Source organism: Streptomyces sp. NPDC050658 (genome assembly GCF_044457025.1).
GTDB lineage: Bacteria > Actinomycetota > Actinomycetes > Streptomycetales > Streptomycetaceae > Streptomyces.
On sequence record NZ_JBITGM010000011.1, the window covers coordinates 1 to 57,158 of the forward strand.

Below are 57,158 nucleotides of genomic sequence, written 5' to 3' on the forward strand. Positions count from 1 at the left end.
CTGCTCGAGCGCAGCCGAGAGCTTGGGGAAGCCGGCAACCGGCGACAACGCCGCAGATCGGCGTGCCAGACCCCGCGGCCCGCGGCATGATCCGCGGGACAGGCCCTAGGCCCTAACGCCCGCTCTCCGCCAGCTCCTCCGGGCAGGCCGTGCCGCGCGGGAGCTGGTAGGGGGCGCCGAGGCGGTAGGTGCCGGGGCCGGGGGCCAGGAGTTCGGTCCACTTGTCGCCGTCGGCGTTCTCCTCCGCCTCGATGAGGCAGCCGTTGCGGTTCTCGAACTCCTTGGGCAGGTCGTCGTCGGACTCGCGCCGCTGCTTGGACTCCTCGGTCTCCTCCGGCCGCTCCACGCCCTTGCCCTCGGCGTCGACGATGCTCAGCCACGGCGAGTACGGGACACGGATCAGGACCCGGCCCGGCTCCTTCACGTCGATCGTCCACTCGCCCTGTTCGGCGCGCTTGACCACGGCGGGCGGATCGGCCAGCGGGGTCGGGTCCTTGACCTCGTACAGCTGCCAGTTGGAGTCCACCCACACCTGCTCGAGATAGGGCAGGCCCTTCTCCACGAGCGCGGCCTCCCGCTTGCCGCCGTCGCCGTCGGGCTCGCCCTTGGGCACCACCACGTAATGCACGGACCAGCGCTGCAGCCACTCGTGGTAGTTGGCCGAGTTGAGGGTGTCGTCGTAGAAGAGCGGGTTGCGCTCCATGTCCGCCTGCCGGTTCCAGCCGCGGGCGAGGTTCACGTACGGGGCGAGGGCGGACGCCTCGCGGTGGCTGCGCGCGGGCACCACCTCGACGCGGCCCTTCTCCGCGCCTACCTCCTGCAACTCGTTGACCAGCGGCGCCAGCTCACGCGTCCAGGACGCGACCGGCCTGGCGTGCACGACGTCGTCCCCGGCCTTGAAGCCGATCCAGCCGACGAACCCGACGATGCCCACCATGATCAGGTACCACTGGCGGGACTTGGGCACGACGTACGGCAGTGCGGCGAGCAGCGCGACGCCCGCGAAGGACATCGCGAGGCGGGTGATGTTCGAGCCGATCTGCGAGTTGATGAGCCAGACGCCGAGCACGAACGCCGCGTAGACCGCCGTCGTGATCCGGACCGTCTTCCACTGCTTCGGTACGAGGAAGAAGACGAACCCGGAGTAGAGCAGCGGCAGAGACGCCGACCCGAACGACATCGGCTGCGTGCCGGAGAACGGGAAGAGCCAGGCGGAGATGCCGACGACGACGGCCGGCGCGAGGCCGAGCGCGTACGCGCCGGGGTAGCGCTTACTGAGGAACAGCGCGACGGCGACCAGGCCCACGAAGAGCCCGGCGACCGGGCTGCCCATCGTGGCGAGCGCCGCGAACGGCGCGGCGACCAGGGCCTTCGCCCACCGCTTGTACCGCCAGCGGTAGGGCCAGCAGAAGACGGCGGCGACCGCCATCAGGGCGAACATCTGGCCGAGTCCGTAGGTCACGCGGCCCGAGATCGCGTTGCAGAGCAGCGCGAAGACGCCCATCAGCGCGGGCCACAGCGGCTGCTTCACCGCGCGGCTGCGGATCAGGATCATCGTGAGGAGCGCCGCCGAGAGCGTCCCGGCGACCATCATCGTCGTCCGCACGCCGAGCACCGACATCAGATACGGCGACACGACGCTGTACGACACCGGGTGCATCCCGCCGTACCAGGCGAGGTTGTACGCGGAGTCCGGGTGCCGTCCGACGAACTCCGCCCAGGCGTCCTGGGCGGCGAGGTCGCCGCCGCCGCTGGCGAAGGCGAAGAACCAGACGAGGTGCAGCACGGCCGCGGAGAGGGTCGCGATGGTCACCGGGTGACGCAGGATCCGCTTGGCCCGAGGGGTCGGCTCGGGGGCTGCGGGCTCGGGGCGGCGCTGCGCGGGCAGCCTTATTCGGGCGCCGGTGCGGGTGCTGCCGCCACCGGTGCCGTCAGGATCGGCGTCGTCGGCTCGCGTCGGCTCCGCTGTGGCCACTGAAGGCTCTCCCCGTGTTGTCCGTGTCTCCGGAGTACCCGGGTCCGAGTCAGTGAGGCGTTCGTCCCGGAACCCCTGTCCTTCACCCCGGCGTACTGCCCCCCGAGCTTGTGACGCTAGCACGCAGGCGTGGAGGGGCGCCCGGAGCAGCCGCCTCCCACGACGCTCGAAGCAGTTGCAGGGTTGCCCACGATTTTCATACCTGATTGATCACGAGTGCACACCAAACATCTCTTTACATTCGGCAAATCAGGATACTTCATCCCATTTCGACCTTGACTGGATATGGCTCGAATTCGGAAAATGATGATCATTATCCGGATCACGTCATCGCTTCGACCGGCGGCAGTCAAAGGGGGCTCTTCAACTACCGCGGATGGTCCACCGATTGGCGGACCGTGGTCCGCTGCATCGCGCGACACCTGCCTCATCAACAGCAAGTGCAGCCCAAGCTGCCCCAGCGCCACCAGGCGCACCTTTGGCGTGCCCGCCCCGAGCTCTGCCGGGCCGGCACGCCACCACACAACGCCTCCACGGGACGACTCGGCGGCATGAGACCGCCTGCCACGACCCGGGCGGCAGGAGGAGACCCATGGCCGACGAGATGGTGAAGCGTGCCCAGAGGTTCGTGAACACGACCTACAACAACGGTGCCACACTCGGCTTATCCAAACTGGCGGAGGACGGGAAAACCGGCTGGCCCACGATGTACGCCCTGACCCGGGCGCTCCAGTACGAGATGGGCATCAAGGCCCTGTCGAACGCCTTCGGGCCGACCACCCTGGCCACGATCGCCGAAAAGTACGGCAAGCTCGACGAGAAGACCATCCCGTCCGCCAATTTCTGCCGCATCATCCAGGCGGCCCTGTACTGCAAGGGCTACGACGGCGGCGACATCGACGGCAAGTACAACGACCGGGTCAAGGCATCCATAGCCAGGCTGCACAAGAACATGGGGGTGGACGGCACCTACCCGGACAGCTCCCTGTGGCCGAAGGTGGTCAAGGGTCTGTTCAACATGGACGCCTACGTCACCATCAGCGGCGGCTCGGACACCATCCGGTCCATTCAGCAGTGGCTGAACGGCAAGTACATCCTGCGCAAGGACTACTACGCCATACCCTGCGACGGTCACCACTCCCGGGACGTCGCCAAGTCGATGCTGCTCGCGATCCAGTACGAGCTGGGCATGGCCGACGGCGTCGCCAACGGCGCCTTCGGCCCTGGCACCCGGTCCGGCCTGAAGTCCCACACGGTCTCGGTCGGCACCACCGGTGTCTGGGCGATGCTGTTCACCGGGGCAATGATCCTCAACAAGCGCAAAGTCCCCTTCGGGAACTTCACCGCCGAGGTGAAGGCCGGCGTGGAGAGCTTCCAGTCCTTCAGCAAGCTCAAGGTCACCGGCCTCGGCGACTTCGAGACCTGGGCCTCGCTGCTCGTCTCATACGGCGATCAGTCCCGCAAGGGAACGGCCTGCGACGGCGTCACCATGATCACTCCGGCCCGCGCGGCGGCGCTGAAGAGCGCCGGGTACAAGTACGTCGGCCGGTACCTGTACAACCCGGACCCCAATCCGAGCGGAGACCTGAAGGAGAAGCAGATCCAGCCCGGCGAGCTGGCCACCATCAAGAAGGCCGGTCTGCGCTGCTTCCCAATCTTCCAGACGTGGAGCCGGTCGGCGGACTACTTCAGCTACAACCAGGGCGCCGGCGACGCGTTCCGCGCGATCGAATGGGCCCGGGTCCACGGGTTCAAGCCGGGCACGATCATCTACTTCGCGGTCGACTACGACGCCATGGACGGCGAGGTCACCGAGTACGTGATTCCGCACTTCCGCGGAGTGATGCGGACGATCGGTGAGAACTCCGGGTACGGCGTGGGCGTCTACGGTCCGCGCAACGTATGCCAACGCGTCGCGGACGCCGGGTACTCCGCGACGAGTTTCGTCTCCGACATGTCCAGCGGTTTCTCCGGCAACCTCGGCTACCCGCTGCCCACCAACTGGGCCTTCGACCAGATCGCCACCATCAGCGTCGGCTCGGGCGACGGCAAGATCGAGATCGACAACAACATCGCGTCCGGCCGCGACGCAGGCCAGGGCGACTTCGACGCCGGGTCCTCGCTCAGCGGCGCGGACAGGGACCTGGACAAGAAGGCCTACCGGGACGCGATGCTGAAGGACGTCCAGAACTACCTGACGTCGATCGGTGTCCCCGAGACCGGCGGAGACGAGTGGAACGACAAGGACTGGGCCACCCTGGGCGGCGTCCCCACCACCAAGGCATTCGACATGGTGCTCAGCGCGGACTGGCTGTTCACCTCGATGGCGCGACAGCTCAAGCTCCGCAAGGCCCTCATCCAGGCGCCGGTGCTGTGGGAGCTGCGGAAGCTGAACCCGGGGGACGCCGCCGCCGACGAACTGGTCAAGAAGGGCGTGAAGGACGACAGCAGCACCGGCTGGGGGCAGATCTTCGCCTGGGTGACGATCGCGGCCCGCAACTACTGCATGCAGCAGAAGATCATCAACGGCACGCCGCTCACCAGTGCCGACACCCGGGCAGTGTGGAAGAAGCTCAACGAGGACGAGACGTACAACATCCGCTCGGTCGCGTACCTGACGATCTACAACGCCCACCAGCTCGGCATCGCCCGGCCGAGCCTGACCACCAGCCTGGCCGACACTCAGGCCCTGCTGGCCCGTTACAACGGGACCGGTGCCGACGCGAAGCAGTACGGCCGTGAACTGGTCGGCCTGTACAAGGTGTTGGAGAACTACAACGCCCTGTCGCGCGGCAAGTGACGACCGTCACGAACGGAGGGTGAGAACGGATGACAAGGCACTGGTCGGCGCCGCTCCTGGTGAACGTGCTGCTCGGCATACCGGCAGTGATACCGATCTGGCTGCTGTGGTACCTCGCGGCGAACTGGCCGCTCGCCGAACTCGGCCTGACCACAAGGGAACCGACGGAGAACGACGGCATGCTGGTCTGGCTGCCGATCGTCGTCCCCGTCGTCGGCCTCTACAGCCTGCTCTGGTGGCTGGCCAACCGGCCCCTCCGGCGCAGGACCACTCTCACCCCGCGCGTGTACTGGTCGCTCAGTGTCCTGGCCACGCTCCTGCCGACGATCGTCCTCATCACCCTCTGAGAAAGGCACAGAAAACATGCAGCACGACATGCGGGACGGCTTATCACGACGGAACGTGATGAAACATGCCGGCGTCATCACGGCCACCGTCGCGGTGGGTTCTCTCGCAACGGGCACGGCCATGGCGTCGCCCGCGCAGAACCGGAAGGCAGCGCCTTCCGAGGCGCCCACGTCCGCGAACGGCTGGCCCTTGGAGAAGGAGGCGAACCACATCTCCACGGTGTGGACCCGCCCCGTCCCCGGTACCGGCCTCGAGGTCGACGTCCGGATCGGCGACGCGGAGATGATCCTGCTCCACGTCATCCGGCGCTTCCACTACGAGGTCGAGCAGCTCCCCCGGATCGACCTGGCCGGCTGGCGCCCGATCGACGGCCTGCACAAGGACCTGCCCGAGTCGAATCTCGCCTCCGGCACCGCGGTGCGCATCCGCCCGGGCGCCGCCGCGAAGGGCGGGCTCTTCCCGCTCCAGGAACTGGTGGTGCGCGACATCCTCGCCGACTGCCAAGGCGTGATCCGCTGGGGCGGCGACAACAATCCGGTCGACGAGTCGCTCTTCTACCTCGACCGCGGCCCGAACGACGAACGGGTGCGCCAGGTCGCCGACAAGCTGCGCACAGGAGAAGCGACCCCGGGCGAGGGGGCCGGCGCGGAGGTGGACGTGGTGGCCGCCTCGCGACGCGAGCAGGCGAACCGGCTGGCCCAACGGCAACGCAAGCGCTGAACCCCACGCCCAGAGGCCACGGCCACCACGACCACGAACAGGACGTGGTGGCCGTGCGGGCCACGACAGCCGGAATGACATCACCGCAGAGGCGACCACATGACCCGACCCGAGATATCACGGCCTGCAGGTGCTGCGCCGGAGGGCTGCAACGGACAGGAGCTGCTGATCGTGCAACTGCTCTACAGCGGCCTCGACGACGCGGCCATTGGCCGGCGGCTGGGGATGAGCCAGCGCACGGTGCAGCGACGCGTCCACACCCTGATGCTCCGTCTGGAAGCGCCCGGGAGAGTTGCGCTGGGCGCCAAGGCCCAACAGCTCGGCTGGCTGGAGCCGCCTCGGGCCCGGCCGCGCCCTAGCGGGACCCTTCGAGTACCTGCTGCGCCTTGCGCACCACGTCAGCAGTCTGCCTCCGCACCGCGTGCAGCGGGACTGACTTCTCCTCGATAAGCCGCTTCTGCCAACGCGTCTCCTGCTCGTACCAGGTCTGATTGACCCGGTGCTTCTCGCGGCAGTCGAGGTCTGTGAGGGCTACCGCGAGCTCCGCATCGCTGATTTCCTGCTCGGCGAAAGCCGCGTCGTCATTGGCATCCATCGGGGTTTGGTAGTCATAGCCCTGCTTCTTCATACAGGCCGACCAGGATTCGAATGCCTTTCGCACGACGGGCTCCCGCTGAGCTCTGCTGTGCGCATCGTTGGCCATCGCCTCGGCCAGCTCCGTGAAGCTCTCGCCGGTGGTGCCCTCGCCCAGCTTCACCGATACTTCCCGCGCGCAGCCGCCGATCCCATGCCCTTCGGCCGGCCCTTCGCTTTTTCCATACAGGGCCGTGCGCTCGGCCTGCGAGAGTTCCTGCGTGAGATCTGTGACCTGTGCCGTGGCTTCCTCATGCGCCTTGAGCCGTTCCGGGTCAGGGTGATATCCCCATCGCTCGACATCGTCACGTTCCCAGATCCCATAGCGCCCGTCAGTCAACGATTGACCGCCGATCTCGGGAAGTTCGGGGGGCTGGTTGTACGAAAACCCCTGCGCTTCCATACAGTCCTTCACCAGCGCAGCACGCGCCTGCGTGATCGCCTGCTCCTCCTTTCTCGTCGGCAGATATGCCTCCACGGGGAGTGCCCACGCACCGTCGGCGGCCCCATCGCCCGCCGGTTTGTCTGATTCGCCGCCGCTCGCACAGCCGGACACCACGGCCACCGTCAGCGCACAGGCCGCCCACCGCACCACAAGGCCACGCGACCTGCCGCTCTTGCCGCCAGTCATGTCCTCAAACCTCCGCTTCCCTGGCCGGGTCAGCTGTGCCACTTGAAGGAAGCGTTCTGGTTGTAGGTGTTGTTCAGATTCCTGGACGTGTTCGGACGGAGAGTGTCGGAAGCACCCTTCCACCAACTGTTGAAATAGACCGTGGCCTTGTAGGTGCCGCTCTTGTTCCGGGCAGAGGCCGCATTGTTCTTGACCGGCTTCCCCGACCCACTCTTGTATGGAGCACGCGTGTCATCGCAATAGCGGAAGGGGCCGAGGTAGCTGGCACCTCGGTCGAAATTCCCCTCGGAGTAACCGAAATACCGGTAAGCACCTTGCTGATTCGATTTGTAGCGCAGGGCGAAATCCCACCCGGCGTCGCATGCCTTCGTGCCTACATTCTTGTCCGTCGCCGATGCCGATGCGCCGACGCCTATCACGAGGCAGGCACCGGAGAGCACCACCGCGACTCTGCGCAGCTTCTTGTTCATCTTCTTCTCCCTCAATTACGAAACAGTCAATTCGTGACCAAACTGATCTACCGGTTTCCAGTTGAACTTTGCAAACCAAACCTGCACTCATGGCGCATTTACGACAACACTCACCAAGCTTTATGCCATATGTCCAAAATATTCACTTCCGAGACGGGTGATTCCGGATAGCTTGAGCCGGAATTGACCCTGTGCCGCACGGCAAGCCGGAGGGAAAGAACCATGACGACCGAGCAAGCGACGACACTGGGCAGGCGGCGCCGTACGGTGGTGATCCTGGTCGCCGGAGCGGTCCTCCTGACCGGCACAGGAGCGGCAGCGGGCCAGCTGATCAAGTCGCCGCAGCAAGCCGCAGCCGAGGCCGGTCCCCCCGAACCGGATGTGCTGACCGCACCGGTGGAACGACGCGTCCTCAAGGACACTGTGGTGACCCGTGGTCTCGTCCGGGCCTCGCACACCCTGGACATCAGCACGGCCGGTCCAGGCGGAAGCGATTCCTCCCGATCCATCGTCACCCGTGTGAAGGTCAAGCCAGACGACAAAGTGTCGCCGGGCCAAGTCCTCGTCGAAGTCTCCGGGCGCCCCGTCTTCGTGCTCCGCGGCAGCCTCCCCGCCTATCGTGACCTGCGGCCCGGTCTGCATGGCGACGATGTTGCCCAGCTGCAAAAGGCCCTGGCCGAAACGGGTTTCGGCACCGAGGGCGATGCCCCGGGACGGTTCGGCACCGGCACCGCGCAAGCCGTCAAACGTCTCTATGAGTCTCTCGGCTATGACCCGTCACGAGGCGGAGAGAAGGCCGAAGGCGCCACCGGCGGATCGTCCATGGTCCCGGTCGTCCCGGTCTCCGAGCTGGTCTACGTACCAACCTTCCCGGCGCGCGTGGAGACCGTGCCCGCACGGGCCGGGCGTGAACCGGGAGAAAAGCTGGTGACACTCAGCACTGGTGACCTGACGGTACGCGGCGTCCTCAGGCCCGACGAGAAGAACCTGGTGCGCACGGGCCAGCAGGTCGAGATCTCTTCCGAGATCACAGGTACGACCGCGAGCGGCACGGTCAGGTCGGTTGCCCGCGAACTGTCCGACGGCAAGCAGGACGGCGCACCCGACTCCCGCGCCGGGTACGCGTTCATCGTCGCCCCCGACAAACCGCTCCACCCCAAGCTGTCCGGCCAGGACGTGCGCCTCACCGTGGAAGCGGCGACATCAGACGGAAAGGTGCTGGTGGTACCCCTCTCGGCGGTCACCTCCGGCGCCGACGACAAGTCGGCTGTCACGGTGTGCACTTCGGACGGTGAGCAGCGACGGGTACCGGTACGCACCGGCATATCCGGTGACGGCTATATCGAAGTCACTCCGACCGGGGGCGGGAAGCTGCGGCAAGGCAACGCCGTCTCCGTCGGTGTCGAGTCCACCGCCCGCAGCAGGCGTGTCCAGTGACCCCACGCATGCCGACCCCTGAGGCCACTACCCCCGTATTGGAAATGCGCGGGGCCGCTCTCACCTACGCCGGCCCGCCCCCCGTGGAGGCGCTGAAGCCCTGCCACATCCGCATCCACCCCGGCGAGTACGTCACCATCACGGGCCCCTCCGGGTCCGGCAAGTCCACGTTCCTCAATATCGCCGGGCTTCTTGATGCGCCGACCCAGGGCACCTGCCTCCTCAACGGCACCGACACCACGACCCTTTCCGAACGAGACCGCACTGCTCTCCGCGGCGGCCGTATCGGCTTCGTCTTCCAGTCCTTCCATCTCGTCCCGCACCGCAGCGCTGTGGAAAACGTCATGCTGGGAATGCTCTACAACCCGGCTGTGGCCCGGCACGAACGCACCGCACTGGCCCGCGACGCCCTGGTGCGGGTAGGCCTCGGCCACCGCCTCAACGCGGTACCCACGCGGCTCTCTGGCGGTGAGTGCCAGCGTGTGGCCATCGCCCGAGCACTGGCAACCGCTCCCTCGCTCCTGCTGTGCGACGAGCCCACTGGAAACCTCGACACAGCGACCGCGGCCGCTGTTCTCGACCTCCTCGACGCCCTGCACCAGGACGGCATGACACTAGTCGTCATCACCCACGCCCCGGAGGTCGCCGACCGCGGCGACCGCAGACTGCACATCCGGGACGGCGAAGTCAGCGACATACGGCGTGGTGGCCCGGACTCCACCCGGGCGACCCATACGGCAGCAGAACCGAACGGAGCGGCACCGTGCGCCTGATCCGCCGGGCGCGGGCCGACCGCACCCGCTCCCACCTCGGCCTTCGGGATCTGCTGAGCGAAGCGCTGGCTGGCGTGTTGCAGCGACCGGGACGGTCCACACTCACCTCACTGGGCACCGTGCTCGGCGTGGGCACTCTGGTCACCGTGCTGGGGCTGACGGCCACAGCCTCGTCGCAGATCGACGCCCGCTTCAACCAGCTCACCGCGACCGAAGTGACGGTCAAGGACACCGGCGGCACGGACTCCGACACCGTCGCCAACTCCTTTCCCGCTGACTCTGACTCCCGGATCGAACAGCTCAACGGCAGTCTCCACGCGGGCGTCTACTGGACCGTGGGACTCGGTCGGAACAATCTGATCGGTGCATCCTCAGCGCCCGGCGCCGAACGGGAGCGCGCTACGACCGTGGCCGCCTCTCCCGGTGTCCTGCGGGCTGCCGGGGCACAGCTGCGCCACGGGCGCGTCTTCGACCGTTTCCACGAGCAGCGCCACGAGCGAGTCGCCGTCATCGGCAGCGCCCTCGCCTCACGCCTCGGCATCACGAGCCTGCGCGGCAACCCGGCGATCTTCATCGACGATGCACCGTTCACCGTCATAGGCATCATCGAGGATGTGGAACGCAAGCCCGACCTGCTGCTGTCCGTCGTGGTACCCCGGAGCACAGCAGAGGTGCTCTGGGGCGGACCCGAACCGGGCGAACGCGCCCGGATGCTCGTCTCCACCCGGCTCGGCGCGGCACAGCAACTGGCCGGAGAGACCGCGATGGCGCTCGACCCCGCTCATCCCGAGCGATTCGCGGCCGTGCCCCCGTCCGACCCACGAACGCTGCGCACCACGGTGACCGGCGACCTGGAGCAGCTCTTTCTGTTGCTGGCTGGGGTGTGCCTGGTTATCGGAGCGGTCGGTATCGCCAACACCACGCTCGTCGCCGTACTGGAAAGGACCGGTGAGATCGGGCTCCGCCGCGCGCTGGGCGCCCGGCGCCGCCACGTCACCCTCCAGTTCCTCACAGAATCCGGCGTCCTGGGCACTCTCGGCGGCCTCGTCGGAGCCGCTGCGGGCACCGTCGCGGTCGTCACCGTCGCCTACCTCCGCGAGTGGACCCCTGTCACTCACCCCGCGGTGCTGGTCGCGGCTCCTGTGACCGGCCTGGTAACCGGGCTGCTCGCCGGCCTCTATCCGGCGTGGCGCGCCAGCCGCGTGCCGCCTGCGGAGGCACTACGCCGGTGAAAGCCTGTGTCCCCTTCCCTCCCGGGAAGGGGACACAAACCCCCGGACCGGGGCGGATGGCCCACCACGGCAGTCCACAGGCATCAAGCCCTTGAGCGTCAGCCCACACGCGTCAGCTTGTCGCCGAAGCCCGGTTCGACGAGGTCGCTCTGCAGGGCCACCGGCACCTCGACCGCGCCGCCCTTGCCGTCGCCGACGCTCAGCACGCCGACCTCGGTTCCCGCCTTCGCCGAGTGCGGGATGGTCTTGCCCTTCCGGTCGTTCAGCTCCAGCTTGACCGTCAGGCCCGACCAGCCGACCGCCGAGACGTCCTTGGTGGCGACGACGGGCGTGGACCCGCCGAGCCCGTCCTCGACCTCTCCCACCACATCGCCCTTCTTCACGATGGTCTTCGCGGTGAGCGCCTCCTGGCCGGCCTCGATGAGCTTGCGGGTGACGGCGGTGACCTCGTCGATGTTGGCCACGCCGTTGTCGCCGTACTGGCCGAGAGCGGCGCCGATGATCGTCTGCTCCTCGCCGTCGATCACCTTCTTCGCGGCGAAGAGGATGTTGCCGCCGGCCGCGGTGGTGGTGCCGGTCTTGATGCCGATCGCGACGGTCGGGACGAGGCCGAAGAAGTTCTTCTGCTTGTCGCCGTTGAGGTCGATGTAGTTGGGCTGCCGGGAGATCTCGTTGAAGACGGGGTTCTTCATCGCGGCCCGGCCGAGCTTCACGAGGTCCTCGGCGGTGGAGACGGTCGTCTTGTCCAGGCCGCTGGGGTCCGTGTAGTGGGTGTTCTTCATGCCCAGCTCCTTGGCCGTCTTGTTCATCTTCGCGACGAACTCGTCCTCGGAGGTGCTCTTGGTGTCCCAGCGGGCCAGGAGCTTGGCGACGTTGTTGGCGGACGGGAGCATGACCGCCTGGAGGGCCTCGTACTCGGTGATCTTCTGGCCCTCGGTGACCTTGACGACCGACTCGTTGGCCGGCTTGCCCGTCTCGTAGTGCTTCTGGGCGGCGGCGTCGACGGGGATCTTCGGACCCTTGTCGCCCTTCTCCAGCGGGTGGTCGCGGAGGATCAGATAGACCGTCATGACCTTCGCGATGCTCGCGATCGGTACGGGCTTCTGGTCGCCGGAGGTGCCGAACGTGCCGATGCCGTTCACGTCCATCGCGGCCTGGCCCTCCCCCGGCCACGGCATGGTCGGCTTACCGCCCTCGAAGCTGACGGAGTCCTGCGCGGTGAGCTTCAGGGTGGGCGTCGGGAGAGGCCGTACTGCCTGTACGACCGCAAAGACGATCACCAGGAGCAGGACCAGCGGCGTCCAGATCTTCACCCGGCGCACGGCGGTGCGGACCGGGGTCTCCGGCGGCGGCGGGGTGTTGGTCAGCTCGGCGAGCAGGTCGAGCGGGGGCTTGGGCGGCAGCGGCTGCTGGGTGGTGCGCTCGGGGCCGACGTTGCCGGGCGCGGGCGGCTGCGCCGGGGCTTCGGCCGTGGCCTTGGCGCCACCCGCGCCGGCCGCCTCGTCGAGCGGCTTGAGCGCGACGAACTTGCTGGTGCGCTCGGCATCACTCTCGGACCTGGGAGCGGCTACATCCTTTGCTCCCGCCTTTGCATCCGCGCCCTTCCCCTTGCCGCCGGGCTTGTGGTCGCCCAACTTGAGCATGGTGGTCGGCTGATCGACAGCCTTGGGCGGCAGCGCACGAAAGACGGCGGTGGCTTGGTCTACCGGGGGCTTGGTGTCGTCGTCAGGATCAGCGTCCGGCTTGGCGCCCGCCGAGGGCTTGGCATCCGCCGAGGGCTTCGCGTCCGCCGAGGGCTTCGCGTCGCTGTCCGACTTCGCGGGCACACCGGCTCCGGGCTTGGAGTCGCTGCCGGGCTTGCTGGACTTGGCGTCGGCGGGAGCGTCGCTCTTGGCCGGGGCGGGAGTGGCGGAGGCGTCCTTGGCGGAGGCGTCCTTGGCGGAGGCGTCGTCCGAGGCCGGAGCGTCGCCGCTCTCGGAGGCGGCACTCGCGGTCGGCGTACCGGCCTTCGCAGCGGCTTCGTCCCCGGCGGGAGCGTCGCCCTTGGCGGAGGCGTCGTCCGTAGCCGGAGACTCGCCACCGCTGGAGACGTCGCTCGCAGCCTGCGCACCGGCCTTCCCAGCGGCCTCAGCCCCGACGGGGGCACCGCTCTTAGCCTTGGCTTCGCCCTTGGCGGGAGCGTCAGCGTCGGCGGAGGCATCGTCCGGGGCCAGGCCTTCATCGCTCCCGGAGACGGCGCTCACGGCCGGGGTACCGCTCTTGGCCGTGGCGGGAGCCCCGTCCTTGGCGGAGGCGTCGTCCGCAGCCGGAGACCCGCCACCGCCGGAGACCTCGCTCGCAGCCTGCGTACCGGCCTTCCCAGCGGCTTCGCCCCCAGCGGGAGCGTCGCTCTTCGCCGGGGCGGGAGCCCCGGCCTTGGCGGAGACGTCGCCCTTGGCCTTGGCCGCTCCCTCGGCGGAATCCGTCGGAGCCTCGCCGCTCGCAGAGGCGGAGCCCACAGCCTGCGTACCGCCCTTCGCGGCGGCTTCGCCCCCAGCGGGAGCGTCGCTCTTCGCCGGGGCGGGAGCCCCGGCCTTGGCAGAGGCGTCGCCCTTGGCCTTGGCCGCTCCCTCGGTCGGGGCAGCGCCCGCCGCAGGGGTCTCGCTCTTGGCCGGGGCAGGAGCCTCGGCGTCCGCGGAGGCGTCGTCCGGGGCCGGGGCTTCGTCGCTCTCGGAGGCGGGGCTCACAGCCGGGGTACCGGCCTTCGCTGAGGCAGCGGCATCAGCCGAGGCGCCACCCTTGGCGGCCACGTCGGCATCGGCAGCCTCGTCCTGGGCAGCCCCCTCGGCCGCGCCCTCGTCCTGGGCATCGCCCCCGGCAGACGCGTCACCCGAAGCCGTGGCACCGTCCTCCGCAGGCTCACCGCCCTCCGAAGCGGCACGGGCAACGGCACCGGCGCCGTCAGCATCCGAAGCCTCAGTCTCGCCCTCCGCGGGCCCGTCCCCCGCGACCCACGCCGCCACCGCGGCCCGCAGCCGCGCGTCGCCGTTCGCCTCGCCGCCGGACGCGGCGGAAGCGCCGGACGCGCCGGGCTGCTCCGGATCCGGTGATCCGGCGGAGCCACCCTCTGTCACCGCCTTCGTCGAGAAGACAGCCGTCGCCTGGTCCTCCCGCACCGCGTCGGTGGACCGCGCCGCCGGCACCTCGCGGGCCACCGCGAGGCGCGGGTCGGTGGTCGGCTCAGCGGTCGGGTTCCCCGACGACTTGCCCGACGACTTCCGCTGCTTCGACCTGTCGGGGGTCTCGCCCGCCACCGATGCCTCCTCGTACGCCATGCCGTTTGCGTTGCCACGCGTTGCCGTTGCGCCAGAACCGGCCGGACCCGTTGTCCGAACCATGTCCCAGTGTCCTGTGTGAGGGCTTAACCCCCGTGGTAGACGAGAACGACATACCTACTGGTTCCCGTACTTACCGGTCACGCACTCTCGACAGACCAATGTGAGAGGGGTCACCCTGTCATTCATCCACGCGGGGAGGCATGGATGGGCAGGAGCCGCAGAACAATTCCGGAGGAGCTTCTGCTGCTCGCTTTGGACCCGGCCACGGGTACCACAGCGCAGCCGCAGTCGCTCGACCTCGGTCTGGCCGGAGCACAGCTAGTGGAGCTGGCGCTGGCCGGACGGATAGCCCCAGACGGGGATCGTATCGCCGTGGTGATGCCACGGCCGACCGGAGATCCGACTCTGGACTCCGCACTGGAACTGCTGCGCAGGCGCGGCAGCCCGGTTCGGGCGGTCCACTGGATTGGCGGGCCCCGACTGGGGCTGCGCCAGATCTACCTCGCGCACCTGGAGCGGTGCGGCATGGTGCATGCCGTATCGGGCCAGATGTGCGGAGTACTGCCGACGACTCGCTACCAGGCGACGGACACGGCGATCAGCCGGGACATCAGGGCCCGGCTGGACAGCGCGATCCGCACCGGCGTACCGCCGGACCCACGGACCGCGGCGCTCGCCGCACTGGCCCACGCGGTCGGTCTCGGCAAGCACCTGTATCCCGGGAACGAGGGGCGTTCATCCCGCTCCAGGCTCCGGGATCTGATCAGGCACGACCCCATGGGCGGCCTCGTGGCACACGCCGTGATGGACGTCCAGAACGGCGTGGCCGCTCAGCCGCGCCGCAGTCCGGCCCCAGCGGGACCGGGCGGGCAGGGCGGTGGCCGGCAGGCGGCCAGGACCGCTCCGGAACCAGGCGTGGTCCCGATGCAGCCGCGCCGCGGATCCATGGCACGCGCCGTGGCCCACTGAGCCCGGCCGGGCGGCAGTCCCGGCCGAGCAGCCAGCAGTGACGTCACGGCACCAAGGGCAACAAGGGCAACAGGCACGACAAGGGCATCAGTCGCACCGCCCAGCAACACCAGCACCGCAACAGCCACGCCGCACCGCAGTCCCCCAGACCCGGTTCGGGAGCCGCTGGGCCGCGCGGGGCACCGGCACCGGGCCGTCCGGACGACGACACCGGTACCACCGCCCCGCGCGGCCGCACACCACGGGCGCCGAGCGATCGGACCGCACCCCTCACACCAGTCCTCGTCACCGTCCGCACACCCGTCTTCACATCGGCTGTTTCCCAGCGGTGCGCGGCGCGTTGGTGGCACTCTGCTGAACAGCAGACACGCAAAGTAGAGGCTTGTTGTAGTCGGAGGTGCACGTCCGTGGCGTCCAATGTCAATCCCACCGTCAGGCGACGCCGGTTGGGCCAGGAGCTGCGTCGGCTCCGTGAGCTCAAGGGCATGACGGCCGAGGAGGTCGCCGAGCGCCTGCTCGTCTCGCAGTCGAAGATCAGCCGTCTCGAGAACGGCCGCAGGTCCATCAGCCAGCGCGACGTACGCGATCTGTGCGGCGTGTACGAGGTCGAGGACCACCGCATCGTCGACTCCCTCATGCAAATGGCCAAGGACTCCCGCCAGCAGGGCTGGTGGCACTCCTTCGGCGACATCCCGTACAGCGTCTACATCGGCCTGGAGACCGATGCCGCGTCCCTGCGCGTCTACGATCCGCAGGTCGTCCCGGGTCTGCTGCAGACGCGGGCGTACGCCGAGGCGCTCATCACCGGCGCGCTGCCGGAGACCACGCCGACGGACATCGAGAAGCGCGTCCAGGTCCGCGTGCGCCGCCAGGAGCGCATCTCGGCCCCGGAGAATCCTTTGCGCTTGTGGACCGTCCTCGACGAGTCCGCGCTGCGCCGCGTCGTCGGCTCCAAGCATCTGATGCGCGATCAGCTGGAGCATCTCGTCGAGCAGTCCCAACTGCCGCACGTGACCGTCCAGGTCATTCCCTTCGAGATGGGCGCACACCCCGGCCTCAATGGCCAGTACGCGATTCTCGAGTTCCCGGACGCGGCGGACTCCAGCGTCGTCTACATCGAAGGCGTCACGAGCGATCTCTATCTGGAGAAGGCCAACGACGTGCAGCAGTACAGCGTCATGTACGAGCATCTGCGTGCCCAGGCGCTGAATGTTGATCAATCGCGCCAACTCATCGCGGACATCGCGAAAGAGTACGCGCGCTGAAGTGATCTGTGAGTTCTGACGGATACGTCGGATATGTGATGCCCCTACGCGGGGAAGGCGCCGCACGGTACACCTTTCCCGCGTCGGGGCGGAAGACCCCGCTGGAATATGCCATCCGGTTGAGTGAACGGTCCCTTCACGTATCGATGTTGGCGAGTAGCGTCATTCACGCCATCAAGCAACAACTGTTGGCGAAGCCGCGCACAGCGGTGACCGCAACTCGACAACTGGGCGAACCGGAGTAACCATGGCAATTCACCAAGGCGCTACGCACACCTGGGTCAAGTCCTCGTATTCCACGGGAAATGGCGCGTGTGTGGAGGTCAAGTCCCCGATTTCCGAGGCGATTTCCGTGCGGGACTCGAAGGTCACCGAGGGCCCTGTCCTCGCCTTCCCCGCCGCCTCTTGGCGCGCGTTCGTCACCGAGGTGGGCCGGGAGACCTCACTCCTCGGCTGATTCGCACCACAGCGCACAAACGCACCTGGGGAACAGTGCGAGATCAACAACCAAATACGCACCACCGATTGAGCCCTCTCGACTGGCCCGCCGTCCCGGCCGAGGGGGCTCGGCTTCTTTACTGGCGCAGCTGATCGACGTACATATCCGTGCCCGGCACCGTGGGGATAAACGGAGCCACCAATTCCACTTGCCCGAGGCCCGATTCCGCCACCGCTTCCGCCCGCCCGGCGAAGTGCTCCTGCCAGCACTCCCGCGGATCGGTCTGCAGGAACCAGAGCAGGGTCAGGCGCGTGTCGACCCCCTCGACCTGCTTCACGTACGTCATCCGGTCGCCCGGCAGCGGAGTCGGCCGGAAGATCGTGACCATCGCGGCGGGTGAGCCGGCCAGGGCGCGCGGCAGGTGCTTGGCCCGCAGCCACTCCAGCAACTCGGCCCGCCGCCCGGCGCCTTCGGCGTCGACGACCTCGACGACCAGGCCCTGGTAGGGATGGTCGAGCGCGTGGAAGTCGCGCGGGCCCGCCGCCCCGTCCCGGTAGACCGTCGCCTCGTGGTCCTGGAAGGCCGTGAAGACGTGGGTACGGTCCTGATAGACGCGGGCGTCCCGGTTGAGCCGCTTGTTGATGCCGACGGTCCACTTCATGTGGTCGCCGTAGCGGCCCTCGGTGACCCAGTACGTGGAGATGTAGCAGCCCGCGGTGACCGGCTGGGCGACCGCCGACTTCTCCGGGTAGCGCAGGAGTTGCAGCTCGCGGGGCGCGACCCAGCGGCGGCCCGCGTACATCCAGGGCATCGCCATCGCGCCGGCGTAGTAGTGGTCGTCCTCGTACCAGCGGTTGTACGCGTACTCATGGCCCGGATGCGGCTCGACCATGGTGATCAGGGCGTGCCCGGGATGCACGCCGTAGGGTCCGACGGCGGCCAGTTCGGCGTACGTGTCGCTGCGGGTGTCCTCGTCGCTGCGGGTGTCGTCCTCGCCCATGCCTCTCCCCTGCCTTCCTCTTCCTTCCTCCGGTGGACGCCCATACTCTGACGCCCCGTCAGCAAAACTGCCATAGCCGGGAGGCGCCCCATGCCGTCGTCGCTCCTCGAAGGAAAGACCGTCGTCGTCTCGGGAGTCGGCGCCGGGCTCGGCCATCAGGTGGCGGCCGCCGTGGTGCGCGACGGCGGCCGTGCCGTCCTCGGGGCGCGCACGGAGGCGAACCTCGCCAAGTCGGCCGCGGAGATCGACCCGGACGGCACGCACACCGCGTACCGCCCGACGGACATCACCGACGAGGCGCAGTGCGAGGCCCTGGCCGCACTCGCCCGTGAGCGGTTCGGCGGGATCGACTCGGTGGTCCATGTGGCCGCCTGGGACAGCTACTTCGGGGGCGTCCAGGACGCGGACTTCGCGACGTGGCAGCAGGTCATCGACGTCAATCTGCTCGGTACGCTGCGGATGACGCGGGCCTGCCTGCCGGCGCTCAAGGAGCGGGGCGGTTCGGTCGTCTTCATCGGTACGCAGTCGGCCGTCGCCGCACCCTCGCAGGTCCGCCAGGCGGCGTACGCGGCGTCGAAGGGGGCACTGACGTCGGCGATGTACTCGCTGGCGCACGAGGTCGGACCCGATCGCATCCGGGTCAACACGGTGCTGCCCGGCTGGATGTGGGGCCCGCCGGTCGAGGCGTACGTCCAGTTCACCGCGCACACCGAGGGCGTACCGGAGGAAGAGGTCCGGGAACGGCTCGCGGCGCGGATGGCGCTGCCGGAGCTGGCCACGGACGGGGACGTCGCGGACGCGGCGGTGTTCCTGGCGTCGGACCGGGCCCGGTCGATCACGGGGCAGTCGCTGCTGGTGAACGCGGGGGAGCTGATGCGCTAGCGGCGGCGCCGCGGAACTCTCCACAGCCGTACGGGACTTGCCTCCCGTACGGCTTTCTCATGCCCCAAGACGCGGAGGCGATGACCGCCGATCGGGTCAAATATGTGAACGGAGGTCAGCAAACAGAACGATTTTACTTGCTCTTGACCTCACGGGCGGTTGTCCGCGGCGCGCGGCCGAACCCACCATGAGCGGGCACTTCCAGGCCAACCACGTCCTGTATGTCACGAAACTGGCGAAGTGCACGGCATGTCAGCGCAGTTCAGCGCAGTTCACAAGGCGGACCCCTGGAGGGGGCACATGAACAGTCTCGACTGGGCCGTGCTCATCGGCTACTTCGGCGTCATGGTCGCGATCGGCATCTGGTCCCACAAGCGCGTGGACAACGTCAGCGACTTCTTCACCGCGGGCGGCAAGATGCCCTGGTGGCTCTCGGGCATCTCGCACCACATGTCCGGGTACAGCGCGGTGATGTTCACCGGGTACGCCGGCATCGCGTACACCTACGGCGTGACGTCCTTCGTCACCTGGTCCTTCCCGATCGCGCTCGGCATCGCGATCGGCGCGCGGCTGTTCGCGCCGCGCATCAACCGGCTGCGGTCACGGCTGCATGTGGCGTCGCCGCTCGAATACCTGAAGAACCGCTACAACCTCCCCACCCAGCAGGCGCTCGCCTGGTCCGGGATGCTCCTGAAGATCGTGGACGTGGGCGCGAAGTGGGCGGCGATCGCGACGCTGCTGTCGGTCTTCACCGGCGTCTCGCTCAACCAGGGCATCCTGATCACCGGCGCGATCACCGCGGTGTACTGCACGATCGGCGGTCTGTGGGCGGACGCGCTCACGGAGTTGGGCCAGTTCATCATCCAACTCTTCGCGGGCATCGCGATGTTCGTGGCCGTCGTCCTCAAACTCGACGAGCACGGGGGCTTCTTCGGCGCCTGGGACCAGCCGGAGCTGGCGGGACACGGAAAGCCGCTGGTCGGCCCGTACGGGACGGTCTTCCTGCTCGCGTTCCTGTTCATCAAGCTCTTCGAGTACAACGGCGGCATGCTGAACCAGGCGCAGCGGTACATGGCGACCGCGAGCCCGAAGGAGGCGGCGCGCTCGGCCCGGCTCTCGGCTGCCCTGTGGCTGGTGTGGCCGGTGGTCCTGTTCTTCCCGATGTGGATGTCGCCGCTGCTGGTCGACGCGAAGAATCCGGACGGGTCCGACGCGTACGGCCTGATGACCGAACAGCTGCTCCCGCACGGCCTGTTGGGCCTGGTCATCGTCGGTTTCTTCTCGCACACGATGGCCATGTGCTCGTCGGACGCGAACGCCATCGCGGCGGTGTTCACGCGGGACGTGGCGCCGGTCCTGAGCAAGAAGGCCCGGCAGTGGAACGAGCGCTCGGGGCTGATCGCGGCGCGGCTGACGACGGTGATCTTCCTGGGCCTGTCCATGGCGGTGGCGACGCAGGTCAACTCCCCCACCTTCAAGGACATCATCACCGTCGTCATCAAGTGGGTGGCGGGCCTGATGGGTCCGATCGCGATCCCGATGATGCTGGGCCTGCTGCGGCCGTTCCGCAGGTCGGGCCCGACGGCGGCGCTGACGAGCTGGTCGATGGGGCTGCTGGCCTTCTGGCTGGTCAACTACCCGATCAACTGGAACGTGGAGGGCGGGGTCCCCCTGGAGTACCAGGTCTCCATCCCCCTCGCCGTCTCGCTGGTCCTGTACGTCCTGATCGGCATGGTGAAGCCGGAGGACACCCCGGAGCGGGACGCGATCATCGAGAAGGTCAACACGGACGGTTCCGCCGGTGCGGCGGCCGTTCCGGCGCCGGCGGACGCGGGGGACGACGCCGTGGGGGCGCCCCCCGCCGGGCGCTAGGCGGTGGCCGGGGTGGCTACGGCGGATACCGCGCCGGCCCTACCGCGGATACCGCGCCAGCCACCCCGGTGACGAGACCGCCGGGCCGTGCAGCGCCGGGCCCTGGGTCATCTCCATCGCGAAATCGTCCGCCAGCTCCAGGATGGTGGGGCGGCCCTCCAGTTCCGTCAGCCAGGACGGGGGGAGGGCCGTCTCTCCGTGCAGGGCTCCCAGCAGGGCCCCGCACAGCGCGCCCGTCGCCGCCGACGCGCCGCTGTGGTTCACGGCGAGGCGCAGGCCGTGGCGGATGTCCTCGCCGACCAGGGCGCAGTACACGGCGGCGCCGAGCGCGCCCTCCGCGGAGCCGTCGCCGAGGAGTTCCTCGACCCTGGCCGGGGTCGGCATGCCTTGGCGGACCGCGCCGAGGGCGTGCTTCAGCGCGTCGGTGACCGGCTGGTGGCCCGGCCTCGTGGCCAGCAGGGCGAGGGCCCGCTGGATCGCCCCGTCCAGGGACTCCCCGCGGGCCAAGCCGTGCACCAGGACGGCATGCGCGCCCGCGGCCAGATGCGCGGTCGGATGACCGTGGGTCTGTACGGCACACTCCACGGCGAGCTGCAGCACCAGCTGTGGCTCCCAGCCCACGAGCAGCCCGAACGGCGCGGACCGGGTGACCGCGCCGCTGCCCTTCGCCTCCGGGTTCTTCGGGGACTCCAGGGTGCCCATCGTCTCGTCCGCGAGCCCCACCAGGCAGGCCCGCGCGGGCGAGCGCCGCGAGTACAGCCACTCCTCGCGGGCGAGCCAGCCGTCCTCCTTGCGCCGCTCGTCGGGCCCCCAGTCGCTCTGGGTGGCGGCCCACCTCCGGTACGCCCGGTGCAGATCGGTCGGCGGATGCCAGGCCCCGGTGTCGCGCCGCACCTGGGCACGGATGAGTCCGTCCACGGTGAAGAGGGTGAGCTGGGTGGCCGCGGTGACCGCGCCGCGCCTGCCGTGCGCGGGGGCGGGTTCGGTGAGTCCGTCGCTGCCGTGCGCCTCCCGGATCCCGGCGAGGCTCAGCCCGTCGACCGGCGCCCCGAGCGCGTCGCCGACGGCGGCTCCGAGCAGCGTGCCGCGCACCCGGCTGCGGAAGTCCTGCTGCTCGGCGCGGCCCCAGACTCCGGTGGCTGCTGCGGTGCTCACCGCACCTCCTCCCCTGCTCTCCCCCTGCGCATCTCCGCAGCACTGTAATCGACCGGGAACGGCCGAATCAGGGTCGATGCGATATCTGAAGAGTCGCCCCGCAGGTCACTTTTGACCGGCGTTCACCAGGCCTTTTCGTATCCCGCCCGTTCTCTTCAGACCTGCGGAACGCTCACCTCCGAGCTGCGGGACACCTGGTCCGCGGCGCCCTCACGCGTACCGCCCCCGCACCTCCTCCATCGCCGCCCGCAGCATCCCCAGGCGGGGCGCGAGACGCGCGCGGTCGACGCCCGGCGCCCGCAGGAGTTCCGCGAGGAGGTCGGCGCCCTCGGCCAGATACCCCCACCCCGGGTCGGACGCGACGAGGCTCCCGAGATGCGCGTCGAGAGCGGCCCAGTCCGATCGGACGGCCGCGACCAGGACCGCGGCTCCCTCGAAGTCCCCCGGATCACCGTCCACCCGGCCCAGCCGGTCGGCCACCCTGTCCCACAGCGGACGCGCCGCCGCCACGCCCCGCTCCCCCGTCTCCGCCATCGCCAGATAGCCGAGCCGGTCCCACTCGTCGCCCATCCGGCGGGCCGCCTCGCGGGCCGCCCCCCAGCGGCCCGTCCTGCGGTACACGTCGGACAGCTCCTCAAGCAGCACCGACTCCTCCGCCCCGCACGCCACCGCCGCGGCGATCTCCGCGAGGGCCGCCTCGGGCCGGCCAAGCCGCAGCTGGCAGCGCGCCGCGTACTCATGCCCCCACGACGAGTCGGAGCTGATCGCGCTGTAGTGCACGGCATCGGCGAGCGCCTGCTCGATCCGGCCGGTGGCCAGGCAGGTCAGCGCGTGCCGCATGGTGAACCACGCCGAGTCGGGCTCCAGCTCCACGGTCCGGTCCAGATCCGCCAGCGCCTCCCGGTAGCGGCCCCGCTCGTGCAGGATCACCGAGCGCTCGCAGCGGGCGAGCGCGAAGTCGGGGTCGGCCTCGACGGCCCGGTCCAGATCCGCGAGCGCCTCGTCGTCCCGGTCCAGGTAGTACAGCGCGTCCGCACGGCAGTACAGGTACCAGGCCTCGCCCGGCTGCAGGGTGTGCGCGCGGTCCGCGTCGGCCAGCGCCCGTTCGTAGTCGTCCAGGTCGCAGTGCGTCCGGCTGCGCTGGCCCAGCGCCCAGGCGTAGTCCGGCTTGAGCTCCAGGGCCCGGTCCAGGTCGGCGAGCGCCGCCTCGTCCTCGTCGAGGAACGAGCGGCTGAGCCCCCGGCCCGCGTACGCGCTCGCGTAGTCCGGCATCAGCTCGATCGCCCTGTCGTACGCGTCGATCGACTCCTGCCAGCGGCCCGCGAGCCGCAGCCCCTCGGCCCGCATGCCGACGACCCACGCCGAGTCGGGCGCGAGATCGACCGCGTGGTCGAGGTCCGCGACGGCCCGTTCGTTGTCGCCCCGGTCGCGCCACACCCCGGCCCGGTGCACGAGCGCCCACGCGTACTCGGGGTCGAGTTCCATCGCCCGGTCCAGGTCTGCGAGCGCCGCGTCGAGCGAGCCGAGGGCCTGCCGGCAGACCCCGCGGTCGGCCCAGGGCATCGGGTCCGAGGGGGACTTCTCGATCGCCAGGTCCAGATCCGCGATCGCCGTCTCGAAGTTCTCCATCAGCCGGTGGGTCTCGCCCCGCAGGGCGAGAATCCCGTCGGCGTCGGGATCAAGGGCGTACGCACGGTCCAGGTCGGCGAGCGCGGCCGGGAAGTCGTTTTGCAGCTTGTGCGTGAACCCCCGGCCGTAGAAGGCCCGCTCCTGCTCCGGATCGAGCTCGATCGCCCGGTCGTACTCGACGAGCGCCCGGTCGTACTCCCCCGCCTCGCGCAGATCACGGCCGCGCAGAGTGCGGCAGAGCGCCTGGCCCCGGTGGTCGAGCCCGGCCCGGTCGACGAGGAGGCCCAGCGCGTCGACCGGTGAGCCCTGCGCGAGGACGGCCAGGAGATCGCGCCCCCACTGGCCCACGCCCTCCGCCTCGGCGTCCTCCCCGGCCTCCGCGAGGAGCTGCGCCCACCGCCGCGCCATGGCCTCGCCCCGGTCGCAGGCGTCCACCGCCGCCCGCAGCGCGCCCGGCAGCGCACCGCGCGGATCGGCGCACAGCAGGTGGTACGTCTGGGAGAGCCGCAGCTCCCACCACGCGTCGTCGCCCCACAAGTCGTCCTCGGTGACGCCCTGTTCGGCCTCCGCGCGCCATGCCGCGTACGTCTGTGCGAGCCGCTCCTGCTGCTGGGCCCAGCCGCGCGGCGAGTGGTGCCGCTGCAGCCGCAGCATCGGCGCGCGCACCACCGCGTGGTACTGCACCCGGTCCCCGCGGCTGTTGACGAACGGCAGCCCGCGCAGCCAGCCGAAGAGCCCCGGCGCCTCATCGTCCGCGCAGTCCACGGCCGCCCGGAAGACATCGCCGTCGAGCCGCCTGGGCAGCGCGCAGGCCAGCGCCGCCGCCCGCCGCACCGGGTCCGCCTCCCACTTCAGGAACCGCTCGACGGCGGTGGCGCTCGGGTCGGTCACGTCGTCGAGGTCTGCGGGGCGGCCCTCGGCGAGCATGGACACCAGGACGGGCAGGCCCCCGGTCAGCCGGAGCACCTCCTCGACGACCGGTTCCGCTTCCACTCCCTTGTTGGCGAGCAGCCAGCGCGCCTCCAGCTCGGTGAACGGGCCGAGCGGCACGTCCGCGATGAAGTCGGCGTGGCCGCCCCAGCGGGCCACGTCGACGGGCCCCCGGCCGGCGGTCACGACGACCACGTTGGGGGGCAGCGCGCCGTACCGCTCGGTCGTCATGACCTCGTGCAGCCAGCCGTCCAGGATCGGCGCGGTGATCTCGTACGTGTCGAAGAAGAGCACGATCCAGGGCGCCGACTCCGCGGCCCCCGCGAGCTCCGTGAGCAGGACAGGCGTGAGGACCCGCTCCGGGGTGAGGACCAGCTGGACGTCCTCCTGGCTGCGGAACCGGGCGCTCAGACCTGCCCTCAACCGGTCGGCCCCCTGGGCGAGTTGGGCCGGGTCGACCGCCCCGGCGAAGGCCCCGACGCCCGGCACCAGACCGAGCCCGACCAGGCTGGCGCGGGCCACGGCCATGCTGCCCGTCGAGGGCGGCGGCTGCACCCCTCCCCCCGCCTCGGAGTCCGGCCCGGCCTGCGGCGGCTCCAGGGCCGTGACCGACGCCGCCTCCGCCTCGTGCCGCCGGTCGCGGTGCGCCGCAAGGAGCCGCTCCAGGTCCTTGAACCTGCGGCCCTGGCGGGCGAACTGCTCGCCGATCACGGCCAGCGCCTCGGGCACACTGCCGGCCACCTCGTCGACGTACGCCGTCAGCGCGCCCCGGTCGCGGGCCAGCTGCTCCAACTCCCGTACCAGGGACGTCTTTCCGACGCCCGCGTTGCCGTGCACATGGAACAGGAAGCGGTGCCGCTCGTCGTCCACCGGCAGGTCGAAGTTCTCCCGGAACGCGGCGAGTTCGTCACGGCGTCCGACGAACCCGGCACGCCTGCGGCGGCGGATCAGCTCCTGCATGGACGGCCGCCGCTCCGAAGACCCGGACGCCATGGGCCGCACCTCCCCCGAATACCCGTGCATCCGCGATGCCCTCTGCCCTGCGCACAGTCTTCCACCGCGACGCCCGCGCGGGGGGCCTGATTCCCGGCCCGCGCCCGATCGCCAACTGCCGCTGTCCGGAGGGTGAACCTGTGGTGCACAACCATTCGCCCGAGGCACTGGTCTCCCTTGTGTCACAGAAGTTTCCCCACAGGAGGATCAGTGCGCCGTTCACTCATCGCCGCCGTCGCGGTCACCGCGATCGCGACGCCGCTCGCCGTCGTGGCGACCAGCGGTTCCGCCGGGGCCGCGCCCGTGCCGCACCGCACGCCGGTGACCGACTTCAACCACGACGGGTACGCCGACCTGGCCGTCGCCGCCCCCGGAGGCACCGTCGACGGCAAGAAGAACGCCGGATACATATCGGTCGTGTACGGATCGGCGGCGGGCGCCGACACCGCCACCGCCAAGCAGATCAGCCGCGCCACCGCCGGAGTGCCGGGCGCCCCCGAGCAGGACGGCGGCTTCGGCTGGCGTACCACCACCGGAGACCTCGACGGCGACGGCTACACCGACCTCGTCGTGAACAACGCCCCCTACGACGTCGTGCTCTGGGGCTCCGCCCACGGCCTCACCGGCGTCTCGCAGCTGCCCGGCGAGTCCGGCTGGGACCTGAAGGCAGGCGACTTCAACGGCGACGGCAAGACCGACCTCCTCGCCAACTCCCGCACCGGCCTGGAGACCAGATTCGGCCCGTTCACCCGCGACGGGAAGCCCGCCTCCAGCAAGAACCTGGAGCAGGGCGACGACGGCCCCGGCGGCATCATCGTGGGCGACATGACCGGCGACGGCATCGACGACCTGGTCACCAGCCACGGTTTCGAGGAGATGCAGTACTCCTCGCGCCTGTGGAAGGGCACCAAGGAAGGCTTCACCGGCGCCTCCACGCCGACCGGCAAGTTCACCGTCGACGGCGTCATCGCCGACGTGGACCAGGACGGGTACGGCGACCTGGTGGCCCGCGAGGTGGACCAGGTCTCCGAGATGCAGGACTACGACGCGGGCGCCGTCCGTGTCGTCTACGGCGCCAAGTCCGGTCTCTCCGACCGCACCAAGAAGATCACCCAGGACACCGCGGGCGTCCCCGGCGTGGGCGAGGAGGGCGACTGGGACCTGAACGACTACGGCGACCAGTTCGGCTACTCGATCTCCGCCGGTGACGTCACGGGCGACGGCTACCCGGACATCGCGGTGGGCGTGCCCGGCGAGGACCTCGGCGACGCCGGCGACACCGGCGCGATCGTCCTCCTCAAGGGCGGCGCGACCGGCCTGACCGGCACCGGAGCCCAGGCGTTCAACCAGTCCACCGCGGGCGTCCCCGGCGTCTCGGAGGGCGACGACGCCTTCGGCACCTCGGTCCAGCTGTCCGACGTGAACAACAACAACCGCGCCGACCTGGCCGTGGGCGCGCCCCGCGAGGACGGCACGCTCAAGGACTCGGGCGCGAGCTGGCTGCTGCGCGGCTCCAAGAACGGTCTGGTGACGACGAACATCACGTCGTTCAGCCCGTCCTCGCTGGGCACCGCCGAAGAGGGCGCCCTCTTCGGCGGCAAGTTCGCCCGCTGAGCCGACGCCCGTAAGAAGCCGGTCAGTCCAGCACCGGCAGCAGCTCCGGGAGGTGGCCGTCCGACGCGGCGGCCGCCTCCTGCCGCTCCAGCGGCACCTCTCCGTACAGCGTCGTCCGCGGCCTCGCGGGCCGGCCTGCCGCCTCCGCGATGGCCACCAGGTCCTTCACCGAGCGGTACGAGCCGTAACTGGAGCCCGCCATCCGGGAGATGGTCTCCTCCATCAGCGTGCCGCCCAGGTCGTTGGCGCCCGAGCGGAGCATCTCCGCGGCGCCCTCCGTGCCGAGCTTCACCCAGCTGGTCTGGATGTTCGGGATGTGCGGGTGCAGCAGGAGCCGGGCCATGGCGACGACCGCGCGGTTGTCGCGGGTGGTCGGGCCGGGGCGGGCGATCCCCGCCAGGTACACCGGCGCGTTGGTGTGGATGAACGGCAGCGTCACGAACTCCGTGAAGCCGCCGGTCTCCTGCTGGATCGCGGCCAGCGTGCGGAAGTGGCCGAGCCAGTGCCGCGGCTGGTCCACATGCCCGTACATCATCGTGGACGACGACCGGATGCCCAGCTCGTGCGCGGTCTTCACCACCTCGATCCACGTCGCCGTCGGCAGCTTGCCCTTGGTCAGGACCCAGCGCACCTCGTCGTCGAGGATCTCCGCCGCCGTGCCCGGAATCGAGTCCAGGCCCGCCTCCTTGGCGGCGGTCAGCCACTCACGGATCGAAAGGCCGGTCCTGGACGCGCCGTTGACGACCTCCATCGGCGAGAACGCGTGCACATGCATGCCCGGCACCCGCTCCTTCACCGCCTTCGCGATGTCGAAGTACGCCGTGCCCGGCAGGTCCGGGTGGATGCCGCCCTGCATGCACACCTCGGTGGCGCCCACCTCCCACGCCTGCTGGGCCCGGTCGGCGACCTGGTCCAGGGAGAGCGTGTACGCGTCCGCGTCCGTCCTGCGCTGGGCGAAGGCGCAGAAGCGGCAGCCGGTGTAGCAGACGTTCGTGAAGTTGATGTTCCGCGTGACGATGTACGTGACGTCGTCCCCGACCACCGACTTGCGTACGTCGTTCGCGATGGAGCACAGCGCGTCGAGCGCGGGCCCGTCCGCGTGCAGCAGGGTCAGCGCCTGCGCGTCGGTCAGCTTCGTCGGGTCGTCGGCGGCCGTCGCGAGGGCCTCGCGGACGTCCCCGTCGATCCGGGACGGCACCATGCCGGGCGCGGCCTGCTCGCGCAGGGCGTCCCAGTCGCCGTACACCTCGTCGAAGTCGTCGCGCCGGTCGGACGTACGACCCGTCGTGTCGATGGTGCGGTGCAGATCCGTCCGCCCGGACGACGAGGCGACGAACCCTTCGTCGGGCTCCTGCCAGGCGTGGCCCTCCACGACCGCGTCCGGCCGCGCGAGCCCCGTCTCGGGGTCGACGAGCGCCCGCACGTGGGGCAGCAGCCTCGGGTCGAGCCACGGCTCACCGCGCTGCACGAACTCCGGGTACACACACAGCCGTTCCTCCAGGCGGAAGCCCGCGGCCGCCGACTTCTCGGCCAGCTCGTCCAGCTGGGGCCAGGGCTTCTCGGGGTTCACGTGGTCGATCGTGACGGGCGAGACGCCGCCCCAGTCGTCGATGCCCGCGCCGATGAGACGGGCGTACTCCCCGTCGACGAGGTTGGGCGGCGCCTGGAGATTGCCGGCGGGGCCCATGATGTGCCGGGCGACGGCGATGGTGGCGACGAGGTCGTCGATCTCCGCGTCCGGCATGCCGCGCATCGCCGTGTCCGGCTTCGCGCGGAAGTTCTGGATGATCAGCTCTTGGATGCCGTGGTACGACCTCGACACGCGGCGCAGCGCGAACAGCGACTCCGCGCGCTCCTCGTAGGTCTCGCCGATCCCGATGAGCAGCCCGCTGGTGAACGGCACGGAGGAGCGGCCCGCGTCCTCCAACACCCGCAGCCGGACGGCCGGTTCCTTGTCGGGCGAGCCGTGGTGCGGCATGCCGGGCTCGGACCAGAGGCGCTCGGCGGTCGTCTCCAGCATCATGCCCATGCTGGGCGCGACCGGCTTGAGCCGCTGGAAGTCCGTCCAGGTCATGACGCCCGGGTTGAGGTGCGGCAGCAGACCCGTCTCCTCCAGGATGCGGATCGAGATGGCACGGACGTACGCGATCGTGTCGTCGTACCCCTCCGCCTCCAGCCACTCCCGCGCCTCCGGCCAGCGGTCCTCGGGCTTGTCGCCGAGGGTGATCAGGGCTTCCTTGCAGCCCAGTTCGGCACCGCGGCGCGCGATGTCCAGGACCTCGTCCGGGGACATGAACATGCCATGGCCGGCGCGGCGCAGCTTGCCGGGGACCGTCGCGAAGGTGCAGTAGTGGCACTTGTCCCGGCACAGGCGGGTGAGCGGTATGAAAACGCTCTTCGAGTACGTGATGACTCCGGGGCGACCCGCCGCCTCCAGGCCCGCGTCGCGCACCCGCGCGGCGGACGCCGCGAGGTCCTCCAGGTCGGCGCCCCGCGCCTGGAGCAGCACGGCGGCTTCCGCGGTGTCGAGCGCGACGCCGTCCCTGGCGCGCTTGAGGGCACGGCGCATGGCGTTGGCAGTGGGTCGGTCCTGCCCGGGGGCCGACTCCTGAGGGCCTGGGTCCTGCGGCGCGCTGTTGGTCATGCCCCCGAGCATACGAGCGAGCACCGGCAGAAACAGCTACAGGTCAATGCCGGTTACAGGTACCGCGCGAATCCGTCGAGGGCCCCGAGCACCTCGCTCTCCCCGCGTGCGGGGAGCTGCACGATGACCTCGTCGACGCCGAGTTCCGCGTAGTGGGCGAGCTTGCCCTCGGTCGGCTCGACCGCCGAGAGGGCGACGTACAGGTCGTCGGGCGCGCGGCCCGCGTCCGCCCAGGCCGCACGGAGCGCGGGGAGCGAGGCGCCCAGGCCCGCGCCGCCGATGGGCAGCCAGCCGTCGGCGTACTCGGCGATGTGCGCGAAGAGCCTGGGGCCCGCGGCGCCGCCGACGAGGGTGCGGGGTCCGTGCAGTGGCCCGTCCTTGCGCTCGCGGGGAGCGCGCCGGGGCTTCGGGAACACGTCGCTGGCCCGCACGCTCGCGAACTCCCCCGCGTACGCGGTGGGTTCCGGCGCCCACAGAGCCCGCATGACGGCCATCCGGTCCCGCACGAGCGCCCGCCGCGTCCGCCAGTCGACGCCGTGGTCGGCGGCCTCCTCGCGGTTCCAGCCGTAGCCGATGCCGAGGGTGAAGCGGCCGCCGGAGAGATGGTCGAGGGTGGCGATCTGCTTGGCGAGGTCGATCGGGTCGTGCTGGCCGACGAGGGTGATGTTGGTGCCGAGGGCGAGGCTCTCCGTGACGGCGGCGGCCTGCGCGAGGGCGACGAAGGGGTTGAGCATCCGGGCGCACTCGGGCGGGAGTTCACCGCCGGGGTAGGGGGTTTCGCGGGGGACGGGAATGTGGGAGTGCTCGGGCAGGTAGAGCCCGCCGAAGCCGCGCTGCTCCAGCTCTCGGGCCAGGCGGGTGGGGGTGATGGTCTCGTCGGTGAGGTAGAGGGTGGCGGCTACGTGCATGGATGGCCTCCGGTTGCTCGGGTGGCTCACTTAGTAACCGCCTGCGCCGGCGGAGTCCATGCCGAGGCCACGGCCAATCCCCGAACCGGCCGCGTCCGCCTCCGGTAATACGCCGCCGTCACCGCGATCAGCAGCGGAGGCCACGCCACCAGAGGCAGATAGCAGGCGACGAGGACCGCCTGCTGGAGCGGGCCGTCGGTGACCCCGGAGCCCAGGCCCGCCACGGCGGCGTACACGAACCAGCCCACCAGGCCCAGCAGTCCGGCCGCCCCCAGTGCCGCCGGGACCACCGCCGCCATCGTCCGCACCCTGCGCCCGCCGAGCAGCGGCACCCAGCGCGGCACCACCTCGCCCCACCCCCGCACCAGGCCAAGGGTCAGCAGCGCCAGGCACTCCGAGACGACGCTGAGCCCCAGGACGTACGGCGTCTGCCAGCCGCCGGGGAACGGCTCCTCGGCCACCGGGAGCCCGAGGACCAGGGCCACGCGCCACAGGGCGGAGGGAAGAGTCACCAGCGGGACGGCGTGCGCCGCCAGTACGGCCCACCGGGGGACATCGGGCAGCGCGCTCAGCTTCATCATGCGGACCATGCTGCTGACGGGGGCGCCCCCGCCACATCGGCGTACGGGCCGATCACGCGCCGTACGCCTCCGCCGCTCGGGGGAGCGGAAAATCCGACCACCTCGTGCGGCCGCCGAACTACGCTGCCCCGCATGAACAGAAGGCGCCGCAAGAAGCTGACGAAACGCCTGGTACTGGCCGCGCTCCTCGGCCTGCCCTCCGAGGTGGAATCGCTGCTGCGCGCGGGCGCCGACCCCCGCACGCCCGACCCCGCCGGTTCGACGCCCCTGTACGTCGCGTCCGTCCAGGGCGAGGCCCGCATCGTGCGGGCGCTGCTCGCGGCAGGCGCCGACCCCGACGCGGAGAGCGGCCACGGCGACCAGGGCACTCCCCTGTGCGGGGCCGCCTGCTGGGGCCACACCGAGGCGGTCGGCGCGCTCCTCGCGGGGGGTGCCGACCCCAACCTCCGGGAGGACCACGGCAAGGGCAACACCCCGCTGTACTGGGCGCTGCACGGCTACCACGACGAGACCGCGGCGCTCCTTGGGCGGGCGGGCGCGCGCGCCTGACCGGACGGGCGTCACCGCCCGTAAATCTGTCAATTGCCTTCCCTTGACCGGAAGTTAGCGGCTGAATACCAGGGTTGCCCTGCAGTCCCTTCCGACACCCTGGGGAGCCGACACATGTGCGAGGACGAACAGCACCGCAGCAGAGCCACCGACACGCCCCTGAACCGGCGCGGACTGCTCGTGACGGGAGCCGCCGCCGCGCTTACGTTGAACAGCGTGAGCTTCGCGAGCGCCGCAGGGCGGGAATCCGGAAGTGCCGACGAGACCAAGGTGGTGCGCGGCACGCTGCCCACCGGGTCGCCCGACTTCGTGTATCTGCCGGTCGAAGTCCCCGACGGCGTACGGGAGATCCACGTCGCGTACAAGTACGAGAAGGCGACGGTCCCGGCGGGCACCCCGAACAACGCGCTCGACATCGGCGTCTTCGACCAGCGCGGCACCGCACTCGGCGGCAAGGGCTTCCGGGGCTGGTCGGGCGGCGCGCGCACGGAGTTCTTCATCCGCGCCGACGACGCGACGCCGGGCTACCTCCCGGGCCCGGTCAAGGCGGGCACCTGGAACATCGCGCTCGGCCCCTACACGGTCGCCCCCGAAGGGCTCCCGTACGAGGTGACGATCACCCTCAAGTACGGGAAGCCCGGCAGCACGCCTCGCCCCGTCTACCCGCCGGACCGCGCGAAGGGCCGGGGCAGGGCCTGGTACCGGGGCGACTGCCACCTGCACTCCTGGTACTCGGACGGCCGGCGCACCCCGGCCGAGATCGCGGCGCTCGCGCGCGCGGCCGGCCTGGACTTCATCAACTCCTCCGAGCACAACACCCACTCCGCGCACGCCCATTGGTCCGACGTGGCGGGCGACGACCTGCTCGTGATGCTCGGCGAGGAGGTCACCACGCGCAACGGCCACGTGGTCGCCCTCGGCACGGACCCCGGCACGTTCGTCGACTGGCGCTACCGGGCCCGCGACAACCGCTTCGGCAAGTACGCCCGCGAGATCCGCGAAGCGGGCGGCCTGGTCGTCCCCGCGCACCCGCACGCCACCTGCGTCGGCTGCAACTGGAAGTTCGGCTTCGGCGAGGCGGACGCGGTGGAGGTGTGGAACGGCGCGTACACCCCGGACGACGAGGTGTCCCTGGCCGACTGGGACAGCACGCTGGTGGCGTCGGTGCGCGGCGGGAAGCCGTGGATCCCGGCGATGGGCAACAGCGACGCCCACCGCGACCCCGACCCGGTGGGCAGCCCGCAGACGGTGGTCCTTGCCGACGACCTGACCCGCGAGGCGGTCCAGGCGGGCATCCGCGCGGGCCACAGCTACGTGGCGGAGTCCAAGAACGTGTCCCTGACGTTCACGGCGACGGGCGGCAGGGGCAGGCAGGCGGGCATCGGCGAGCGCCTCCACGTGGACCGCGACGCCCCGGTGACGGTCCGCCTGGACGCCACGGGCACCCCCGGCTGCACGATCCGCTTCGTGACGGACCAGGGGGTCCTGTTCACCTCCCCGCCCCTGCCGGAATCCGGCTCGGGCACGGCACAGTGGCGCACGACGGCTTCGTACGCCGCCTACGTCCGTGCGGAGATCCGCCGCGCACCGGTGGTGACGGGCCTGCCGGGACCGCTGGCGGCGTTCACGAACCCGATCTTCCTGGGTGACGCCTAGGGCGTCTGGAGCGCCTGAAGCGCCTGGAGCGCACAGAGCAGGGCGGGCACAGCTCCGCCCCCGCTGCAGGGGAGTCAGCGGGGGCGGAGTAGTGCGGTCGGCCTGGGCGTCAGTCCGCGACGACCAGCGCCGGGGTGTCCCGCTTCAGGACCTCGCCCCGGAAGAACGCCGGGCTCTTGCGGCCCATCACCAGCATGAGCACCACGCCGAGCAGCAGCAGGCCCACGCCGATCACGAAGACCGAGCCGACGCCGAAGACCGAGGAGCCGCTGCCGTAGTCCGGGTTCCACATGTCCACGAGGGTCTTGACGAAGACGGCGGTCAGCAGGATGCCGCCGAAGACCGGGAAGAAGCCCTTGAAGGCGAAGTCGCGCACGGACGAGAACAGCTCGCGGCGGAAGTACCAGGCGCAGGCGAAGGCCGTCAGCGCGTAGTAGAAGCAGATCATGAGGCCGAGCGCGTAGATCGTGTCGACCAGGACGTGCTCGGAGACCAGGGTCATGACCGTGTAGAACACGCCGGTCGCGACGCCCGCGACGACCGTGGCGCGGCCGGGGGTCTTGAAGCGGGGGTGCACGCGCGAGTAGGACGCGGGCAGCGCCTCGTACGCCGACATGGCGAGGACGGTGCGGGCCACCGGGATGAACGTCGTCTGCAGGCTCGCGGCGGCCGACGCGAGGACGGCGACGAAGAGCAGGATGCCCAGGCCGTTGCCCATGATGGGTCCTGCGAGCGCGGCGAAGACGTTGTCGGAGGTGTCCGGGTTGGCGAGGCCGAGGCCCTTGTCGCCGGAGCCGACGGCCATCTGGGCGGCGATGCCGGTGGCGAGGTAGGAGCCGATCAGGACGACCATCGAGATGAGCGCGGCCCGGCCGGGGGTCTTCTCGCTGCCGGTGGTCTCCTCATTGGCGGTCAGGCAGGCGTCCCATCCCCAGAACATGAAGATCGACAGCGAGAGACCGGCCGTGAAGGCGCCGAAGGACTGCACGGAGAACGGGTTCAGCCAGGACCAGGAGAAGTCCATGGAACCGGCGATATCGCCGCTCTTGGCCTTGTTCAGGGCCATGACCACGAACAGGGCGAGGACCACGAGCTGGAGTCCCACCAGGAGGTACTGGACGCCCTTGGTGGCCGTCATCCCCCGGTAGCTGATCGCGGTCGCCGCCGCGATCAGGGCCAGGCACGTGACGATGTGGACGGCCTTGTTGTCGTCCAGGGCGGCGATCGAGTCGTTGCTCGTGATCTCGCCCGCCAGGAGCCAGAAGTACGAGGTCGCGACGCCCGCCAGGTTCGACAGGACGATGATCGTCGCGATGACCAGGCCCCAGCCGCACATCCAGCCGATGCGGGGGCCGAAGGCCTTGACGGTCCAGGTGAAGGACGTGCCGCAGTCGGGCATGGCCTTGTTGAGCTCGCGGTAGGCGAAGGCCACCAGGAGCATCGGCAGGAAGCCCGCGAGGAAGACCGCGGGCATCGCCAGGCCGACCTCGCCGGCCGTGGAGCCGAGGGTCGACGTCAGGCAGTAGACGGGGGCGACGGTCGAGATGCCGATGACGGCGCTGCCCATGAGGCCGACGGAGTTCCCGCCCAGGCCCTTGGCGCGTACGCCCCCTTCCGGGGCGCCGCTTACCGTGTCTCCGGCCCGGGGCCGTACGTCCAACTGGCTCATGAACAGGACGTTAAGTCCTGCGGTTTCCATATCCGGAGTAAGGACGTCCGGATCTTGCGGCTTGCAATCCATGGGCGAATCGGGACAGCTACCATTGATTGCATGTTGAACTAAACAGACTGACCACCCATCGCCAGGCAAATCTCAAACCGTCCGGTATGCGGGAACCGCAGCACTGTCCGTTTTGCCCGTTTCAAAATTTTCCCGAGTGACTTCTCACCCCCTGCGCCACGGCCTCACCCCGGCCACACGATCGACTGCAGCTCGCTGTACGCGTGCAGCGCGTACGAGCCCACGTCCCGCCCCACCCCGCTCTTCTTGAAGCCCCCGAACGGCGCCTCCATGTTCCGCGCGATGGTGTTCACGCCGACCCCGCCCGCCCGCAGCCGCCGCGCCACACGGAAGGCGCGGGACACGTCCGCCGACCAGACGTAGTCGATCAGGCCGTAGTCGCTGTCGTTGGCCAGCGCGATGCCTTCCTCCTCCTCGTCGAAGGGCACGACGACCACCACCGGCCCGAAGATCTCCTCCCGGACCACCCGCATGTCGTTCGTGCAGTCGGCGAGGAGCGTCGGGGCGACGTAGAAGCCCTTGTCGAACGCCGGGCGCTCGCCGCCCGCGACCACCCGCGCCCCCTCCTTGCGCCCCAGCTCCACGTACGACTCGATCCGGTCCCGGTGCGCCGCCGAGATCACCGGGCCGACGATCGTCCCCTTCTCCCGCGGGTCGCCGACCTTCATGAAGCCGATGTAGCCCGTCAGCTTCTCGATCAGCGCCTCGTAGACCGACCGGTGCGCGATCACCCGCGTCGGGGCCGTGCAGATCTGGCCGCTGTAGAAGGCGTACGTCGTGCCGATCCCCGCCACCGCCGAGTCCAGGTCCGCGTCCTCCAGGACGAGCGCCGCGCCCTTGCCGCCCAGCTCCATCAGCTGCCGCTTCATGTCACGGCCGCAGACCTCCGCGATCCGCTGCCCCACCGAGGTCGAGCCGGTGAAGCTGACCATGTCGACGTCCGGCGAGTCCACGGCCGCCTCGCCCACCTCCGGGCGGGCACCCGACACCACGTTCACCACACCCGCCGGCGCCCCCGCCTCCGCAAGGGCCGCCGCCATCCCGTACACCGACAGCGGATCCTGCGGCGCGGGCTTCACCACCACCGTGTTCCCCATGGCCAGGGCGGGCGCGACCTTGCCCGCGGGATTGGCCCAGGGATTGTTGTACGAGGTGATGCAGGTGACCACGCCCACCGGCTGACGGACGGCGAGCGCCCCCACGACGCCCGCCCTGCCCATCGGTCCGGCCTCGTTGATCTGCGGAGGGAGAGCCGATTCGGTCGGCTCAAGGGCGCCCTTCGCGTACCGCTTGAAGCGCGCCACCGACACCGCGACCTGCATCCCGCGCGCCGTCCCGGTCGTCGCGCCGGTCTCGGCCTGGGCGAGTTCGGCGTACGACGCGATATCGCGCTGCATGATGTCCGCCGCCCGGTCCAGGACCACGGCCCGCTCCTCGGGCGTCGTCCGCGACCAGGTGGCGAAGGCCTCGCGCGCGGCGGCGGCCGCCTGGTGCACCTGGGCGCGGCTCGCCTCGGGGGCGAGGCCGACGACGCCCTCGGTCGCCGGGTTGATCACCTCGTAGTGGCCGCCGTCGGGCGCGACCCACTCCCCGCCGATGAAGAGCTTCTGCTCCCGTGGATCGGTCACTTCGTGCTCACCGTCCTCGTGTCACGGCCGGACCGCAGCACGGTGCCGGGCGTCGCGCCGGTCACCACGTCCTCGCGGATCGCCTCGACGCCGTTGACCCAGACGGCGTTGATGCCGATGGCCTTCGAGTCGAGGCGGGGGCTGTCGCCGGGCAGGTCGTGCACGAGGGTGGCCTTGCCGGCGTCGATGCGTTCGGGGTCGAAGAGGACGAGGTCGGCGTGGAACCCCTCCTGGACGCGCCCGCGGTCCCGCAGCCCGAAGAGCTGGGCGGGATCGTCGGTCAGCATCTTCACCGCCTCCTCCAGACCGACCAGCTTGCGGCCCCGCAGACAGTCCCCGATGAACCGGGTCGTGTACGGGGCGCCGCACATCCGGTCCAGGTGCGCGCCCGCGTCGGAGCCGCCCAGCATGACGTCCTCGTGCTGCCAGGTCTCCTGGCGCAGGGTCCACGAGTCGGGGTCGTTGTCGGAGGGCATCGGCCACAGGACCGTACGCAGCTCGTCGTTGGCGCAGATCTCGACGAGGCAGGCGAAGGGCTCCTGGCCGCGCTCGGCGGCGATGTCGCCGACGATGCGCCCCGTGAGGCCCTCGTTCTCCTTGGAGTACGTGTCCCCGATGACGTACCGGTCGAAGTGCGCGAGCCGCCGGAAGACCCCGGCCTCCTTGCTGTCGGCGCGCCGCAGCATCTCCGCCCGGACGTCCGGGTCGCGGAGCTTCGCGATGCGCTCGGGGACGGGGAGGCCGAGCACGTCTCCCCATCCGGGGATCAGGTTCAGCGCGCAGAAGGTGCCCAGGGACATGTTCATCGGCGTGAGGATCGGCATGGTGAGCGCGACGATCCGGCCGCCCGCCTTACGGGCGCGCTCGCTGGGGATCAGCTGGCGCGGCACGCGTTCGGGGACGGCTGAGTCGATGGTGAGGACATTCCAGTTGAGGGGCCGCCCGGCGGCGGCGCTCATCTCGACGAAGAGGTCGATCTCGTCGTCGCTGAACTGGTCGAGGCACCCGGCGACGATCGCCTCGAGCTGCGTCCCCTCGTGCTCGGCGACGGCCCGGCTGAGCGCGAGCAGCTCCTCCGGCTCGGCGTGCCGCGAGGCGACGGGCTGCCCGTCGCCGTCGGAGTGGGTGGACGACTGGGTGGTGGAGAGCCCCCAGGCACCGGCGTCCATCGCGTCGTGGAAGAGCCGCAGCATGGCGTCAAGCTGCTCGGGAGTCGGCTGCCCGCCGACGGCGTCGGCGCCCATGACGTACCGCCGCAGCGCGCAATGCCCCACCATGAAGCCCGCGTTCACGGCGACGCGCCCTTCCAGGGCGTCGAGATACTCGCCGAAGGAATTCCACGACCAGGGCGCGCCCTCTTCGAGCGCGACCAGGGACATGCCCTCGACCTTGGACATCATCCGCCGCGTGTAGTCGGCGTCCTCGGGCCGCTCCGGGTTCAACGGGGCAAGGGTGAAGCCGCAGTTGCCCCCGGCGACGGTGGTCACGCCGTGGTTCAGGGAGGGGGTGGCATACGGGTCCCAGAACAGCTGGGCGTCGTAGTGCGTGTGCGGGTCGACGAATCCGGGCGCGAGGACACGGCCGCGGGCGTCTTCGCTGGTCGTGGCCGGCTCGGTGACGGTGCCGGGTTCGGCGATGACGGCTATGCGCCCGTCCCGGATGCCTACGTCGGCGGGGCGGGCGGGGGCGCCGGTTCCGTCGACTACGGTCGCGCCCTTGATGAGGTGGTCGAGCATGACGAGGTCGTCCCCCTTGACGATGGGTCTCGGTACGGAACCAGCCCGGCAGAACGGGTGGCTGGGCGGGAAATATCAAGCCCGTCCGGCGCTTGAGGGCACGCCCGTAGGGCGAAGAGGTTGCCCCGGCCTCCGTCCGGGAGTGGAAGCCGGGGCAGCTGAAGGACCGGCCTCAGGCCCCGGCCGCCTGGCGGAACCGGGTGGTCCGGTGCACAGGGTCCGTATCGATCTTCGGAATCACATGCTCACCGATCAGCTTGATCGTGTTCTTCGTGTCCTCGGGCGAGATCCCGATCGGCAGCCCGAACGACAGCTGATCGGCGCCCGCCTGCTCCCACCGCTTGCACTGCGTCAGCACCTCGTCCGGGTCGCCGCAGATCATCAGCTCCTCGGCGATGAGGAGTTCGATGATCTCCTCGCTGTACTCGGGAAGCAGCTCGGGCCACTCGGGGATGCCCTCGGGCCGCGGGAAGGTGTCGTGGTAGCGGAAGAGCAGCGACTGCAGGTAATTCAGTCCCCCACTCACCGCGATCTCCACGGCCTTCTTGTGCGTCTCCGCGCAGATCGCGGTGGACGTCACCATGACGTTGTCGTTGACGAACCCGCCGACCGGCTGCGCCTCCTTCACGGCCGTCTTGTACGACTCGACGACCCACTCCATGTCGGAGACCTTCTGCACGCTGAAGCCGAGGACCCCGAGCCCCTTCTTTCCGGCCATCGCGTACGAGGACGGGGACCCGGCGGCGTACCACATGGCCGGGTGGGACTTCCCGTACGGCTTGGGGAGCACCTTCCTCGGCGGCAGCGACCAGTGTTTGCCCTGGAAGCCGACGTACTCGTCCTGGAGCCACATCTTGGGGAACTCGGCGATGGTCTCTTCCCAGAGTTCCTTGGTGTGGTTCATGTCGGTGATCCCCGGCATGAACCCCAGTATCTCGTGCGAGCCGGCGCCCCGCCCGGACCCGAACTCGAAGCGCCCTTCCGAGAGATGGTCGAGCATGGCGACTTTCTCGGCGACCTTCACCGGGTGGTTCACCGGGGCGAGCGGGTTGAAGATGCCGGAGCCGAGGTGGATGCGCTCGGTGGCGTGGGCGAGATAGCCGAGGAAGACGTCGTTGGCGGAGAGGTGGGAGTACTCCTCCAGGAAGTGGTGCTCGGACGCCCAGGCGTACTTGAAGCCGGACTTGTCCGCCTGGATGACGTACTCGGTCTCCTCGATCAGCGCCTTGTGCTCGGCTTCGGGGTCGACCTTGGCCCGCTTGGCGGGCACGTATCCCTGTACAAAGAGACCGAATTCCAAGGAGGTTCACCGTCCTCGTGAGGTTCTGACGCCGCTTCCGACATGTTTCTGACGCACCGTCAGATCTTGATGGGACCGACTGTTCCACCGGGTGCCGTGACCGTCAATACCTGATGCACCGTCAGACGATGCTGACGCCCGCCAGCCATCCCCCGTCGATCACGAACGGCTGCCCCGTGATGTACGCCGAGTCCCCGCCGGTGAGGAAGAGGGCGAGGGCGGCCACCTCTTCGGGCTTCCCGATCCGCCCCAGCGGGACGAGCTTCTTGTAGAGCTCGGCGACGGCCTCCCGCGCCTCGGCCGGATCGGCGGTGGGGTCGAGCTGCGCGGGATTGGTCATGGGGGTGTCGACGGCCCCCGGGCACACGGCGTTGACGCGGATGTTCCTGTCGGCCAGCTCCATGGCCGCCACGCGGGTGAGCCCGAGGATGGCGTGCTTGGTCGCGGCGTACGCACCGACGTACGCCATGCCGGTCAGCGCGGTGTAGGAGGCGGTGTTCACGATGGTGCCGCCGCCGGCGGCGGCGATCTCGGGGGCGACGGTACGGATGCCGAGGAAGCAGCCGATCTGATTGACCTGGATGATCTGCCGGAACTCATCGAGTGGGGTACTGACGAGCTCGTTGAACCGAAGAATCCCGGCGTTGCTGACGAGCCCGTCGACCTTCCCGAAGGCGTCCTTGGCGGCGCCGACGGCCGCCTCCCAGTCGTCCTCACGCCCGACGTCGAGATGCACGTACCGCGCGGAGCCCTCACCCAACTCCGCGGCGAGCGCCTCCCCCTGCTCATCGAGCACATCCCCGATGACGACCTTCGCCCCCTCCTCCGCGAAGAGCCGCGCCTCCTGCTCGCCCTGCCCGCGCGCCGCGCCGGTGACGATGACGACGCGCCCGTCAAGCTTTCCCATGCCGGTCTCCTCGGTATGTCGATGGTCGAGCTTTCGGTTGAGATGCGGAGTCGGTCTCAGTTGAGATGCGGGGCGACCTCGGCGGCGAAGGCCGCCATCTGATCGGTCAGTTCACTGCGGCTCCGGGACCGGAACCGCACCTGGATCTGCTGCACGCCCATCGCCCCGTACGCCCGCAGCGACTCGGCGAGGGCGTCCGGTTTCCCGCTGAGGGTGCGCCGCCCCACGGACCAGCTGGGCTCCCCCACGTACAGCGGCTCGGCGATGGCGCCGACCGTGATCGGCTCCCGCACCCCCGCCTCTTCCCTCAGCCGCCTGAGCCGGGCGATCTGCGCGGGCAGCTTGTCGCGCGGGTCGCCCTGCGGCAGCCACCCGTCGGCCCGCTCGGCGGCCCTGCGCACGGCGGCGGGCGAGGAACCGCCGACCCAGATGGGGACGCGGGGCTGCACGGGCCGGGGCTGCTGCCCGAGCCCGCTGAAGTCGAAGCGCTCACCGTGGTGTTCGGGGTATTCGTCGGCCCCAAGGGCGGCCTTCAAGGCATCGATCGTCTCGTCGAGCACGGGCCCCCGCCGCTCGAAGTCGGCGCCCACGGCGGCGAACTCCTCGGGCACGTGCCCGGCCCCGACCCCGAGCACGAGACGCCCGCCACTGAGCCGGTCGAGGGTGGCGTACTGCTTGGCACTGACGAGCGGATGCCGCAGCCCGACGACGGCGACATGACTCATGAGCCGTACGTTCTCGGTGATCCCGGCGAGGAAGGCGAGGGTGGCCACGGGGTCGTACCAGACGGTGCTCATGGAGTCGGCGAGCCGCCGCGGAATGGCCACGTGGTCGCAGCTGGCGACGTACGCGAAACCGGAGCGGTCGGCAACCCGGGCGATCTCGGCGAGATCCTCGACACCGGCATCGGCCTCCCACGCCTCGGCGTAGATGACGCTCTGCGACTGGATCGGGAGCTGCATCCCGTACACGAGTCGCCCTTGCGGAAAGCCCTGCGCCATGGGAACCCCATCTCGAACCTCGACCTGGGCCCTCGGCGGGACCCTTGATCTGACGGAACGTCACATTCGATGTGACGCACACATCGTCGTAGCTGACGCACCGTCAGACAAGGGGTGGGGCAAGAGAAAAGCCCGGGCCCCCGCAAGGCGCCCGGGCTGTCCTGTACCGCTGCCGGCTACCGCGTCACGCCCCCGCCACCCACAACCCCTCAGCCGTGAGTCCGAGGAGTTCGATCGCGTTGCCCCGCACGATTCGGTCGACGACGTCCGGGGACAGATGTCCCATCTGCTGCTCGCCGACCTCCCTGGACTTGGGCCAGGTCGAGTCGGAGTGGGGGTAGTCGGTCTCGTACAAGACGTTGCCGACGCCGATCGCGTCCAGGTTCTTCAGGCCGAAGGCGTCATCGAAGAAGCAGCCGTAGACATGCTCGGCGAACAGTTCGGACGGCGGTCGGTGCACCTTGTCGGCGACGCCGCCCCACCCCCGGTTCTCCTCCCACACCACGTCCGCGCGCTCGAGGATGTACGGGATCCAGCCGATCTGCCCCTCCGCGTACATGATCTTGAGGTTCGGGAAGCGCTCGAACTTGCCGCTCATCAGCCAGTCGACCATCGAGAAGCAGCAGTTGGCGAAGGTGATGGTCGACCCCACGGCGGGCGGCGCGTCCGCCGACGTACTCGGCATCTTGCTGCTCGACCCGATATGCATGGCGATGACGGTGCCGGTCTCGTCGCAGGCCCGCAGGAACGGATCCCACTCGTCGGTGTGGATGGACGGAAGTCCCAGATGCGGCGGTATCTCGGAGAAGGCCACCGCGCGGACGCCGCGCGCGGCGTTGCGGCGCACCTCGGCCGCGGCGAGTTCGGCGTCCCAGAGCGGGATGAGGGTGAGGGGGATCAGCCGGCCGTTGGCCTCCGGGCCGCACCACTCCTCCACCATCCAGTCGTTGTACGCCCGTACGCCGAGCAGCCCGAGTTCGCGGTCCTTGGCCTCGGTGAATGTCTGCCCGCAGAATCGGGGAAACGTGGGGAAACACAGGGCGGACTGGACGTGATTGACGTCCATGTCGGCGAGCCGATCCGGGACGCTGAACGACCCGGGCCGCATCTGCTCGTACGTGATGACTTCGAGCTTGATCTCGTCCCTGTCGTACCCGACGGCGGTGTCGAGACGGGTCAGCGGCCGGTGCAGGTCTTCGTAGACCCACCAGTCACCGATCGGCCCCTCGTCCCCCTTCGCCCCCATGACCGGGGCGAACTTCCCGCCCATAAAGGTCATTTCCTTCAGAGGCGCGCGCACGACACGCGGCCCGCTGTCACGGAACTTCGCCGGAAGCCGGTCCTGCCAGACGTGAGCGGGTTCAACGGTGTGGTCGTCCACCGAGATGATCCTCGGGAACGTCGGCAAGGTCTCAGTGGTGTCCATGCGGTCAACGGTAGCGCCGATCTGACGACCCGTCAGCTATCTGTCAGCTACTTGTACGCCGATGAATCCCCGGCCCGGAGTGGGTGGACCCTGTGAGAGCCGTCTCGCACGGCTGACGTATCCGCCATGAACAAGGCAAACTGGCGGGGAGCAAGAACATGGTCGACATCCATGCGCGCGTGGACGAGATCTGCGCACGAGTGGTCGAGATCCACGCACGAGACCCATGGGCGAGCTCCATGAACGGATAAGCGAGCAACAATCGCGGGTAGGGCAGACCCGCGAAGCACGACCAGGCCCGGCGACGGCCGGGCGCGAAGGGTGGCAGGGGGAGCGATGGACGGTGTACCGCGAGTACCGGAGCAGCGGCGTCCGGCCACGGGGAGCACCCCCGAGGTCGAACGGACGTCGCGGTTCAGCGTGCTCGGGCCAGTACGCGCGTGGCTCGGCGCCGAGCCACTGTCCATGGGCTCGCCCCAGCAGCGCGCACTCCTCGCGGCGCTCCTCATGCGCGAGGGCCGCACGGCAACGGCCTCGGAGCTGATCGACGCGGTCTGGGGCGAGGAGTCCCCGTCCCAGGCCCTGGCGGCCGTCCGTACCTACGCCTCCCGGCTGCGGAAGGTGCTGCCGCCGGGTGTGCTGGTCAGCGAGGCCGGCGGGTACGCGGTCGTCGTGGCGGACGGCGCGCTGGACCTCACGCTCGCCGAGGACCTGTGGGCGGAGGCGGAGAAGGCGCGGGGCGTGGGCGACCTGTGCCAGGCGCGGACGCTGGTGAACAAGGCGCTGAGCCTGTGGGACGGCGAGCCCCTGGCGAACATCCCGGGTCCGTACGCCGAAACCCAGCGCGCCCGCCTGGAGGAGTGGCAGCTCCAACTCCTCGAATCCCGCCTGGACATGGACCTGGAGGTCGGCTGCCACGCGGAGTCGGTCTCGGAACTGACGGCGCTGACGGCCGCGCATCCCCTGCGGGAGCGCCTGCGCGAGCTGCTGATGCTGGCCCTGTACCGCAGCGGCCGCCAGGCGGAAGCGCTGGCCGTGTACGCGGACACCCGGCGGCTCCTCGCGGACGAACTGGGCGTGGACCCGCGCCCCGGTCTGAAGGAGCTGCAGCAGCGGATCCTCCAGGCGGACCCGGCCCTCGCGGAACCGTCGGCGGCGGCTCCGGAGCCGGCGGCGGCGGTGGTGCGCCCGGCGCAGCTCCCGGCGACGGTCCCGGACTTCACGGGCCGCGCGTCATTCGTCGCCGAGCTGAGCGAGATCCTCTCCGCGGCGGAGGGCCGCGTGATGGCGGTCTCGGCGCTGGCGGGCATCGGTGGTGTCGGGAAGACGACGCTGGCGGTACACGTGGCGCACGTGACCCGATCCCACTTCCCCGACGGGCAGCTGTACGTCGACCTCCAGGGCGCGGGATCGCGGGCGGCGGACCCGGAGACGGTCCTCGGCGCGTTCCTGCGGGCCCTCGGCACGGCGGACTCGGCGATACCGGATTCCCTGGAGGAACGGGCGGCGCTGTACCGCTCGGTGCTCGACGGCCGCAGAGTCCTCGTCGTCCTGGACAACGCGCGGGACGCCGCCCAGGTCAGACCACTGCTGCCGGGCATGGAGGGCTGCGCGGCGCTGGTGACGAGCCGTATCCGGATGGTGGATCTGGCGGGCGCGCACCTGGTGGACCTGGACGTGATGTCGCCGGAGGAGGCGCTGCTCCTCTTCACCCGCATCGTCGGCGAGGAGCGGGTCCAGTCGGAGCGCAAGGCGGCGTTGGACGTGGTGGCGGCCTGCGGCTTCCTCCCGCTGGCGATCCGTATCGCGGCGTCCCGCCTGGCGGCCCGCCGCACCTGGACGGTCTCGACGCTGGCCGCCAAGCTGGCGGACGAGCGCCGCCGCCTGGATGAACTCCAGGCGGGCGACCTTGCGGTGAAGGCGACGTTCGAGCTGGGCTACGGCCAGCTGGAGCCGGCCCAGGCGCGAGCGTTCCGCCTCCTGGGCCTGGCGGACGGCCCTGACCTGTCCCTGGCGGCGGCTTCAGCGGTCCTCGACCTCCCGCCGGAGGAAACGGAGGACCTCCTGGAGGCCCTCGTGGACACGTCCCTGATGGAGTCGGCGGCGCCGGGCCGCTACCGGTACCACGACCTGGTCCGGCTCTACGCGCGTGCGTGCGCGGAACGGGACGAACAGCCGCCGAGCCAGCGGGATGCGGCGATGTCCCGGCTGCTGGACTTCTACTTGGCCTCGGCGGCCCGGGTCTATGCGATCGAGCGGCCCGGGGACCGGACCGCGGATCATCTCGAGGTCACCGAGCGGGTCGGCCTGGAGTTCAGTGACGGGGCCAAGGCCTTCGACTGGCTGCACACGGAGGCCGCCTGCATCCTCGCCTGCGTCCAGCAATCGCTGGGCCCCACAGGTCTGCGCCGCGGAGTGGACCTGCTGCTCGCGGCGAAGGACCTTGCCGAGTCCGGTGCCAGTTCGCATCGGTACGAGGCAGCGACGCGCATGGCGTGCGATGCCGCCGCCACGGCGCAGGACGCGCACGCGGAGGGGCGGGCGCGGGTCACCCTCGCCCAGGTGTTCAACAAGGTCGGGCGGTTCGACGACGCGGCCGGGGAGCTGGAGCAGGCAGCCGAACTCGCCCTTGAGTCCGGGGATCCCTGGACCAACGGCAACGCACTCAACGAGCAGGGCATCGTCAACAACTGCATCAACCAGCCGGCAGTCAGCGAGACCCACCTGCTCAAGGCGATCAACGCGTTCCGCGCCGACGGCAACCGCCACAGCGAGGCGAGCGCCCTGTGCAATCTCTCGCGGGCCCTCCTCGCCATGGGACGCACCACCAAGTCGATAGACCTGGCCCGGCAGGGGATGGCCATATACAGCGATCTCGGGGTCACCTTCCGCCTGGCCAACGCCAAGTACACGCTGGGACTCGGCCTCAGCCAGGCGGGGCGGCACTCCGAGGCGCTCGACGAACTGAACGACGCACAGCGGATCTTCGAGGAGAACCGCCAGCGTCTCTGGCAGGGAACAACGCACTACCGCATCGCCGAGGTCTACTTCTCGGACCGGCGCGCGGCACTGGCCGCCCAGCATGCCGAGCAGGCCCTGAGCACCGGTTGCGTCGGCGGTGACTGGATACGCGCCAATGTGCTGACGATCCTCGGCAGGGCTCTCCACAGCATCGGGCAGGTCGACCGCGCACAGGCGTGCTGGCGCGAGGCCCTGACGATCCACGACGCGGCCGGGGCGCCGGAGGCTGCCCAGGTGCGGGATCTCCTCAAGCCGGCCGCTGCCGTCTGACGCCCTCAGAGGGGCGTTCATCGAACGTTTATGAGCGGCTGCCACTCTCATGGGGTCGATCCGTCGCGTCGGGGGGCAGACGGGTCGCACGGGCCCTACGGATATGGTGAGCGGCCCAAACGCCCGTTCGGCGATCCTCGGGGGAGTTGCCGAACGGGCGTATCCAATACCCAGCCCCGTCAATTCCTTAGGAGTTGTCATGAGCGAGACCGCCAAGGACCGCGACATCACCACCATGGGCGAGGGCCACACGCCCGCCCCGCCGAAGGACGGCACCGTGACCACCCAGGGCGAGGGCCACACGCCCGCCCCGCCGAAGGACGGCACCGTGACCACGCAGGGCGAGGGCCACACGCCCGCCCCGCCGAAGGACTGACCCAAGACCCACATCCCGACGGGGGACCGATCGGCCGCGGTGGCGCGGAGGGGGAGCCACCGCGGCCGACGCATGTCCGGGGGGCCGCACCGCCCCATCGGGCTGTCAGTGGCCACCGCTAGCTTTCGGGGCATGGGAAATTCAGGCGGATCGTTGACGACCCGGTCCACGGGGCAGCTGCACCAGCTCATGCAGGCCGCCGGTTTCACCGGCATGGACGACGCGGAGGCCCTGGCGGACGGCTGGCAAGTGGTGGACTTCGCCCATACCCGGCGCGAGCTAGCCCCCGCCCCACCCCGTCCCGCCCCCTGAACGTGGAAGCCCTCTTCCCCGAACTCGCCGCCCGCACCGCTGGAGCCTTCAGTAGCCCCCCACGGCCATGAACCCATGGCAGAAAGGGTGGGGTACTCGTCATTGCCGACGCCCACGCGCCGCTGAAGAATCGAAAGGTCACGACGACGCGGCACCGCTCCGGGAAGGGACCCCCATGCAGATAGCCATCCTCCTCTACGACAACTTCACCGTCCTCGACGCCATCGGCCCCTTCCAGACCCTCTCCTCCCTCCCCGACGCCGAAGTCGTCTTCGTCGCCGAAGAGGCCGGCCCCGTCCTCGACGACACCCGCTCCCTCTCCCTCGTCGCCACGAAGTCCCTCGACGAGGTCAGCAGCCCGGACATCGTCGTCGTACCCGGCAGCCCGGAGCCCCCGCTGACGAACCAGGCGCTGCTCGACTGGCTGCGTCGCGTCGACGCCACCACCACCTGGACGACCTCCGTCTGCACCGGCTCCCTCATCCTCGCCGCCGCCGGCCTGCTGAAGGGGCGGCGCGCCACCTCGCACTGGCTGGCGCTGGAGCAGATCAAGGAGTTCGGGGTCGACGCGACCAGCCGGCGCGTGGTGTTCGACGGGAAGTACGTCACCGGCGCCGGCGTCTCCGCCGGGATCGACATGGGGCTCACCCTCGCCGGAAAGATCGCGGGCGACGAGCACGCCCAGGCCGTCCAGCTGATGATCGAGTACGACCCCCAGCCCCCGTACGACGCGGGCTCCCCGGACAAGGCCCCCGCCGCCCTCGTCGAGAAGTTCCGCGGGGAAGCGGCCGCCGCTCAGGGGTAGTTCGGGGCCGATGGTTTGAAAATCCCACCCTCCCATCCCATTCCCGCAGGTCAGCAACTCACCCTCTGGGATTTTCCGCCCGCCCACCCCCTTCCAACCCGGCCCGCACCCGCCTCACGAACCGTTCCGGCTCCCGGAACACCTCCTCCGCCCCGAAGCGCAGCACCAGCCGCACCTCGGGACAGGACGCCAAGTCGTTGAAGCGGGAGAGGTCCCGGCGGTGGGCCTCGCGGCTGCCGTGGTAGGCGTAGCCCTCGATCTCCACCACCACGCCCTCCGCCCGGAAGAGAAAGTCCGGGCGCAGGAGGCGGCCAACCGGGGTCAGCAACTCCGCCTGGGATTCCGGGTGCAGGCCCGCGTCACGCATCCGGAGGCGCGCCACCGTCTCCGCCGGTGAGCCCGACGCCGGGTCGGCCAGGGTCAGCCAGCGGCGTGCCCTCGCCGCGCCGGGGAACGGAGCCTCCAGCACCTCGGCCAGCGCCTCGGGGCCCGTGATCAGCGGGCCCCTGCGGACGCCCCCGACGATGCGGCGGGACAGCGCCGAGTCGACCGCCACCAGCGCCTCCTCGCGGGGGCCGCCGCGCAGCAGGTCCGCGAGCGTACGGGCCACCGTCGTCACCACGAGGCGGCCCACCACCGTGACCTCGGCGGCAGGCAACGGCAGTCGGTGGACGCGGGCGCCCACCCGGCTTCGGGCCGTCTTCGGTGCCGTGAACTCCAGTTCCTCCCGCAGCACTTCGATGCGCCACAGCGCCGCCGCCGACCGGTGGCTCACCACCAGGCCCGGCACCGCCAACTGCCCCGCCCAGAGCCGTGCCCGCAGGTCCACCGCCCGGCCCGGCTCCACCCAGCCGCCGCCCGGGATCCGCGTCCAGCCCTCCCTGGCCAGCTGCCGGAACACCGAGTTCCGCGGCCAGCCCGCCTCCTGCGCCCAGCGGCTGAGCAGCACGCCTCCGACCGACAGCTCGCGCAAGGACGCCCGTGATTCCCCGAATGACTCCCCGAAATCCCCCATGCCCGCCAGGCTCCCGCACTTCGCCGCAGCGTGGATTTGCCTGTGGATAACCCCGGTTAGTCCCCGGACGTCACATCGCCCAGCTGCAGCCGCAGCGACCGCTTCATGTTCGTCACGAACTCGTCCCGCGTCCCCTCGTCCAGCAACTCCAGGGACAGGTAAGGGTTCAGGTCCTCCAGCTCGACCAGGAGCAGCTCGCCGTCCGATGCCCGGCGGCAGGCGTCGACGCGTTGGATGCCGTGGTCGATCGTGTTCCAGTCGACGAAGCGTTGCGCGAAGGCCAGGTCCGGTGGGGTGGGGGTGTATCGCTCCAGGCGCCAGCGGCTTTCCGGGTCGGGGGCGTAGAGCGCGTACTGGAAGGTGCGGTCGATGAAGTAGAACGAGACCTCGTACGTGAAGTCGATACGCGGCTGGATCAGCAGCCCGGCACCGGGTCCGGGCGATGCCCCCGCCAATGCGCCCGCCAATGCCCCAGCCAACCCCTCCCGCGTCACGAACTCCAGGCCTATCGAGTCCGCCCCCTGCTTCGGCTTCACCGCGTACGTCGGTGCGGCGGGGAGGCGGTCCACCTCCCGGGGGTCGTCGATCGTCGGGATCACCGGGTAGCCGGCGGCCGTCAGGTCGAGCAGGTACTGCTTGCCCGCCATGTCCGCCCTGCCGGTCAGCTGGTTGTAGACGCGGGCGCCCCGTTGCCGTGCGCGGGCGACGAAATCCTCGTACGCCGATGCGTAGTTCAGCACCGGGCCGCTATTGCGGATCACCACGGTGTCGAACGCCGCCGTCTCCATCAGGGACGCCGCGTCCAGCGGGTGGCACAGGGCCAGGTCGAAGTCCTCGCGGAGGCGGGAGGTGAGGTAGATGTCCTCGTCCGCGTAACGGCGGCCCTTCGCCTCGTAGGCGAGGTCCGTCACATAGAGGATGCGGGGGCTGATGTGAGGGCTGACGCGGTGGCTGATGCGGGGGTGGGGAGTCCGGTTGGGCATCGGGCCATCCTCGCAGGGGCCGTCGTGGCAGAGTCGGGTGCATGACGATCTCTGACAGTCGTGGCTCCGCCACCCTGATCCGCCGAAGACGCGGCACCGTCGCCGCCGTCGCCGCGCCCCTCCTTGCCGCCGTCTCCGCCTTGGCCCTGACCGGCTGCGGGCAGCTCCGTGCAGGCGACTCCCCCACCCCCAGCTCCCCCAGCACCACCAGCTCCTCCAGCCCCAAAGCCCCCGGCCCCTCCCCCTACGTGGAACCCGGAGTCGTGGACGGCGCCCCCCACAACGGGGACAACAACGCCTACCGGCGCCCCGGCGAGATGACGCCCGCCGGAGAGGAGGCCGCCAAGGCCGAGGCCGCCCGGATGGGGCCGGTACTCAAGCAGTTGCACCGGCAGAAGAAGTGGGACCCCGAGAGCGTGCGCGCCGCGCTCACCGGCAAGCTCGGGTACGAGCTGCGGGAGGTGACCAGTAAGGGCAAGCTGCTCGGCGGCGAGCTCGATGTGCAGGACATGTATCAGCGTTACGAAGGCGATGACTACGTCACGCCCGAAGGCGCCATGATCGCTCTCTACGTACCCGGACACGCCTGCGTCACCGCCTTCGTGCAGCCGACCAACTACGGCGTGAAGACCAACGGGGCGTTCCCGGAGACCGGTTGCATGGAGCCGCCAATCGGCCACTGACGGCTCACCCCGAGGCCTCAGCCCGAAGCCTCCTCAGCCCGACACCTGCCGCAGCCACCCCGCCAACAGCCCGTTCACCTCGTCCGCCCGCTCCTGCTGCACCCAGTGCCCGCACCCCTCCAGGATGTGCGAGGCCACCAGGCCCGGGAGCGTCTCCGGGTACGCCTTGATCGCGTCCGCCAGCCAGGTCGTCGACGCGTCGTGCTCGCCGCCGATGAAGAGCGACGGGCAGCGGATGGGGGCGCCGTCCCACGCCGCCAGGTCCTCCCAGTCGCGGTCCATGTTCCGGTAGCGGTTGAGCGCCCCGGTCAGGCCCGTACGCTCGAACTCGGTGGCGTAGACGTCGAGATCGGTCTCCGTCAGCCAGGCGGGCAGAGGGCTCTCCGCTGCCGGGAAGCCGTCCGCCATACGCCCGCCCCTCCGGACGAAGTACGGGCTCGTCCCGGGGGCCGGCCCCTGCATCGCGTCCCCCGACAGCGCCCCGAAGAACCCCGCCAGCCAGCCCCGCACATCCGCCTCGATCTCCGCCTCCGCCCGCCCCGGCTCCTGGAAGTACGAGACGTAGAACTCCTCGCCGGACTCCCCCGCACTCCCGACCCGCGCGAACGCGTCCGACGGACGGAAGCCGCCGCGCGGCGCGTACGGCACGCTCAGCAGGCCCACCGCCGTGAAGACGTCCGGCCGCAGCAGCGCCGAGTTCGCCGCGATCGTCGACCCCCAGTCGTGCCCCACGACGGTCGCGGTCTCCTCCCCCAGCGCACGCACCACCCCGACGTTGTCCGCCACGTGCGCGAGCATCCCGTAGGCCGCCGCCTCGCGCGGCTTCGACGAGCGCCCGTAGCCGCGTACGTCCACGGCCACCGCGCGGAAGCCCGCTTCGGCGAGCACGGGAAGCTGGTGGCGCCAGGAGTACCAGGACTCGGGGAACCCGTGCACCAGGAGCACCAGCGGGCCCTCGCCCTGCTCGACCAGGTGGATGCGGCCGCCGGGGACGTCGACCAGTCGGTGCTGCGGGGTGGGGTGCGTCATGATTCCTCCCTGATCAGTCCGTACGTACGTGCATCTGCACGTACGTACATCTGTACGTACGTGCGTCCGTACACCGCGATCCTGGACCCGTGCCGCCGTCACCCGCGAGGATCTTTGCCACCCCGGCAAATCACCCCGCCGGCCCGCCCAGGCGGACGGAGAGGCGAAAACCCGTTGGACAGCCCGCCCCCGGCTCCCCGATAGTGCCGCCCATGCCTACACTCGTGCGCCACCTCACGTTCGACTGTTCCGACGCCTACCGGCTGGGCACTTTCTGGGCGGAAGTGCTGGGCGGCAAGCTCTCCGACGAGGACTTCCCCGGGGACCCGGAGGCCCTCGTGGAGGCCGAGGGGATCACCCTGCTGTTCGTCACCGTGCCCGACACCAAGACCGTCAAGAACCGGCTGCACGTCGATCTGCAGCCGCAGGAACGCACCCGCGACGAGGAGGTCGAGCGGCTCATCGGGCTCGGCGCGAAGCTCGAGGGCGACCACCGGAAGCCCGACGGGCGGGGCTGGGTCACGCTGGTCGACATCGAGGGGAACGAGTTCTGCGTGGAACGCAGCGCGGGCGAGCGGGCGGCTGTTGACGAGTAGCGGATGACAGACATCGTCATCTGATATCTGTCACCTGGATATCCGGCAACCAAGGACCCCACCAACTACCCCCGCCCACCCCGCAACTCCCCCTTGACCACCTTCCCGCTCGCATTCCGCGGCAGCTCCGTCACGAACTCGACCTGCCTCGGCACCTTGTAATTGGCCATCTCTCGGCGTGACCAGGCGATCAGGTCGTCCGATGTCAGGACCGCGCCCGGGCGGCGCACCACGTACGCCTTGCCCACCTCGCCCAGGCGTGGGTCCGGGACGCCGATCACCGCTACGTCCGCCACCTGCGGGTGCACGCCTATGAGTTGCTCTATCTCCGCGGGGTACGCGTTGAAGCCGCCGACGATGAACATGTCCTTGATGCGGTCCGTGATGCGGAGGTTGCCCGCCTCGTCCAGCACGCCGACGTCGCCCGTCCGCAGCCAGCCCTCCGGAGTGATCGCCTTCTTCGTCTCCGCCGGGTCCTCGAAGTAGCCCTGCATCACGTTGTGGCCGCGGACCAGGACCTCGCCCGGGTGGCCCGGCGAGAGCGACTCCCCGGCGGGGGACACCACACGTACCTCCGTGTCGGGGATCGCGCGGCCCGAGGTCGTCGCGATGACCCGCGCCGCGTCGCCCTGGCGGCACATCGTGACGATGCCGCTCGCCTCGGACAGGCCGTACGCCGTCAGGACCGTGGCGATGTGGAGTTCGTTGCGGAGGCGTTCGACCAGTTGGAGAGGGACCACCGCCGCGCCCGTCACCACCAGGCGCAGGGCCGACAAGTCGTGCTGGTCGCGGGACGGGTGGTCCAGGAGCGACTGGTGCAGGGTCGGGGGGCCGGGGAGTACGGAAATCCTCTCCGCCGCCACGTTCGCCAGGACCGTGTCCACGTTGAAGACCGGCTGCGGGATCATCGTCGCGCCCCGCATCAGGCAGGCGATGATGCCCGCCTTGTAGCCGAAGGTGTGGAAGAACGGGTTGACGATCAAGTAGCGGTCGCCTTCGCGCAGGCCCGCCAGCTCGCTCCACACGTCGTAGCAGCGCAGCGTCTGCGCGTGCGTGATGACCGCGCCCTTGGGGCGGCCCGTCGTGCCCGAGGTGTAGATGATGTCCGAGGGCTGTGCACCTTCCACCGCGTCCGCGCGTGCCTCTACCTCCTTCGCGCCCACGCCGTCGCCGCTCGCCAGGAAGTCCTTCCACGTACGGAAGTTCTCCGGGGCGTCGTCGGAGAGCACCACCACCTGTTCCAGGTGCGGCAGGCCCGGCAGCGGGCCCTCCCCCCTGCCCTCGGCGGTCGCGCGGCGCAGGGATGCCACGTACGACGTACCCAGGAACGTACCCGTCACGAAGAGCAGTTTCGCGCGGCTGCGCTCCAGGACGTACGCCGCTTCCGTGCCCTTGAAGCGGGTGTTCAGGGGGACCAGGACCGCGCCCGCGGAGACCGCGCCCAGCGCGGAGACGATCCAGTCGAGGGTGTTGGGGGCCCAGACCGCCACTCTGTCACCGGAGTTGACGCCGTTCGCGACGCACGCCGCCGCGGCCCGCTCCACGCGCCGGCCCAGCTCCGCGTACGACAGGCGTGTACGGCCCTCGACGACCGCCTCGCGCTCCCCATACCGCTCGGCCGCCGCCCGGACCAGTCCCGGGATGCTGCCCCACTCCAGGTCGCCGCGCATAGCAGGCCCCTCCGACGCAGTAGCTGACTCGGTAGCTGACACTCCGTCAGATTAGCTGTAGCCTGACGCGCTGTCAGCAGTCGGGACGACGTATGGCGAAGCCCTGGGGCCTCGCCACTCGCGGAGGTGCCGTGCCCATGGCTTCACTCAAAGACGCTACAGCGATAGTCGGGATCGGACAGACCGCGTTCGCGAAACAACTGCCCGAGGACGAGAAGACGTTGGCGTGCCGCGCCATCGTCGCCGCGCTCGACGACGCGGGCATCGCACCGTCCGAGGTCGACGCGTTCGCCTCGTACACGATGGAGGAGACCGACGAGGTCGAGGTCGCCAAGGCCATCGGCGCCGGAGACGTCACCTTCTTCAGCAAGGTGGGTTACGGGGGTGGCGGCTCCTGCGCCACCGTCGCCCATCTCGCCGCCGCCGTCGCCACCGGCCAGGCGAGCGTCGGCATCGCCTGGCGCTCCCGCAAGCGCGGCAGCGGACCGCGCCCCTGGAAGAACACCGCCGTCCAGCTCCCCACCCCCGGCCAGTGGACCCGCCCCTTCGGCCTGCTCCGCCCGGCCGACGAGATCGGCATGCTCGCCCGCCGCTACATGCACGAGTACGGCGCGACCCGCGACCACCTCTTCAACGTCGCCCTCGCGTGCAGGAATCGGGCCAATCAGAATCCCGCCGCGATGATGTACGAACGCCCCCTGACCCGCGAGATGTACATGTCCTCGCGCTGGATCAGCGAACCGCTCTGCCTCTTCGACAACTGCCTTGAGACGGATGGTGCGTTGGCGTGCGTCATCGTCTCCGCCGAGCGGGCGCGGGACTGCCGGCAGAAGCCCGTGTACGTCCATTCGGCCGCCCAGGGTCTGCCCGCGCAGCACCACGGGATGGTCAACTACTGGAACGACGACCCGCTGACCGGGCCCGCCTGGACCGCCGCCCGACACCTGTGGAAGCAGGCGGACTTCGGGCCCCAGGACGTCGACGTGGCGCAGATCTACGACGCGTTCACCCCGCTCATCCCGCTCTCCCTGGAGGGCTACGGCTTCTGCGGGCGCGGCGAGGGCGGCGCCTTCACGGAGGGCGGCGCACTGGAGAGCGGCGGCCGCCTCCCCATCAACACGGGCGGCGGCGGCCTCAGCGAGGCCTACGTCCACGGCTTCAACCTGATCAACGAGGGCGTGAAGCAACTGCGGGGGACCAGCACGGCGCAGGTCCCGGATGCGGCCACTTGTCTGGTGACGGCGGGGGAGGGAGTGCCGACGTCGGCACTCCTGTTGCGCGCCCCGTAGGGGCGCGGGGAACCGCGCGACCGGCCACGAACAGACCCGCACCCACAAAAGGACCTCACATGGCAGACCCGACGACGACCGAGCCCCTGCTGAGCCCCACCATCGACGAAGACGGCGCCCCCTTCTGGGAGTACGCCGCCCGAGGCGAACTCCGCATACAGGCCTGCACCGCCTGCGACGAGCTCCGGTTCCCGCCCAGGCCCTGCTGCCCCCACTGCCAGTCCTTCGACAGCGAGTGGCGCAAGATGTCCGGCCGCGGCCGCATCTGGTCCTACGTCCGCCCGCACCCGCCCCTGCTTCCCGCGTACGCGGAACACGCCCCGTACAACGCGATCATCGTCGAACTGGCCGACGCCCCCCGCATCCGCCTGGTCGGCAATCTCGTCACCTCCCCCGACGCCCCGCTGGACTCCGTCGACCCCGAGCGCCTCCGCATCGGCGCGAAGGTCCAGATCGCCTTCACCGACGTCAACGGGATCGCGATGCCGCGCTGGCTCCTGGAGCGGCCGTGAGCCTGCGGACGAGGACCGACAACGAGACGGGCGTCGCGGTCGTCACCCTCGACCGCCCTGAGCGGCACAACGCGATCGACGTCGAGACGGCGGCCGAACTCAGCGCCACCTGGCGGGAGTTCCGCTTCGACGACACCGTACGGGCGATCGTCCTCACCGGCGCCGGGGAGAAGGCCTTCTGCACCGGAATCGACCGCGACACGGACGTTCGGCAGCCCAACTCCCCCTATTCCATGGACGATCCGCTCCTCACCATCGGCCCCAAGGCCAACGACCTCTGGAAGCCGGTCGTCGCCGCCGTCAACGGGATGGCCTGCGGCGGGGCGTTCTATCTGCTCGGCGAGGCGGAGTTCGTCGTGGCGGCCGAGCACGCGACGTTCTTCGATCCGCACACCACGTACGGCATGGTCAGCGCCTACGAGTCGATCCTCATGGCCCAGCGGATGCCGTACGGGGAGGTCGCCCGGATGTCCCTGACGGGATCGGCGGAACGCCTCTCGGCGCGACGGGCGTACGAAACCGGGCTCGTCTCCGAACTGGCTTCGGCGGACGGCCTGTTGGCCGCCGCCACCCAGGCCGCCGAAGCCATCGCCGCCCAGCCGACCGAGGCCGTCCAGGGTACCGTCCGCGCGCTCTGGTCGGCGCGCGAGGCCGCCCGCGCGCACGCCCTCGCCCAGGCCCCGCACCTCATCGCCCTCGGCAATCTTCCGCCGGAACGCCAGGCGGGACTCTTCACCTCCCGGACAGCCGACTTCCGAACGCGGTGATTTCCGTACGCGGTGATTTCCGTACGCGGTGATTTCCGTACGCGGTGATTTCCGTACGCGGTAATCCTGCCGCAGCGCGGCGTCCGGACGGGATCAGCAGGCCCTGGCCCGCGTCCACCCCGGCCCGCACATTCACCGGATCGAGTCCGGCGATCGCCTCCTTCGCGGCCGCGGCGGATCCGGCCGCGCGCCTGGAGCAGGCCGGGGGCGACCGCGAGGGCGGCATAGTCGGCGGCGGGCTGGACGTACGTACAGCCGCGGGAGGCGCCGCAGCGGGCGCGCAGGCCGAGGTAGGGGGCGGATCCGCCGACGGAGGGGGCCCAGCCGGTGCGTCATGGGACCAGCGTGCCGCTTGTGCGTCACGTGGCGGGGGTGGGCCAGTCGGCGTAGCGTCGGTCGTGGAGAGCAGGTGAGAGGTGCCCGGGCACGGTCCGCACCGCCCTCGGCCCGCCCCTTCGCCCTCCGTGTTGGCGACGGCCGCCGTCTAGCCCCTTCCAACCCTGGTACGACGGCCGTCTCAGGGCATGCGCGGCCCCTCCTCAGGAGCGGGCCGTCCCCGTTCCCCGCTCGGCGTCCAGCGCGTACACGCAGCGGTCCTTGCTGCACGCGTACACGACGCCGTCCCGCACGACCGGCGCCCCGGTGATCTCTCCCCCCGTGGCGAGCTTC

The 57,158-nt window shown here is 70.1% G+C and carries 46 protein-coding genes (1 of these 46 running past the window's edge); 24 read left to right on the forward strand and 22 right to left on the reverse strand.

Annotation, left to right across the window (positions count from 1 at the left end; all coding sequences use genetic code 11):
• Window positions 1-112: 112 nt before the first annotated feature.
• The gene (locus tag ACIBKX_RS31155) at window positions 113-1,975 is read right to left on the reverse strand and encodes an MFS transporter (protein ID WP_363269955.1); all 1,863 of its coding nucleotides are present in this window, start codon (window positions 1,973-1,975) and stop codon (window positions 113-115) included.
• A gap of 592 nt (window positions 1,976-2,567) precedes the next feature.
• Between ACIBKX_RS31155 and ACIBKX_RS31160 the strand changes: the two genes are divergently transcribed.
• The 4 genes from ACIBKX_RS31160 (at window position 2,568) to ACIBKX_RS31175 (ending at window position 6,293) form a co-directional block, all read left to right on the forward strand.
• The gene (locus ACIBKX_RS31160; protein WP_363269954.1) at window positions 2,568-4,775 is read left to right on the forward strand and encodes a glycoside hydrolase domain-containing protein; all 2,208 of its coding nucleotides are present in this window, start codon (window positions 2,568-2,570) and stop codon (window positions 4,773-4,775) included.
• A gap of 29 nt (window positions 4,776-4,804) precedes the next feature.
• On the forward strand, window positions 4,805-5,122 hold the full coding sequence (locus ACIBKX_RS31165) for a hypothetical protein (protein WP_363269953.1): 318 nt from the start codon (window positions 4,805-4,807) through the stop codon (window positions 5,120-5,122).
• A gap of 28 nt (window positions 5,123-5,150) precedes the next feature.
• On the forward strand, window positions 5,151-5,843 hold the full coding sequence (locus ACIBKX_RS31170; RefSeq protein WP_399376694.1) for a twin-arginine translocation signal domain-containing protein: 693 nt from the start codon (window positions 5,151-5,153) through the stop codon (window positions 5,841-5,843).
• 99 nt (window positions 5,844-5,942) lie between these two features.
• Entirely contained in the window at window positions 5,943-6,293 is a 351-nt protein-coding gene (locus ACIBKX_RS31175) for a LuxR C-terminal-related transcriptional regulator (protein WP_363269951.1), read from the forward strand.
• On the opposite strand, the gene ACIBKX_RS31180 is transcribed toward ACIBKX_RS31175, so the two are convergent.
• Window positions 6,199-7,107: a hypothetical protein gene (locus ACIBKX_RS31180; protein WP_363269950.1), complete on the reverse strand. Its 909-nt coding sequence runs from the start codon at window positions 7,105-7,107 to the stop codon at window positions 6,199-6,201. The two genes, ACIBKX_RS31175 and ACIBKX_RS31180, sit on opposite strands and share 95 nt — an antisense overlap.
• Window positions 7,108-7,136: 29 nt before the next feature.
• Window positions 7,137-7,577 (reverse strand): hypothetical protein, encoded by a 441-nt coding sequence (locus ACIBKX_RS31185; RefSeq protein WP_363269949.1) that lies wholly within the window; start codon window positions 7,575-7,577, stop codon window positions 7,137-7,139.
• Between the two features lie 222 nt (window positions 7,578-7,799).
• Here ACIBKX_RS31185 and ACIBKX_RS31190 point away from each other — a divergent pair, with 222 nt between their 5' ends.
• Genes ACIBKX_RS31190 through ACIBKX_RS31200 form a run of 3 tightly spaced genes read left to right on the forward strand, consistent with a single transcriptional unit; the run spans window position 7,800 to window position 11,019 of the window.
• Window positions 7,800-9,014, forward strand: a complete 1,215-nt coding sequence (locus tag ACIBKX_RS31190) for a peptidoglycan-binding protein (RefSeq protein ID WP_363269948.1) — start codon at window positions 7,800-7,802, stop codon at window positions 9,012-9,014.
• A gap of 44 nt (window positions 9,015-9,058) precedes the next feature.
• The gene (locus ACIBKX_RS31195; protein ID WP_399376579.1) at window positions 9,059-9,787 is read left to right on the forward strand and encodes an ABC transporter ATP-binding protein; all 729 of its coding nucleotides are present in this window, start codon (window positions 9,059-9,061) and stop codon (window positions 9,785-9,787) included.
• Window positions 9,778-11,019: an ABC transporter permease gene (locus ACIBKX_RS31200; RefSeq protein WP_363269946.1), complete on the forward strand. Its 1,242-nt coding sequence runs from the start codon at window positions 9,778-9,780 to the stop codon at window positions 11,017-11,019. Before ACIBKX_RS31195 ends, ACIBKX_RS31200 begins: the two co-directional genes overlap by 10 nt.
• Window positions 11,020-11,117: 98 nt before the next feature.
• Here ACIBKX_RS31200 and ACIBKX_RS31205 read toward each other — a convergent pair whose 3' ends face one another.
• Complete coding sequence (locus ACIBKX_RS31205; protein WP_363269945.1) at window positions 11,118-14,333, reverse strand: D-alanyl-D-alanine carboxypeptidase; 3,216 nt, start codon at window positions 14,331-14,333, stop codon at window positions 11,118-11,120.
• Between the two features lie 207 nt (window positions 14,334-14,540).
• Between ACIBKX_RS31205 and ACIBKX_RS31210 the strand changes: the two genes are divergently transcribed.
• The 3 genes from ACIBKX_RS31210 (at window position 14,541) to ACIBKX_RS31220 (ending at window position 17,027) form a co-directional block, all read left to right on the forward strand.
• Window positions 14,541-15,305, forward strand: coding sequence for a GPP34 family phosphoprotein (locus ACIBKX_RS31210; RefSeq protein WP_363269944.1), 765 nt, complete (start codon window positions 14,541-14,543; stop codon window positions 15,303-15,305).
• A gap of 407 nt (window positions 15,306-15,712) precedes the next feature.
• Window positions 15,713-16,570 (forward strand): helix-turn-helix transcriptional regulator, encoded by an 858-nt coding sequence (locus tag ACIBKX_RS31215; RefSeq protein ID WP_363269943.1) that lies wholly within the window; start codon window positions 15,713-15,715, stop codon window positions 16,568-16,570.
• A 247-nt stretch (window positions 16,571-16,817) separates the two neighbouring features.
• Window positions 16,818-17,027, forward strand: a complete 210-nt coding sequence (locus tag ACIBKX_RS31220; protein ID WP_363269942.1) for a DUF397 domain-containing protein — start codon at window positions 16,818-16,820, stop codon at window positions 17,025-17,027.
• 118 nt (window positions 17,028-17,145) lie between these two features.
• On the opposite strand, the gene ACIBKX_RS31225 is transcribed toward ACIBKX_RS31220, so the two are convergent.
• Window positions 17,146-18,009 carry a hypothetical protein gene (locus tag ACIBKX_RS31225; RefSeq protein ID WP_363269941.1) on the reverse strand — a complete coding sequence of 288 codons (864 nt, stop codon included), beginning with the start codon at window positions 18,007-18,009 and terminating at the stop codon, window positions 17,146-17,148.
• 90 nt (window positions 18,010-18,099) lie between these two features.
• Here ACIBKX_RS31225 and ACIBKX_RS31230 point away from each other — a divergent pair, with 90 nt between their 5' ends.
• A complete protein-coding gene (locus tag ACIBKX_RS31230; RefSeq protein WP_363269940.1) occupies window positions 18,100-18,891 on the forward strand; it encodes an SDR family oxidoreductase in 792 nt (263 codons plus the stop codon).
• Between the two features lie 300 nt (window positions 18,892-19,191).
• Entirely contained in the window at window positions 19,192-20,763 is a 1,572-nt protein-coding gene (locus tag ACIBKX_RS31235; RefSeq protein ID WP_363269939.1) for a sodium:solute symporter family protein, read from the forward strand.
• A 39-nt stretch (window positions 20,764-20,802) separates the two neighbouring features.
• Here the strand turns inward: ACIBKX_RS31235 and ACIBKX_RS31240 are convergent, their stop codons facing one another.
• Complete coding sequence (locus tag ACIBKX_RS31240) at window positions 20,803-21,918, reverse strand: ADP-ribosylglycohydrolase family protein (protein WP_363269938.1); 1,116 nt, start codon at window positions 21,916-21,918, stop codon at window positions 20,803-20,805.
• A gap of 210 nt (window positions 21,919-22,128) precedes the next feature.
• Window positions 22,129-25,470, reverse strand: coding sequence for a tetratricopeptide repeat protein (locus ACIBKX_RS31245; protein WP_363269937.1), 3,342 nt, complete (start codon window positions 25,468-25,470; stop codon window positions 22,129-22,131).
• A gap of 210 nt (window positions 25,471-25,680) precedes the next feature.
• Between ACIBKX_RS31245 and ACIBKX_RS31250 the strand changes: the two genes are divergently transcribed.
• On the forward strand, window positions 25,681-27,084 hold the full coding sequence (locus ACIBKX_RS31250; RefSeq protein WP_363269936.1) for an FG-GAP-like repeat-containing protein: 1,404 nt from the start codon (window positions 25,681-25,683) through the stop codon (window positions 27,082-27,084).
• Window positions 27,085-27,106: 22 nt separating this feature from the next.
• Here ACIBKX_RS31250 and ACIBKX_RS31255 read toward each other — a convergent pair whose 3' ends face one another.
• Genes ACIBKX_RS31255 through ACIBKX_RS31265 form a run of 3 tightly spaced genes read right to left on the reverse strand, consistent with a single transcriptional unit; the run spans window position 27,107 to window position 31,217 of the window.
• Window positions 27,107-29,728: a bifunctional FO biosynthesis protein CofGH gene (locus ACIBKX_RS31255; RefSeq protein ID WP_363269935.1), complete on the reverse strand. Its 2,622-nt coding sequence runs from the start codon at window positions 29,726-29,728 to the stop codon at window positions 27,107-27,109.
• Between the two features lie 53 nt (window positions 29,729-29,781).
• On the reverse strand, window positions 29,782-30,636 hold the full coding sequence (locus ACIBKX_RS31260; RefSeq protein WP_363269934.1) for an LLM class F420-dependent oxidoreductase: 855 nt from the start codon (window positions 30,634-30,636) through the stop codon (window positions 29,782-29,784).
• A 26-nt stretch (window positions 30,637-30,662) separates the two neighbouring features.
• On the reverse strand, window positions 30,663-31,217 hold the full coding sequence (locus tag ACIBKX_RS31265; protein WP_363269932.1) for a hypothetical protein: 555 nt from the start codon (window positions 31,215-31,217) through the stop codon (window positions 30,663-30,665).
• Window positions 31,218-31,349: 132 nt separating this feature from the next.
• On the opposite strand from ACIBKX_RS31265, the gene ACIBKX_RS31270 reads away from it, so the two are divergent.
• Both ACIBKX_RS31270 and ACIBKX_RS31275 read left to right on the forward strand, forming a co-directional pair.
• Complete coding sequence (locus tag ACIBKX_RS31270; protein ID WP_363269931.1) at window positions 31,350-31,766, forward strand: ankyrin repeat domain-containing protein; 417 nt, start codon at window positions 31,350-31,352, stop codon at window positions 31,764-31,766.
• Window positions 31,767-31,880: 114 nt separating this feature from the next.
• Window positions 31,881-33,422, forward strand: a complete 1,542-nt coding sequence (locus ACIBKX_RS31275) for a CehA/McbA family metallohydrolase (protein ID WP_363269930.1) — start codon at window positions 31,881-31,883, stop codon at window positions 33,420-33,422.
• A 109-nt stretch (window positions 33,423-33,531) separates the two neighbouring features.
• Here ACIBKX_RS31275 and ACIBKX_RS31280 read toward each other — a convergent pair whose 3' ends face one another.
• The 7 genes from ACIBKX_RS31280 to ACIBKX_RS31310 form a co-directional block, all read right to left on the reverse strand.
• Entirely contained in the window at window positions 33,532-35,091 is a 1,560-nt protein-coding gene (locus ACIBKX_RS31280; RefSeq protein ID WP_363269929.1) for an APC family permease, read from the reverse strand.
• A 236-nt stretch (window positions 35,092-35,327) separates the two neighbouring features.
• Window positions 35,328-36,791: an aldehyde dehydrogenase family protein gene (locus ACIBKX_RS31285; protein ID WP_363269928.1), complete on the reverse strand. Its 1,464-nt coding sequence runs from the start codon at window positions 36,789-36,791 to the stop codon at window positions 35,328-35,330.
• Window positions 36,788-38,527, reverse strand: coding sequence for a D-aminoacylase (locus tag ACIBKX_RS31290; protein ID WP_363269927.1), 1,740 nt, complete (start codon window positions 38,525-38,527; stop codon window positions 36,788-36,790). Before ACIBKX_RS31290 ends, ACIBKX_RS31285 begins: the two co-directional genes overlap by 4 nt.
• Before the next feature lie 172 nt (window positions 38,528-38,699).
• Window positions 38,700-39,827: an LLM class flavin-dependent oxidoreductase gene (locus tag ACIBKX_RS31295; protein WP_363269926.1), complete on the reverse strand. Its 1,128-nt coding sequence runs from the start codon at window positions 39,825-39,827 to the stop codon at window positions 38,700-38,702.
• A 121-nt stretch (window positions 39,828-39,948) separates the two neighbouring features.
• On the reverse strand, window positions 39,949-40,734 hold the full coding sequence (locus ACIBKX_RS31300; RefSeq protein WP_363269925.1) for an SDR family NAD(P)-dependent oxidoreductase: 786 nt from the start codon (window positions 40,732-40,734) through the stop codon (window positions 39,949-39,951).
• A 56-nt stretch (window positions 40,735-40,790) separates the two neighbouring features.
• Entirely contained in the window at window positions 40,791-41,735 is a 945-nt protein-coding gene (locus tag ACIBKX_RS31305; protein ID WP_363269924.1) for an LLM class F420-dependent oxidoreductase, read from the reverse strand.
• 184 nt (window positions 41,736-41,919) lie between these two features.
• Window positions 41,920-43,143: an amidohydrolase family protein gene (locus tag ACIBKX_RS31310; RefSeq protein WP_363270137.1), complete on the reverse strand. Its 1,224-nt coding sequence runs from the start codon at window positions 43,141-43,143 to the stop codon at window positions 41,920-41,922.
• 354 nt (window positions 43,144-43,497) lie between these two features.
• On the opposite strand from ACIBKX_RS31310, the gene ACIBKX_RS31315 reads away from it, so the two are divergent.
• From ACIBKX_RS31315 to ACIBKX_RS31330, 4 genes are all read left to right on the forward strand, one after another.
• Window positions 43,498-46,452, forward strand: a complete 2,955-nt coding sequence (locus ACIBKX_RS31315; RefSeq protein WP_399376590.1) for an AfsR/SARP family transcriptional regulator — start codon at window positions 43,498-43,500, stop codon at window positions 46,450-46,452.
• A 199-nt stretch (window positions 46,453-46,651) separates the two neighbouring features.
• Complete coding sequence (locus tag ACIBKX_RS31320) at window positions 46,652-46,828, forward strand: sigma-like protein (protein WP_363269922.1); 177 nt, start codon at window positions 46,652-46,654, stop codon at window positions 46,826-46,828.
• Between the two features lie 132 nt (window positions 46,829-46,960).
• A complete protein-coding gene (locus ACIBKX_RS31325) occupies window positions 46,961-47,140 on the forward strand; it encodes a hypothetical protein (RefSeq protein WP_363269921.1) in 180 nt (59 codons plus the stop codon).
• Between the two features lie 175 nt (window positions 47,141-47,315).
• Entirely contained in the window at window positions 47,316-47,945 is a 630-nt protein-coding gene (locus tag ACIBKX_RS31330; protein ID WP_363269920.1) for a DJ-1/PfpI family protein, read from the forward strand.
• A 58-nt stretch (window positions 47,946-48,003) separates the two neighbouring features.
• Here ACIBKX_RS31330 and ACIBKX_RS31335 read toward each other — a convergent pair whose 3' ends face one another.
• Complete coding sequence (locus tag ACIBKX_RS31335) at window positions 48,004-48,960, reverse strand: hypothetical protein (protein WP_363269919.1); 957 nt, start codon at window positions 48,958-48,960, stop codon at window positions 48,004-48,006.
• A gap of 56 nt (window positions 48,961-49,016) precedes the next feature.
• A complete protein-coding gene (locus ACIBKX_RS31340) occupies window positions 49,017-49,943 on the reverse strand; it encodes a hypothetical protein (RefSeq protein WP_363269918.1) in 927 nt (308 codons plus the stop codon).
• Window positions 49,944-49,984: 41 nt separating this feature from the next.
• On the opposite strand from ACIBKX_RS31340, the gene ACIBKX_RS31345 reads away from it, so the two are divergent.
• The gene (locus ACIBKX_RS31345) at window positions 49,985-50,626 is read left to right on the forward strand and encodes a hypothetical protein (RefSeq protein ID WP_363269917.1); all 642 of its coding nucleotides are present in this window, start codon (window positions 49,985-49,987) and stop codon (window positions 50,624-50,626) included.
• 33 nt (window positions 50,627-50,659) lie between these two features.
• On the opposite strand, the gene ACIBKX_RS31350 is transcribed toward ACIBKX_RS31345, so the two are convergent.
• The gene (locus ACIBKX_RS31350) at window positions 50,660-51,655 is read right to left on the reverse strand and encodes an alpha/beta hydrolase (protein ID WP_363269916.1); all 996 of its coding nucleotides are present in this window, start codon (window positions 51,653-51,655) and stop codon (window positions 50,660-50,662) included.
• Window positions 51,656-51,867: 212 nt separating this feature from the next.
• Here ACIBKX_RS31350 and ACIBKX_RS31355 point away from each other — a divergent pair, with 212 nt between their 5' ends.
• Complete coding sequence (locus tag ACIBKX_RS31355) at window positions 51,868-52,251, forward strand: VOC family protein (RefSeq protein WP_363269915.1); 384 nt, start codon at window positions 51,868-51,870, stop codon at window positions 52,249-52,251.
• Between the two features lie 65 nt (window positions 52,252-52,316).
• Here ACIBKX_RS31355 and ACIBKX_RS31360 read toward each other — a convergent pair whose 3' ends face one another.
• The gene (locus tag ACIBKX_RS31360; protein ID WP_363269914.1) at window positions 52,317-53,921 is read right to left on the reverse strand and encodes a FadD3 family acyl-CoA ligase; all 1,605 of its coding nucleotides are present in this window, start codon (window positions 53,919-53,921) and stop codon (window positions 52,317-52,319) included.
• A 137-nt stretch (window positions 53,922-54,058) separates the two neighbouring features.
• Between ACIBKX_RS31360 and ACIBKX_RS31365 the strand changes: the two genes are divergently transcribed.
• Genes ACIBKX_RS31365 through ACIBKX_RS31375 form a run of 3 tightly spaced genes read left to right on the forward strand, consistent with a single transcriptional unit; the run spans window position 54,059 to window position 56,489 of the window.
• Complete coding sequence (locus tag ACIBKX_RS31365; protein ID WP_363269913.1) at window positions 54,059-55,210, forward strand: lipid-transfer protein; 1,152 nt, start codon at window positions 54,059-54,061, stop codon at window positions 55,208-55,210.
• A gap of 59 nt (window positions 55,211-55,269) precedes the next feature.
• The gene (locus tag ACIBKX_RS31370) at window positions 55,270-55,722 is read left to right on the forward strand and encodes an OB-fold domain-containing protein (protein ID WP_363269912.1); all 453 of its coding nucleotides are present in this window, start codon (window positions 55,270-55,272) and stop codon (window positions 55,720-55,722) included.
• Window positions 55,719-56,489, forward strand: coding sequence for an enoyl-CoA hydratase/isomerase family protein (locus ACIBKX_RS31375; protein WP_363269911.1), 771 nt, complete (start codon window positions 55,719-55,721; stop codon window positions 56,487-56,489). The genes ACIBKX_RS31370 and ACIBKX_RS31375 overlap by 4 nt, the downstream gene beginning before the upstream one ends.
• A gap of 539 nt (window positions 56,490-57,028) precedes the next feature.
• Here ACIBKX_RS31375 and ACIBKX_RS31380 read toward each other — a convergent pair.
• Window positions 57,029-57,158, reverse strand: the 3' end of a protein-coding gene (locus ACIBKX_RS31380; RefSeq protein ID WP_363269910.1) for a serine/threonine-protein kinase. The gene runs 2,246 nt beyond the window's last position; only the last 130 of its 2,376 coding nucleotides appear in the window; its start codon lies off the right edge, out of view; it ends in the stop codon at window positions 57,029-57,031.

What these genes read in the sequence shown, in the direction of transcription:
- ACIBKX_RS31160 (WP_363269954.1), top strand. Translation starts at nt 2,568, where the DNA reads ATGGCCGACGAGATGGTGAAGCGTGCCCAGAGGTTCGTGAACACGACC.
- ACIBKX_RS31165 (WP_363269953.1), top strand. Translation starts at nt 4,805, where the DNA reads ATGACAAGGCACTGGTCGGCGCCGCTCCTGGTGAACGTGCTGCTCGGC.
- ACIBKX_RS31170 (WP_399376694.1), top strand. Translation starts at nt 5,151, where the DNA reads ATGCGGGACGGCTTATCACGACGGAACGTGATGAAACATGCCGGCGTC.
- ACIBKX_RS31175 (WP_363269951.1), top strand. Translation starts at nt 5,943, where the DNA reads ATGACCCGACCCGAGATATCACGGCCTGCAGGTGCTGCGCCGGAGGGC.
- ACIBKX_RS31180 (WP_363269950.1), bottom strand. Translation starts at nt 7,107, where the DNA reads ATGACTGGCGGCAAGAGCGGCAGGTCGCGTGGCCTTGTGGTGCGGTGG.
- ACIBKX_RS31185 (WP_363269949.1), bottom strand. Translation starts at nt 7,577, where the DNA reads ATGAACAAGAAGCTGCGCAGAGTCGCGGTGGTGCTCTCCGGTGCCTGC.
- ACIBKX_RS31190 (WP_363269948.1), top strand. Translation starts at nt 7,800, where the DNA reads ATGACGACCGAGCAAGCGACGACACTGGGCAGGCGGCGCCGTACGGTG.
- ACIBKX_RS31195 (WP_399376579.1), top strand. Translation starts at nt 9,059, where the DNA reads ATGCGCGGGGCCGCTCTCACCTACGCCGGCCCGCCCCCCGTGGAGGCG.
- ACIBKX_RS31205 (WP_363269945.1), bottom strand. Translation starts at nt 14,333, where the DNA reads ATGGCGTACGAGGAGGCATCGGTGGCGGGCGAGACCCCCGACAGGTCG.
- ACIBKX_RS31210 (WP_363269944.1), top strand. Translation starts at nt 14,541, where the DNA reads ATGGGCAGGAGCCGCAGAACAATTCCGGAGGAGCTTCTGCTGCTCGCT.
- ACIBKX_RS31220 (WP_363269942.1), top strand. Translation starts at nt 16,818, where the DNA reads ATGGCAATTCACCAAGGCGCTACGCACACCTGGGTCAAGTCCTCGTAT.
- ACIBKX_RS31225 (WP_363269941.1), bottom strand. Translation starts at nt 18,009, where the DNA reads ATGGGCGAGGACGACACCCGCAGCGACGAGGACACCCGCAGCGACACG.
- ACIBKX_RS31230 (WP_363269940.1), top strand. Translation starts at nt 18,100, where the DNA reads ATGCCGTCGTCGCTCCTCGAAGGAAAGACCGTCGTCGTCTCGGGAGTC.
- ACIBKX_RS31235 (WP_363269939.1), top strand. Translation starts at nt 19,192, where the DNA reads ATGAACAGTCTCGACTGGGCCGTGCTCATCGGCTACTTCGGCGTCATG.
- ACIBKX_RS31245 (WP_363269937.1), bottom strand. Translation starts at nt 25,470, where the DNA reads ATGGCGTCCGGGTCTTCGGAGCGGCGGCCGTCCATGCAGGAGCTGATC.
- ACIBKX_RS31255 (WP_363269935.1), bottom strand. Translation starts at nt 29,728, where the DNA reads ATGACCAACAGCGCGCCGCAGGACCCAGGCCCTCAGGAGTCGGCCCCC.
- ACIBKX_RS31260 (WP_363269934.1), bottom strand. Translation starts at nt 30,636, where the DNA reads ATGCACGTAGCCGCCACCCTCTACCTCACCGACGAGACCATCACCCCC.
- ACIBKX_RS31265 (WP_363269932.1), bottom strand. Translation starts at nt 31,217, where the DNA reads ATGATGAAGCTGAGCGCGCTGCCCGATGTCCCCCGGTGGGCCGTACTG.
- ACIBKX_RS31270 (WP_363269931.1), top strand. Translation starts at nt 31,350, where the DNA reads ATGAACAGAAGGCGCCGCAAGAAGCTGACGAAACGCCTGGTACTGGCC.
- ACIBKX_RS31275 (WP_363269930.1), top strand. Translation starts at nt 31,881, where the DNA reads ATGTGCGAGGACGAACAGCACCGCAGCAGAGCCACCGACACGCCCCTG.
- ACIBKX_RS31280 (WP_363269929.1), bottom strand. Translation starts at nt 35,091, where the DNA reads ATGAGCCAGTTGGACGTACGGCCCCGGGCCGGAGACACGGTAAGCGGC.
- ACIBKX_RS31290 (WP_363269927.1), bottom strand. Translation starts at nt 38,527, where the DNA reads ATGCTCGACCACCTCATCAAGGGCGCGACCGTAGTCGACGGAACCGGC.
- ACIBKX_RS31300 (WP_363269925.1), bottom strand. Translation starts at nt 40,734, where the DNA reads ATGGGAAAGCTTGACGGGCGCGTCGTCATCGTCACCGGCGCGGCGCGC.
- ACIBKX_RS31305 (WP_363269924.1), bottom strand. Translation starts at nt 41,735, where the DNA reads ATGGCGCAGGGCTTTCCGCAAGGGCGACTCGTGTACGGGATGCAGCTC.
- ACIBKX_RS31315 (WP_399376590.1), top strand. Translation starts at nt 43,498, where the DNA reads ATGGACGGTGTACCGCGAGTACCGGAGCAGCGGCGTCCGGCCACGGGG.
- ACIBKX_RS31320 (WP_363269922.1), top strand. Translation starts at nt 46,652, where the DNA reads ATGAGCGAGACCGCCAAGGACCGCGACATCACCACCATGGGCGAGGGC.
- ACIBKX_RS31325 (WP_363269921.1), top strand. Translation starts at nt 46,961, where the DNA reads ATGGGAAATTCAGGCGGATCGTTGACGACCCGGTCCACGGGGCAGCTG.
- ACIBKX_RS31330 (WP_363269920.1), top strand. Translation starts at nt 47,316, where the DNA reads ATGCAGATAGCCATCCTCCTCTACGACAACTTCACCGTCCTCGACGCC.
- ACIBKX_RS31335 (WP_363269919.1), bottom strand. Translation starts at nt 48,960, where the DNA reads ATGGGGGATTTCGGGGAGTCATTCGGGGAATCACGGGCGTCCTTGCGC.
- ACIBKX_RS31340 (WP_363269918.1), bottom strand. Translation starts at nt 49,943, where the DNA reads ATGCCCAACCGGACTCCCCACCCCCGCATCAGCCACCGCGTCAGCCCT.
- ACIBKX_RS31345 (WP_363269917.1), top strand. Translation starts at nt 49,985, where the DNA reads ATGACGATCTCTGACAGTCGTGGCTCCGCCACCCTGATCCGCCGAAGA.
- ACIBKX_RS31350 (WP_363269916.1), bottom strand. Translation starts at nt 51,655, where the DNA reads ATGACGCACCCCACCCCGCAGCACCGACTGGTCGACGTCCCCGGCGGC.
- ACIBKX_RS31355 (WP_363269915.1), top strand. Translation starts at nt 51,868, where the DNA reads ATGCCTACACTCGTGCGCCACCTCACGTTCGACTGTTCCGACGCCTAC.
- ACIBKX_RS31360 (WP_363269914.1), bottom strand. Translation starts at nt 53,921, where the DNA reads ATGCGCGGCGACCTGGAGTGGGGCAGCATCCCGGGACTGGTCCGGGCG.
- ACIBKX_RS31365 (WP_363269913.1), top strand. Translation starts at nt 54,059, where the DNA reads ATGGCTTCACTCAAAGACGCTACAGCGATAGTCGGGATCGGACAGACC.
- ACIBKX_RS31370 (WP_363269912.1), top strand. Translation starts at nt 55,270, where the DNA reads ATGGCAGACCCGACGACGACCGAGCCCCTGCTGAGCCCCACCATCGAC.